The sequence below is a fragment of the Streptomyces sp. NPDC059874 genome, from assembly GCF_042731135.1.
In the GTDB taxonomy this organism is placed as follows: Bacteria; Actinomycetota; Actinomycetes; order Streptomycetales; family Streptomycetaceae; genus Streptomyces.
On sequence record NZ_JBHWJY010000013.1, the window covers coordinates 1 to 57127 of the forward strand.

General features: G+C 72.1%; 47 protein-coding genes and 1 rRNA gene (1 of these 48 cut by a window edge). 28 read left to right on the forward strand and 20 right to left on the reverse strand.

The features are described from left to right. From rrf to ACFV9H_RS10245, 9 genes are all read left to right on the forward strand, one after another. Positions 1 to 91 (forward strand): 5S ribosomal RNA (gene rrf / locus ACFV9H_RS10205); the annotation flags it as partial. A gap of 180 nt (positions 92 to 271) precedes the next feature. Next, on the forward strand, positions 272 to 937 hold the full coding sequence (locus ACFV9H_RS10210; protein WP_385395964.1) for an HAD family hydrolase: 666 nt from the start codon (positions 272 to 274) through the stop codon (positions 935 to 937). A 52-nt stretch (positions 938 to 989) separates the two neighbouring features. Continuing rightward, positions 990 to 2201, forward strand: coding sequence for an MFS transporter (locus ACFV9H_RS10215; protein WP_385396189.1), 1212 nt, complete (start codon positions 990 to 992; stop codon positions 2199 to 2201). Beyond that, positions 2152 to 3324, forward strand: coding sequence for an acetoin utilization protein AcuC (locus ACFV9H_RS10220; protein ID WP_385395966.1), 1173 nt, complete (start codon positions 2152 to 2154; stop codon positions 3322 to 3324). Before ACFV9H_RS10215 ends, ACFV9H_RS10220 begins: the two co-directional genes overlap by 50 nt. A gap of 246 nt (positions 3325 to 3570) precedes the next feature. After that, on the forward strand, positions 3571 to 4401 hold the full coding sequence (locus ACFV9H_RS10225; RefSeq protein ID WP_385395969.1) for a phosphatase: 831 nt from the start codon (positions 3571 to 3573) through the stop codon (positions 4399 to 4401). 114 nt (positions 4402 to 4515) lie between these two features. Further along, positions 4516 to 4725: a helix-turn-helix domain-containing protein gene (locus tag ACFV9H_RS10230; protein WP_008738568.1), complete on the forward strand. Its 210-nt coding sequence runs from the start codon at positions 4516 to 4518 to the stop codon at positions 4723 to 4725. A gap of 121 nt (positions 4726 to 4846) precedes the next feature. Beyond that, positions 4847 to 4945 (forward strand): 30S ribosomal protein bS22, encoded by a 99-nt coding sequence (locus tag ACFV9H_RS10235; RefSeq protein WP_003948845.1) that lies wholly within the window; start codon positions 4847 to 4849, stop codon positions 4943 to 4945. 101 nt (positions 4946 to 5046) lie between these two features. Further along, entirely contained in the window at positions 5047 to 6114 is a 1068-nt protein-coding gene (locus ACFV9H_RS10240) for an NAD-dependent epimerase/dehydratase family protein (RefSeq protein WP_385395971.1), read from the forward strand. Then, on the forward strand, positions 6114 to 7094 hold the full coding sequence (locus ACFV9H_RS10245; RefSeq protein WP_385395974.1) for a lysophospholipid acyltransferase family protein: 981 nt from the start codon (positions 6114 to 6116) through the stop codon (positions 7092 to 7094). Before ACFV9H_RS10240 ends, ACFV9H_RS10245 begins: the two co-directional genes overlap by 1 nt. A gap of 138 nt (positions 7095 to 7232) precedes the next feature. On the opposite strand, the gene ACFV9H_RS10250 is transcribed toward ACFV9H_RS10245, so the two are convergent. The 3 genes from ACFV9H_RS10250 to ACFV9H_RS10260 form a co-directional block, all read right to left on the reverse strand. After that, positions 7233 to 8429 carry a DUF5667 domain-containing protein gene (locus ACFV9H_RS10250; RefSeq protein WP_385395976.1) on the reverse strand — a complete coding sequence of 399 codons (1197 nt, stop codon included), beginning with the start codon at positions 8427 to 8429 and terminating at the stop codon, positions 7233 to 7235. Positions 8430 to 8649: 220 nt separating this feature from the next. Continuing rightward, entirely contained in the window at positions 8650 to 9468 is an 819-nt protein-coding gene (locus tag ACFV9H_RS10255; RefSeq protein ID WP_385395979.1) for an ECF subfamily RNA polymerase sigma factor, BldN family, read from the reverse strand. 416 nt (positions 9469 to 9884) lie between these two features. After that, positions 9885 to 10856, reverse strand: coding sequence for an HAD family hydrolase (locus tag ACFV9H_RS10260; RefSeq protein WP_385395981.1), 972 nt, complete (start codon positions 10854 to 10856; stop codon positions 9885 to 9887). 92 nt (positions 10857 to 10948) lie between these two features. Between ACFV9H_RS10260 and ACFV9H_RS10265 the strand changes: the two genes are divergently transcribed. From ACFV9H_RS10265 to hemB, 6 genes are all read left to right on the forward strand, one after another. Next, positions 10949 to 11227, forward strand: a complete 279-nt coding sequence (locus tag ACFV9H_RS10265) for a glutaredoxin family protein (protein ID WP_385395983.1) — start codon at positions 10949 to 10951, stop codon at positions 11225 to 11227. Positions 11228 to 11499: 272 nt separating this feature from the next. Continuing rightward, positions 11500 to 12318 (forward strand): redox-sensing transcriptional repressor Rex, encoded by an 819-nt coding sequence (locus ACFV9H_RS10270; RefSeq protein ID WP_385395985.1) that lies wholly within the window; start codon positions 11500 to 11502, stop codon positions 12316 to 12318. Next, positions 12315 to 14057 (forward strand): glutamyl-tRNA reductase, encoded by a 1743-nt coding sequence (locus ACFV9H_RS10275; RefSeq protein ID WP_385395987.1) that lies wholly within the window; start codon positions 12315 to 12317, stop codon positions 14055 to 14057. The genes ACFV9H_RS10270 and ACFV9H_RS10275 overlap by 4 nt, the downstream gene beginning before the upstream one ends. Beyond that, positions 14054 to 15019, forward strand: a complete 966-nt coding sequence (gene hemC / locus ACFV9H_RS10280; RefSeq protein ID WP_385395990.1) for a hydroxymethylbilane synthase — start codon at positions 14054 to 14056, stop codon at positions 15017 to 15019. The genes ACFV9H_RS10275 and hemC overlap by 4 nt, the downstream gene beginning before the upstream one ends. Further along, positions 15016 to 16683 carry a uroporphyrinogen-III synthase gene (locus ACFV9H_RS10285; RefSeq protein ID WP_385395993.1) on the forward strand — a complete coding sequence of 556 codons (1668 nt, stop codon included), beginning with the start codon at positions 15016 to 15018 and terminating at the stop codon, positions 16681 to 16683. Before hemC ends, ACFV9H_RS10285 begins: the two co-directional genes overlap by 4 nt. A gap of 373 nt (positions 16684 to 17056) precedes the next feature. Continuing rightward, the gene (gene hemB, locus ACFV9H_RS10290) at positions 17057 to 18058 is read left to right on the forward strand and encodes a porphobilinogen synthase (RefSeq protein WP_385395996.1); all 1002 of its coding nucleotides are present in this window, start codon (positions 17057 to 17059) and stop codon (positions 18056 to 18058) included. 4 nt (positions 18059 to 18062) lie between these two features. Here hemB and ACFV9H_RS10295 read toward each other — a convergent pair whose 3' ends face one another. Genes ACFV9H_RS10295 through ACFV9H_RS10330 form a run of 8 tightly spaced genes read right to left on the reverse strand, consistent with a single transcriptional unit; the run spans position 18063 to position 25331 of the window. After that, positions 18063 to 18377: a hypothetical protein gene (locus ACFV9H_RS10295; protein ID WP_385395999.1), complete on the reverse strand. Its 315-nt coding sequence runs from the start codon at positions 18375 to 18377 to the stop codon at positions 18063 to 18065. A gap of 32 nt (positions 18378 to 18409) precedes the next feature. Continuing rightward, positions 18410 to 19000 (reverse strand): serine O-acetyltransferase EpsC, encoded by a 591-nt coding sequence (gene epsC, locus ACFV9H_RS10300; RefSeq protein WP_385396002.1) that lies wholly within the window; start codon positions 18998 to 19000, stop codon positions 18410 to 18412. A 14-nt stretch (positions 19001 to 19014) separates the two neighbouring features. Next, positions 19015 to 19959, reverse strand: a complete 945-nt coding sequence (locus ACFV9H_RS10305) for an isopenicillin N synthase family dioxygenase (protein ID WP_385396004.1) — start codon at positions 19957 to 19959, stop codon at positions 19015 to 19017. 31 nt (positions 19960 to 19990) lie between these two features. Beyond that, entirely contained in the window at positions 19991 to 20677 is a 687-nt protein-coding gene (locus tag ACFV9H_RS10310; protein ID WP_385396006.1) for a class I SAM-dependent methyltransferase, read from the reverse strand. A 22-nt stretch (positions 20678 to 20699) separates the two neighbouring features. Beyond that, positions 20700 to 21785 (reverse strand): pyridoxal-phosphate dependent enzyme, encoded by a 1086-nt coding sequence (locus ACFV9H_RS10315; protein WP_385396008.1) that lies wholly within the window; start codon positions 21783 to 21785, stop codon positions 20700 to 20702. Beyond that, positions 21782 to 22759: a formylglycine-generating enzyme family protein gene (locus tag ACFV9H_RS10320; protein WP_385396010.1), complete on the reverse strand. Its 978-nt coding sequence runs from the start codon at positions 22757 to 22759 to the stop codon at positions 21782 to 21784. The genes ACFV9H_RS10315 and ACFV9H_RS10320 overlap by 4 nt, the downstream gene beginning before the upstream one ends. Continuing rightward, positions 22756 to 23466, reverse strand: a complete 711-nt coding sequence (gene ribA, locus ACFV9H_RS10325; protein ID WP_385396012.1) for a GTP cyclohydrolase II RibA — start codon at positions 23464 to 23466, stop codon at positions 22756 to 22758. Before ribA ends, ACFV9H_RS10320 begins: the two co-directional genes overlap by 4 nt. Further along, complete coding sequence (locus ACFV9H_RS10330; RefSeq protein ID WP_385396014.1) at positions 23463 to 25331, reverse strand: WD40 repeat domain-containing protein; 1869 nt, start codon at positions 25329 to 25331, stop codon at positions 23463 to 23465. Before ACFV9H_RS10330 ends, ribA begins: the two co-directional genes overlap by 4 nt. Before the next feature lie 387 nt (positions 25332 to 25718). Here ACFV9H_RS10330 and ACFV9H_RS10335 point away from each other — a divergent pair, with 387 nt between their 5' ends. The 4 genes from ACFV9H_RS10335 (at position 25719) to ACFV9H_RS10350 (ending at position 32334) form a co-directional block, all read left to right on the forward strand. Further along, positions 25719 to 29072 carry an ATP-grasp domain-containing protein gene (locus ACFV9H_RS10335; protein WP_385396016.1) on the forward strand — a complete coding sequence of 1118 codons (3354 nt, stop codon included), beginning with the start codon at positions 25719 to 25721 and terminating at the stop codon, positions 29070 to 29072. Beyond that, entirely contained in the window at positions 29069 to 29674 is a 606-nt protein-coding gene (locus tag ACFV9H_RS10340) for an NADPH-dependent FMN reductase (RefSeq protein ID WP_385396018.1), read from the forward strand. Before ACFV9H_RS10335 ends, ACFV9H_RS10340 begins: the two co-directional genes overlap by 4 nt. Before the next feature lie 89 nt (positions 29675 to 29763). Next, positions 29764 to 31095, forward strand: a complete 1332-nt coding sequence (locus ACFV9H_RS10345) for an acetyl-CoA carboxylase biotin carboxylase subunit family protein (RefSeq protein WP_385396020.1) — start codon at positions 29764 to 29766, stop codon at positions 31093 to 31095. Between the two features lie 48 nt (positions 31096 to 31143). Continuing rightward, entirely contained in the window at positions 31144 to 32334 is a 1191-nt protein-coding gene (locus ACFV9H_RS10350) for an MFS transporter (RefSeq protein WP_385396022.1), read from the forward strand. A gap of 78 nt (positions 32335 to 32412) precedes the next feature. On the opposite strand, the gene ACFV9H_RS10355 is transcribed toward ACFV9H_RS10350, so the two are convergent. Then, positions 32413 to 33789 (reverse strand): IS701 family transposase, encoded by a 1377-nt coding sequence (locus ACFV9H_RS10355; RefSeq protein WP_385396024.1) that lies wholly within the window; start codon positions 33787 to 33789, stop codon positions 32413 to 32415. 161 nt (positions 33790 to 33950) lie between these two features. Here ACFV9H_RS10355 and ACFV9H_RS10360 point away from each other — a divergent pair, with 161 nt between their 5' ends. Then, entirely contained in the window at positions 33951 to 37061 is a 3111-nt protein-coding gene (locus ACFV9H_RS10360) for a BTAD domain-containing putative transcriptional regulator (RefSeq protein WP_385396191.1), read from the forward strand. A gap of 58 nt (positions 37062 to 37119) precedes the next feature. On the opposite strand, the gene ACFV9H_RS10365 is transcribed toward ACFV9H_RS10360, so the two are convergent. From ACFV9H_RS10365 to ACFV9H_RS10400, 8 genes are all read right to left on the reverse strand, one after another. Further along, positions 37120 to 37293, reverse strand: a complete 174-nt coding sequence (locus ACFV9H_RS10365; RefSeq protein ID WP_385396026.1) for a hypothetical protein — start codon at positions 37291 to 37293, stop codon at positions 37120 to 37122. A gap of 188 nt (positions 37294 to 37481) precedes the next feature. Then, entirely contained in the window at positions 37482 to 39107 is a 1626-nt protein-coding gene (locus tag ACFV9H_RS10370) for an FAD-dependent monooxygenase (RefSeq protein ID WP_385396027.1), read from the reverse strand. Between the two features lie 16 nt (positions 39108 to 39123). After that, complete coding sequence (locus tag ACFV9H_RS10375) at positions 39124 to 39948, reverse strand: arylamine N-acetyltransferase (protein WP_385396029.1); 825 nt, start codon at positions 39946 to 39948, stop codon at positions 39124 to 39126. A 54-nt stretch (positions 39949 to 40002) separates the two neighbouring features. Further along, positions 40003 to 41025: a 3-oxoacyl-ACP synthase III family protein gene (locus tag ACFV9H_RS10380; protein ID WP_385396031.1), complete on the reverse strand. Its 1023-nt coding sequence runs from the start codon at positions 41023 to 41025 to the stop codon at positions 40003 to 40005. Between the two features lie 152 nt (positions 41026 to 41177). Beyond that, a complete protein-coding gene (locus tag ACFV9H_RS10385; RefSeq protein ID WP_385396033.1) occupies positions 41178 to 43079 on the reverse strand; it encodes an anthranilate synthase family protein in 1902 nt (633 codons plus the stop codon). Beyond that, positions 43076 to 43699, reverse strand: coding sequence for an isochorismatase family protein (locus ACFV9H_RS10390; RefSeq protein WP_385396035.1), 624 nt, complete (start codon positions 43697 to 43699; stop codon positions 43076 to 43078). Before ACFV9H_RS10390 ends, ACFV9H_RS10385 begins: the two co-directional genes overlap by 4 nt. 48 nt (positions 43700 to 43747) lie before the next feature. After that, a complete protein-coding gene (locus tag ACFV9H_RS10395; protein WP_385396037.1) occupies positions 43748 to 44518 on the reverse strand; it encodes a 2,3-dihydro-2,3-dihydroxybenzoate dehydrogenase in 771 nt (256 codons plus the stop codon). 19 nt (positions 44519 to 44537) lie between these two features. Continuing rightward, entirely contained in the window at positions 44538 to 45710 is a 1173-nt protein-coding gene (locus ACFV9H_RS10400; RefSeq protein ID WP_385396039.1) for a 3-deoxy-7-phosphoheptulonate synthase, read from the reverse strand. 210 nt (positions 45711 to 45920) lie between these two features. On the opposite strand from ACFV9H_RS10400, the gene ACFV9H_RS10405 reads away from it, so the two are divergent. The 8 genes from ACFV9H_RS10405 to ACFV9H_RS10440 all read left to right on the forward strand — a co-directional run. Continuing rightward, the gene (locus tag ACFV9H_RS10405) at positions 45921 to 46916 is read left to right on the forward strand and encodes an NADPH:quinone reductase (protein WP_385396041.1); all 996 of its coding nucleotides are present in this window, start codon (positions 45921 to 45923) and stop codon (positions 46914 to 46916) included. Between the two features lie 198 nt (positions 46917 to 47114). Next, positions 47115 to 47657 (forward strand): SRPBCC family protein, encoded by a 543-nt coding sequence (locus ACFV9H_RS10410; RefSeq protein WP_385396043.1) that lies wholly within the window; start codon positions 47115 to 47117, stop codon positions 47655 to 47657. 103 nt (positions 47658 to 47760) lie between these two features. Further along, complete coding sequence (locus ACFV9H_RS10415; RefSeq protein WP_385396045.1) at positions 47761 to 49332, forward strand: class I adenylate-forming enzyme family protein; 1572 nt, start codon at positions 47761 to 47763, stop codon at positions 49330 to 49332. After that, entirely contained in the window at positions 49329 to 51317 is a 1989-nt protein-coding gene (locus tag ACFV9H_RS10420; protein WP_385396047.1) for an FAD/NAD(P)-binding protein, read from the forward strand. The genes ACFV9H_RS10415 and ACFV9H_RS10420 overlap by 4 nt, the downstream gene beginning before the upstream one ends. Next, complete coding sequence (gene pcaB / locus ACFV9H_RS10425; protein WP_385396049.1) at positions 51314 to 52744, forward strand: 3-carboxy-cis,cis-muconate cycloisomerase; 1431 nt, start codon at positions 51314 to 51316, stop codon at positions 52742 to 52744. Before ACFV9H_RS10420 ends, pcaB begins: the two co-directional genes overlap by 4 nt. A gap of 26 nt (positions 52745 to 52770) precedes the next feature. Then, a complete protein-coding gene (locus tag ACFV9H_RS10430) occupies positions 52771 to 54174 on the forward strand; it encodes an MFS transporter (protein ID WP_385396051.1) in 1404 nt (467 codons plus the stop codon). Next, positions 54167 to 56434, forward strand: a complete 2268-nt coding sequence (locus ACFV9H_RS10435; protein ID WP_385396053.1) for a molybdopterin oxidoreductase family protein — start codon at positions 54167 to 54169, stop codon at positions 56432 to 56434. Before ACFV9H_RS10430 ends, ACFV9H_RS10435 begins: the two co-directional genes overlap by 8 nt. Next, positions 56431 to 57127, forward strand: the beginning of a protein-coding gene (locus ACFV9H_RS10440) for an FAD-dependent oxidoreductase (protein WP_385396055.1). Its footprint extends 737 nt past the window's final position; only the first 697 of its 1434 coding nucleotides appear in the window; its start codon is at positions 56431 to 56433; its stop codon lies beyond the right edge, outside the window. Before ACFV9H_RS10435 ends, ACFV9H_RS10440 begins: the two co-directional genes overlap by 4 nt.

Genomic DNA, 57127 nt, shown 5'->3' on the forward strand with positions numbered 1-57127 from the left:
GCCCGGTTACATTCCGAACCCGGAAGCTAAGCCTTTCAGCGCCGATGGTACTGCAGGGGGGACCCTGTGGGAGAGTAGGACGCCGCCGAACAATCATTGTGGGAAAGCCCCGCACCTTATGGTGCGGGGCTTTTCTGCGTTCAGGGGCAGGTCATGTGTCGGAGGTCGATGTCGGGAGGGCGGGCGGGCAAGCTGAGGATCTTCCGATGTTCAGCCGATCACCTGCACGCGGCTTCCGTGGACCTGTGCTGACGGCTCGTAGGGTTGGGGTATGGGCTACGACCTCGTCATCTTCGACAACGACGGCGTGCTGGTGGACAGTGAGCCGCTCGCCAACGGCATCCTCGCCGAGTACCTCACCGAGCTCGGGCATCCGACCTCGTACGAGGAGTCGCTCCGCGACTACATGGGGGCAGCCGTGCACCGCGTGCACGATCTCGTCATGGAGCGGACCGGGGGCCGGCTGCCGGACGACTTCGAGGAGCAGCTGAACGCTCGGACCTTCGCCGCGTTGGAGCGCGAGGCGAGGGCGGTGCCCGGGGTCGAGGAGGTGCTCGGGGCGCTGACCGCCAGTGGGGTCGGATACTGCCTGGCCTCCTCCGGGAGTCACGAGAAGATCCGGGTCGGGCATCGGGCGGCCGGTCTCGACGGGTGGTTCGAGGAAGAGTGGATCTTCAGTTCGGAGGACGTGGGGAGGGGGAAGCCCGCCCCCGACCTCTTCCTGCACGCGGCACGGTCGATGGGTGTGGAGCCGGGGCGGTGCGTGGTCGTCGAGGACAGCCCGCTCGGCATCGAGGCCGCCGTGGCCGCGGGGATGGACGTGTTCGCCTTCACCGCGATGCTGCCGGCCGATCGGCTGCCCGGGGCCACCGGGCACTTCGGGGACATGAAGCAGCTCACCGGGCTGTTGGGGCTGGAAGCCGGACTCGGTATGTGATCTCTCTACCCACGGGTAGCCATGGGGCCTACGCTGTGCCGCCATGACGGCAATGGCAGATGTGCGGCTGCGGCGTGGGCGCGGTGCGTTGGGGTTCAGCTTCTTCGTGCAGGGTGTCGCCTTCGCGCTGCTCGTGACGCGGATCCCGGCCATCCAGGACCGCTACGGGATATCCGACGGGCTGCTGCCCGCCTTCCTGGCCGCGGTGCCGATTCTGGCGGGCGCGGCGAGCGTCGGCACCGAGCACCTCGTGAAGCGGGTCGCGCCCAGTGTGGTGCTGCGGTGGGCGCAGCCGCTGGTGCTGCTGTCGCTGCTGGGGGTCGGGGCCGGCAGCAGCATGTGGCACGTGGCCGTGGCGCTGGGGGCGTTCGGGCTGTCGGTGGGTGCGTTGGACGCCTCCATGAACATGCTCGGGGTGAGCCTCCAGCGGGCGTACGGGCGCAGCATCATGCTCGGCTTCCATGCCGCGTACAGCCTGGGCGGGATCCTCGGGGCGTCGGCGGCCTGGGCCGGGGCGCACTGGCACCTGGGGTTGTTCGAGAGCTATCTGCCGGCCGTGGTCGTGCTGCTCCCCCTGGTGCTGGTGGGGAGCCGGTTCTACGTCGACCAGAGCGAGAAGGCCGTGGCCGAAAAGGGGCTGGGGGCCGGGGGGTTCAAGCTGCTGCTGCCGCTGTGTCTGGTGATGGCGTGCGCGTACATCGGGGACTCGACGGTCGCGAACTGGAGTGCCAAGTACCTGCAGGACGTGCTGGGGAGTTCGGAGCAGCTGGCCACCGTGCCCTACAACGTCTACATGGTGACCACGCTCATCGGGCGCGCCGTGGGGGACCTCGGGGTTCGCAGGTTCGGGGCCGTCGCCGTCGTGCGGTGCGGGACGGTGGTGGCCGCCGGTGGGTTCGCCGTCGTCGCGGCCGCGCCGGGAGCGTGGGTGGGGATGCTCGGCTTCACGCTGCTGGGGATCGGGCTGTGCGTGATCGTGCCGCAGACCTTCGCCGCGGCGGGGAGGCTGTTCCCCGGGGCGGCGTCCGATACGGCGGTGGCCCGGCTGAACATCTTCAACTACGTGGGCTTCCTGATCGGGTCGCCGCTCGTCGGCGGGATCGGGGACGCCTGGAGCTACCGGGGCGCGATGCTCGTGCCGATGGTCCTGGTCCTGATCACGCTGTTCTACGCCCGCTCGTTCGGACCGGTGGAGGCCCGATACGGTGTCGGGCATGAGCGGCCGCGGGGTGTTGATGTGGGACGAGGCGGTAACGAAGTATGACTTCGGGCCCAGCCATCCGATGGATCCGGTGCGCCTGGCGCTGACCATGGGCCTGGTGCGCGCCTTCGGGCTGGACCGGGTCATGGAGGTACGGGCGGCCCGCGCGGCCGGGGACTCGACGCTTCGGCTCGTCCACCGGGAGGACTACGTCGCCGCGGTGCGCGAGGTGTCCGCCGACCCGGGGGTCGCGGACGGGTCGTACGGGCTGGGGACGATGGACGATCCGGCCTTCCACGGCATGCACGAGGCGTCCGCGCTGATCGCCGGGCAGTCCGTGGCGGGCGCGGAGGCGATCTGGCGCGGGGAGGCGGAGCACGCCGTGAACTTCGCAGGCGGGCTGCACCACGCCATGCCGGGCGGGGCGGCGGGCTTCTGCGTCTACAACGACGCGGCGCTGGCCATCGCGCGGCTGCTGGAGCTGGGGGCCGAGCGGGTCGCGTACGTGGACGTCGACGTCCATCACGGGGACGGTGTGCAGGCGGCCTTCTGGGACGATCCGCGCGTGCTGACCGTGTCGATGCACGAGCATCCGCGGACGCTGTTCCCGCAGACCGGGTGGCCGGAGGAGACGGGCGGGCCGGCCGCGGAGGGCTCGGCGGTGAACATCGCGCTGCCGGCGGGGACCGGGGACGAGGGGTGGCTGCGGGCCTTCCACGGGGTCGTGCCGGAGGTGCTGGCGGACTTCCGGCCGCAGGTGCTGGTGACCCAGCACGGGGCCGACACTCACTTCGAGGACCCCCTCGCCCATCTGGCCGTCTCGCTGGACGCCCAGCGGGCCGTGCAGGAGGCGTGTCACGACCTGGCGCACGAGTACGCGGACGGGCGGTGGCTCGCGCTGGGCGGTGGTGGGTACGCGGTGGTGGACGTCGTACCGCGGTCGTGGACGCATCTGGTGGCGATCGCCGCGCATCGGCCGGTGGATCCGGAGACGGCCGTGCCGGCGTCTTGGCGGGAGCTCGTGTATGCGCGGACGCGGCAGTTGGCGCCGGCGCGGATGACGGACGGGCGTAGCCCGGTGTCCTGGCCGGACTGGGAGGCCGGTTACGACCCCGCGGACCGGACGGATCAGGCCGTTCTGGCCACGCGGCGGGCGGTGTTCCCGTTGCGCGGGATGCTGACCTGAGCCCTGCGGGGCTTGTCCCCTACCCGCCCTTCCTCCGTTCCCCGGGCTCTGCCCGGACCCGGTCCTCAAACGCCGGACGGGCTGAGAGGCCCCTGGGGCTCCGCCCCAGACCCCGCGCCTCAAACGCCGGCGAGGCTGGATGATGCTCGGCGAGGCTGGATCGTGCCCGGTGGCAGGCTTACGCCAAGTGTGGGGCTGTTTCTTGGAATTGATGCTCCGCCAGGTGGGTTGAGGGAGCATCGGAGGGTGTTGAGCACCGGCGCGTTGCGTGCGCATCTGCTGGCCGCCCGGTTGGCCGGGCCCGTCGCCACCTCCCGGGAGGAGAGCCTGCGCAGCTACCGGCTGTTCGCGGCGCGTGATCCGCGGGTGCTGCTGGGGCTGGATCCGGAGTGGGGCTGGGGCGAGGGTGATCTGCTGAGGCTGATGGCGGACAAGTGCGGGGTCTCCTCCGACCCGGCGCACGTCAGCGGGCCGGATGTGATCGACCCGGAGCGGACGGTGGCCGCGCTCGACGCCTTCGCGGGGCGGCTGCGGGCGGCTGCCGGGGCCGGTGCGCCCGTGTTGTTCGGGACGGGTCACCCGCATCGGCTCCTGGGCTTCTACGCCGCCTTGGCCGAGGCGATGTCGGCGGCGGGATGTGTTGTCCTCACCCCCGCGCAGGGGGTGGGTGTCGACATCTCGACCCGGTTCGGCGTACGCCCGTACAGCCTCGATTACGTACGGGGGGTCGCGCTGGTGCGGGAACCCGGCGTGCGGTCGTCGGGGAGTGCGACCGGCGCGCACACCCATTCGCCGCTGCCGGTTCGGATCGCGCTGGGGGCCCTGGCGGAGGCCGGCGGGCCGCTGCCCGAGCTGGTGGTCGGCGATCACGGGTGGGTTTGCGGCGCAGGTCAGCTCGGTGTGGAAGCGATCGGGTTGGCCGATACGGATGATCCCGCGCTGTTCGTGGGGGAGGCCGAGGGGCGGGTCTCGGTGGCCGTTCCGCTTGATGACGCGGTGCGTGCGGACTACTACCGACCGCTTACTCGCTATGTGCTCAATCGGGCGAGTCTGTCGGGTCGACAGGAGTGGACGTAGCTCCTCTTCCCCACTCGTATCACACGCCCCTACTCTGGTGAGTGAGCGTGCGACGACGAGGAGTAACCGGAGGGGAAGCCGGTGCCCGTCATGCGCGGAAGGTCAAGGTGTGTCATGGCTGCTGGCGAGAGGCCTCTCAGTGAGGTTCAGTTCCTGACCGTGGCGGAGGTTGCCTCGGTGATGCGAGTGTCGAAGATGACCGTGTACCGCCTGGTGCACAACGGTCATCTGCCCGCAATCCGGGTGGGCCGGTCCTTCCGGGTCCCCGAAAACGCGGTCCACGAGTACCTCCGAGAGTCCTATGTGGGGGTGGAGTCGGCCTGAGACTGACCCCGGCGCGCCCTCGGATTACAAGCTCAGAGCTCGGGACGGTAGGCTAGGCCGACGTAGGTCGTGTGGGCCCCGACGCCCCGCACCGAATGAAGAGAAGTGAGCGAGGGTAGTCGTGGGCTCTGTTATCAAGAAGCGGCGCAAGCGGATGGCTAAGAAGAAGCACCGCAAGCTGCTCAAGCGCACCCGCGTCCAGCGTCGTAACAAGAAGTAAACGGCAGCTGTACGTGTTCTCCGCAGCCCCTCCACCATCCTGGTGGGGGGGCTGCGGTGCAGCCGGGGACGGTTGTTCCGATCTAGGGAGGCGCTGAGCTCGTGGGGAAGGTCGTGCTCGTCACCGGGGCTGCCCGGCAGCTGGGGGGCCGCTTCGTGCGCCGCATCCAGCGTGACCCGGACGTCGAGCGGGTGATCGCCGTGGACGCGGTGGTGCCGCCGCACCGGCTGGGATCGGCCGAGTTCGTCCGTACGGACATCAGGCAGTCGGCCATTGCCCGCGTGCTGGCCGAACACGCCGTGGACACGGTGGTGCACCTGGCGGTCACCGGGGGCGGCGGGGGGAGCGGCGGTGGGCACAGCGCCGTCAAGGAAACGAACGTCATCGGGACGATGCAGCTCCTGGGGGCCTGCCAGAAGTCCCCGACGGTGCGGCGGCTCGTCGTGAAGTCCAGTACGAGCGTCTACGGGGGCACCTCCCGGGATCCGGCCGTCTTCACCGAGACCACGCAGCCGAAGTCGCTGCCGCCGGGCGGGTTCGCCAAGGACGCGTCCGAGGTCGAGGGGTACGTACGGGGCTTCGCGCGCAGGCGGCCGGACGTCGCGGTGTGCGTCCTGCGGTTCGCGAACATCCTGGGGCCCTTCGCGGACTCGGCGCTCGCCGAGTACTTCTCGATGCCGGTGATGCCGACCGTGCTGGGCTACGACCCGCGGCTGCAGTTCGTCCACGAGGACGACGTGCTCGACGTGTTGCGGCTGGCCGCGCAGGAGCCGCGGCGCGGGACGCTGAACAGCGGGACCTTCAACATCGCGGGTGATGGCGTCCTGCTGCTGTCCCAGTGCTCGCGTCGGCTGGGGCGGCCGACGCTGCCGCTGCTGCTGCCCGCGGTGACGTGGGTCGGGCAGGCGCTGCGAGCGGTCGGGGTCACCGACTTCTCGCCGGAGCAGATCAGGCTCCTCACGCACGGCCGGGTCGTGGAGACCTCGCAGATGCGGGAGGTGCTCGGCTTCGACCCGATGTACACGACGGCCGAGACCTTCGCGGACTTCGCGCGCAGCCGGGGCAACGGGCTGCTGCCGCCGGAGCGGGTGGGGCGGGTCGTGGACCGGGTCGCGGCCATGCTGGATGCAGACGTCGAAGCGGAAGCGGTTGAAGGAGCGAAGCGATAGTGGCGGACGCCAAGGTCATTCCGTTCGACGAGGACCGGCCGCGCCGGCGGGCGCCGGGACGCCGGGTGCGGGCGGTGCCCGAGCCCGAGCGTCGTCCTGAGGTGGTGGAGCCGGCAGGTCCCGCGCCGTCCCCGGCGGGCGACGGCTGGGACAAGCGGATCGCCGGCGGGCTGGCGTTCCTGCGGCGCCGGATCACCGGGGACTACGAGGTCGACGAGTTCGGCTACGACAAGGAGCTGACGGATCAGGTCCTGATGTCCCTGATCCGGCCGCTGTACGACAAGTACTTCCGGGTCGAGGTCAAGGGCATCGAGAACATCCCGAAGGAGGGTGGTGCGCTGATCGTGGCGAACCACTCGGGGACGCTGCCGCTGGACGGGCTGATGATGCAGGTCGCCGTCCACGACCACCACCCGGCGCAGCGGCACCTGCGGCTGCTGGCGGCGGACCTGGTGTTCATGCTGCCGGTGGTGAACGAGCTGGCGCGGAAGGCCGGCCACACCCTGGCGTGCGCGGAGGACGCGCAGCGGCTGCTGGAGGCCGGGGAACTGGTCGGGGTCATGCCGGAGGGCTTCAAGGGGATAGGGAAGCCGTTCGGAGACCGATACAAGCTCCAGCGCTTCGGGCGCGGCGGGTTCGTCTCGACGGCGCTGCGGGCGGGGACGCCGATCGTGCCGTGCTCGATCGTGGGGGCGGAGGAGATCTACCCGATGATCGGCAACGCGAAGACGCTGGCGCGGCTGCTGGGGATCCCGTACTTCCCGATCACGCCGACGTTTCCGTGGCTGGGGCCGCTCGGGGCGGTGCCGTTGCCGACGAAGTGGACGATCCAGTTCGGCGAACCGATCCCGACGGACGGGTATGCGGCGGAGGCGGCGGAGGATCCGATGCTGATGTTCAACCTGACGGATCAGGTGCGGGAGCAGATTCAGCACACGTTGTACAAGCTGCTGGTGCAGCGGCGGTCCGTGTTCTTCTGACCGTCGAGTGCCGGGGGCTCTGCCCCCGGACCCCCGCGCCTCAAACGCCGGCGGGGCTGGATTTGCCTCGCCGAGGCCGGACATGGGGCGGTGGGGCTGCGCACCGCGCAGCCCCACCGCCCTGCTCCTACCGCTCCGTTACCCCGCGTCCTCCCCGCTGATCCCCAGGCCCGGGAGGAGGCCCGGGAGGAGGGGTGGGAGGGTGATGTCCGGCTTCGCCCCCGACGGGGTGCCCGAGGCGGGTGGGGCGGACTGGCCCGCGGGCGGGTTGAGCAGGTCGCCCGTACCGCCCAGGAGGCCGCCGGCCGGGGGCGTGGTGCTGCCCGACGGGGACGGCGCGGGGCTGCCCGACGGCCTGCCCGGCGCGGGGGCGGACTGCTGCGCACCGCCGGGCGTGCCCGGCTTGGCGGAGGAGCCGGACGGGCCGGTCCCGCGGGTCTGCTCCGGGGGCTTGGGGAGCAGACCCTGGAACGGCGCCACGTCTTCGTCTATGGCCTGGAAGACGGACTCCACCTCTCCGCCCACGTCGCCCAGCTGCGCCGGGAGCTTCTCCCGGAGCTTGCCCCACGCGTCGCGGTGGGCGCGGGAGAAAGACGACAGCGCCTGGATCGGGGCGAGTGAACCGTCCCGATCGTGGGCGGCCTGGAGGAGCCGGTGGCCCGCCTCGGCGTCGTGCTTCATGCCCGCGAGGGCTCGGCGGATCTCGCCCAGGGACTCGTGGTCCAGTACGCCCGTCCGGCCGCGTTCCATCAGCCTGCGGGCTTCCGACAGACGGTTCGAGGCCTGGTCGAGATAGAGCTCGCCCCGGTCCGCGTCGTCTTCGGCCATCCCCAGCTTCAGGTCCTCCATGCCCCGTTTCACGGGGTAGAGGTGGTCACCGGGCAGGGCGTCGGAACTGGCAGCGGCCACGCCGCTGAAGGCCCCCGCGGCCACACCCACGGTGAGGCCCCCCGCTGCGATGCCCTTGGACCAGCGGGAGCGGGGCCGCAATTTCCGGAGCGGGGTCGCCCGGTGGGCGCCGCGGCCGGTCCGCTGTTCGGGCACCTGAGGGTCGGCGGCACCGCCTCCGGCCCTCTCCTCCAGCACCATGGCCTCCATGGCGGCAACGAGCTGGGCTCGTTGCACCACTTTGACCTCGGGGTCCAGCACCGGGCGCGGCATTCGTTCGCCGAGCACGCTCGCCAGGGCCAACAACCGGTCGTGGTCGGCAGGTTCGGCAGGTGCCTCGGACTGCTCGGCCGCCGGGTCCGGTTCCGAAAGGTCGGACGGGGTCCGCTCCTCCAGGGCCTGGGCGAAGGCGTTCGCCCGCCGGTGCGGAGTAACGTTCGCGATCACTGGCGGCACCTCCTCTCGTCATGACGATCGACTCCCCAAGGTGTCCGGAAGGTTGCCTTCCTTGAGCACATCCACCCTTTCGAGTGAGCGGCTTCGGGCAGGGCGTGTCCACAGGGAGCCTGCATTCCGCACAACGAGCGTCGCGGCACTTGGGTTACGGACGAAGGATGATCGGACCACAGCGTCATCGAGGGGTCACCGAATGTGTTGTCAGTAAGAGTCAGCGGGCGTCGTCCGGAAGGAGGCGGGCCAGGGTGCGGACCGCCCGGTACTGGAGCGTCTTGATGGCGCCCTCGTTCTTCCCCATCACCCGGGCCGTCTCGGCGACCGAGAGGCCCTGCAGGAAGCGCAGGGTCACGCACTCCTGCTGCTGCGGATTGAGTTTCCGTACGGCCTCCAGCAGGGCCGCGTTGGAGAGGGACTCCAGGACGGAGTCCTCGGGACTGCGCTCGACCTCGTTGGCGTCGAGCATCTCGCCGGTGGTGACCTCCAGCCGGAAGCGGCTGGACTTGAAGTGGTCGGCCACCAGGTTGCGCGCGATCGTCACGAGCCACGCACCGAAGTCGCGGCCCTGCCAGGTGAAGGTGGAGATGCGGCGCAGTGCCCGCAGGAAGGTCTCGCTGGTGAGATCCTCCGCGGTCGCCTTGCCGCCGACGCGGTAGTAGATGTAGCGGTACACCGTGTCGCTGTACTGGTCGTACAGGCGGCCGAAGGCCTCGGCCTCGCCCGCCTGGGCGCGCTCGACCAGGTCCATCATGCGGGCCTGGTCGCTGTCCGCCGTGGGGCGGCGGGGGGTGGGTGCGGCCTGGGTGCTCGTGCCGGCGGTGCCGTTCGACCCTCCGGCCGCGCGGCCGCGTCTGCCCACCGTCGCCCCGCCGTCGGTCAGGGCGTAGCAAGGGCCGGCCGGGCCGAAGCCGGCAGGGACTGCGGCGAAGGCGGGGACGGCGTACGCGGTGGGGACGAAGCCACGCAGGTGGTCGAGGACCGTTGCGCGCAGCGTAGCCAGGCCCGAGGCGTCAACCCCGACAGGTGGGTACACGGGACTCCCAGAGGCAGAGCTTCCATCACGTGCAGTGCGGGACCGTTCACCCGTCGTGGCGACAGATGGCCGGTGGCATGCGTTTGAGGAGAATAACGCTTCGTACAGGCAGCGCTACACCCAGTTGCTCAAATCACCGCTTCCGACACTTCTGTTGCGTGTCGAGGGCATATTCAGGCGCAGTTGGTGATCGATTCTTGATCGCTTGGATACGCGGAATGGACGGTTCCGAGGGGGCCCGCGACCGAGTCGGGCAGGTCGGAGTGGCCCGCCGGACGCGGGGGTAGGGCTGGAGGAATGCCCCGGGTCAACGGGCCCGGAACGCACGGGGAGCCGCCCCGCGGGGTGCGGGGCGACTCCGGTGCTGGTGGTGGCCGGTCGGCGCCTGCGAAACGGTAAGAGGAAGGGCGCCGGGGCTACTTGCGGCGGCGGTGCAGGGCGATCGCGGCGGCCGCGCCGCCCGCGATCGCGCCGACTCCGGCGGCTGCCGGGACGCCGACCTTCACGGCCTTGCGGCCGGTCCGATAGTCGCGCAGCCGCCAGTCGTTGGTCCGGGCATGCTTGCGCAGTTTTGTGTCGGGATTGATCGCGTACGGATGTCCGACCAGCGACAGCATCGGGATGTCGTTGTGCGAATCGCTGTACGCGGCGCAGCGGTCGAGGTCCAGGCCCTCGGCGGCGGCCAGCGCGCGGACCGCCTCCGCCTTGGCGGGGCCGTGCAGCGGCTCCCCGACCAGGCGGCCGGTGTAGATGCCGTCGACGGACTCGGCGACGGTGCCCAGGGCGCCGGTCAGGCCGAGGCGGCGGGCGATGATCGTGGCCGTCTCCACGGGGGCGGCGGTGACCAGCCACACCTTCTGGCCGGCGTCGAGGTGGGCCTGGGCGAGGGCGCGGGTGCCCGGCCAGATCCGTGTCGCCATGTACTCGTCGTAGATCTCCTCGCCGATGGACATCAGCTCGGAGACCTTGTGGCCCTTGACGATGGACAGGGCGCTGTCGCGGGCGTCCTGCATGTGCTCGGGGTCCTCGACCCCGGCGAGCCGGAACCAGGCCTGCTGCCAGGCGAAGCGGGCGAGTTCGCGACGACGGAAGAACTCGCGCTTGTAGAGGCCGCGGCCGAAGTGGAAGATCGCGGCGCCCTGCATGACGGTGTTGTCGAGGTCGAAGAAGGCGGCGGCGAGGTCGTCGCCGGCGACGGGGAACGCCGCCTCTTCCTCTTCTGCCTCGAGCACTTCGAGATCGGTGTCGAGGTCGAGATCCGTGTCGGTGAGGTGCGGGGATTCGGCCAGGGCGGTCTTGCGGGCGGCCTCGGCCGAGGCCTCGCCTGCCAGTACGCTCCGCGCGGTCGCGGAGCGTCTACGGGGTGTGAGCCATCCGAGAGCGGCCATGTGGCGAGCATAGCCACTGTGTTCGGGAGTTCCCGAACCGATGGGAAACGGAGGCGTTAACACTTCGGTACGCCGCCCCGGAGAATGGAGGCATGAGCCCTTTGTTGCGACGTAAAGAGAAGAAGCGTCCCGGCGAGCGGATGGTGACGCTCATCGGGAAGCCGGGATGTCACCTGTGCGACGACGCCGAGGAGGTCGTCGCGAAGGTGTGCGCCGAGACCGGTGCGCAGTGGGAGAAGAAGGACATCTCGCAGGACGAGGAGCTCTACCGGCTGCATTGGGAGCAGATCCCGGTGGTGTTGGTGGACGGCGAGCAGCACACCTTCTGGCGGGTGAACCCGGACCGGCTGCGGCGGGCGTTGGAGGGCTGACCCTCTTCCCGGTTACCATCATGGGCGTTTTGTGGGGTCTGGGGGCGTATATGTGAGGAGTGTGTACCGTTTTGCCCCCTTTGGGATTTGAACGGGTTCGGCGTGCCGTTGACTCCGCCCTTATGTGTCGCGGTTGCGTGACCCCGGTCACTTTGGTCGGACAAATTGGACACAATCTTTGTGCACGCGTTCACAAAGGCATAGCCTGCTGTCGACGGGGCGGTCCTGGGACAAGTGACCGCCTGCAGCCCCGCTCATCCCGCAGGAGCATCGTGGCAACTGGCCGAACTCACCGACCGGCGACCCGCAGCCGAGGTATTCCCGAGGCCACTGTCGCCCGGCTTCCGCTGTACTTGCGTGCCCTCACCGCGCTCTCCGAGCGATCGGTGCCCACGGTGTCCTCGGAAGAGCTCGCGGCGGCCGCCGGAGTCAACTCCGCCAAGCTGCGCAAGGACTTCTCGTACCTGGGTTCCTACGGCACCCGCGGCGTCGGCTACGACGTCGAGTACCTCGTCTACCAGATCTCCCGTGAACTGGGCCTGACCCAGGACTGGCCGGTCGTCATCGTCGGCATCGGCAACCTCGGCGCCGCGCTCGCCAACTACGGCGGTTTCGCGTCACGCGGGTTCCGCGTGGCCGCGCTGATCGACGCCGACCCCGCGATGGCCGGAAAGCCCGTCGCCGGGATGCCCGTGCAGCACACCGACGACCTCGAGAAGATCATCGAGGAGAACGGCGTCTCGATCGGTGTCATCGCGACGCCGGCCGGTGCGGCCCAGCAGGTCAGCGAGCGGCTGATCGCGGCCGGGGTCACCTCCATCCTGAACTTCGCGCCGACGGTGCTGTCCGTGCCGGATGGCGTCGACGTGCGCAAGGTCGATCTGTCGATCGAGCTGCAGATCCTGGCGTTCCACGAGCAGCGCAAGGCCGGCGAGGAAGCGGCGGCCGCCGCTGCCAGCGGCGGTTCCTCCGTGGGCGGCGCCGCACCCGCCGCGGCCGTGGTGCCGCCGGCCGGGCGGGCGGCCGCCGAGGCGCGCGAGGCGCGCAAGGGCAACCCCGAGGGCGACGTGCCGGCGGTGATGCCGGCATGAGTCTGCTCGTCGTAGGGCTGAGCCACCGCAGCGCGCCCGTGAGCGTGCTGGAGCGCGCCTCGCTGTCTGCCGACGCCAAGGTGAAGCTGCTGCACGACACGCTGGCCGCGGAGCCGGCGGCGGAGGCGGCGGTGCTCGCCACCTGCAACCGGATCGAGCTGTACGCGGACGTGGACAAGTTCCACGCCGGTGTCGCCGAGCTGTCCACGTTGCTGGCGCAGCACAGTGGTGTCGCGCTGGAGGAGCTCACCCCGTACCTCTACGTGCACTACGAGGACCGGGCCGTTCACCACCTTTTCTCGGTGGCGTGCGGGCTGGACTCGATGGTGGTCGGCGAGGGGCAGATCCTCGGCCAGATCAAGGACGCGCTGGCGCTGGGGCAGGAGCTGCACACCGCCGGGCGGCTGATCAACGACCTGTTCCAGCAGGCGCTGCGGGTCGGCAAGCGGGCGCACTCGGAGACCGGGATCGACCGGGCCGGGCAGTCGCTGGTCACCTTCGGGCTGGAGCAGCTCGCGGTGCGGGTTCCCGTCGGGGAGTGGGCCGCGGGCAAGCGCGCGCTGGTGATCGGGGCCGGGTCGATGTCCTCGCTGGCCGCGGCGACGCTGGCGCGGGTTGGCGTGGCCGAGGTCGTGGTGGCGAACCGGACCGCCGAGCGGGCGGAGCGGTTGGCGGAGATTCTGGTTGCCTCGGGCACCGGGGTTGCTGCGCGTGCCGTTCCCATGGGCGCGGTCGCCGATGAGCTGACACGAGTCGATGTCGTGGTGTCCTGCACCGGGGCCACTGGGCTGGTGCTGAGCGCCGATGACGTGCTCGCCGCCGTGTCCCGTGCGGGGCTGGATGTGGCCGATGCCGCCGGTGTGGTGCGGGTCACCGAACGGGGTTCCGCCCCGGACCCCGCGCCTCAAACGCCGGCGGGGCTGGATTTGGCTGCCGGGCTGGATCGGGAGGTTGTGGCACGGTTGGTTGCTGCCGCCGAGGCTGGTGGGCGGTTGGCCGATGCCGGGGCCGCGCGGACCATTTCGGCTGCCGCCGAGCCGGACGGGTGTCCTGTCGGGCTGGACGCGTCGGATTCCGCGCGGGCAGTGAACGGGCGGGCGGCGTTGACCGGGGTCGACGCCAACTCGCTTGAGTTGCACGGGACCTGGGCCGATCAGGGTGAGGCCGCCGCGCAGCGGCAGCCGCGCAAGAGCGCTCGGAGCCAGGCCGACGGGATGCCCGTACGGCTCGCGCTGCTGGACCTGGCCATGCCCCGGGACATCGATGCCGCCGTGCATCGGATCCCGGGTGTGCGGCTGGTGGACATCGAGAGCCTGGCCGAGGCGTCCGCGGACGCGCCCATGGCTGCCGATGTGGACGCCGTACGTGGGATAGTCGCCGAGGAGGTCGCGGCTTTCGGCGCGGCGCAGCGGGCGGCGCACATCACGCCCACCGTCGTCGCCCTGCGCGCCATGGCGGCCGAAGTCGTGGCCATGGAGGTGGCGCGGCTCGACGGACGGGTGCCCGATCTCGACGAGCGGCAGCGGGCCGAGGTCACCCAGACCGTGCGCCGCGTAGTCGACAAGCTCCTCCACGCGCCGACCGTGCGCGTCAAGCAGCTCGCGAGCGAGCCCGGCGGCGCCGGGTACGCCGAGGCGCTGCGCGAACTCTTCGACCTCGACCCTCAGACGGTGGCATCCGTCAGCCGGGCGGACGCGGCCGATCCGAAGAACGACGACGACCCAGGACGGGCATCATGAACACACGTCCCGACCAGCCGCTGCGGCTCGGTACGCGGCGGAGCAAGCTGGCCATGTCCCAGTCGGGCCACGTCGCCGACGCGGTACGGGCGATCACCGGCCGTCCCGTCGAGCTCGTGGAGATCACGACGTACGGTGACGTGTCGCGCGAGCACCTCGCCCAGATCGGCGGGACCGGCGTGTTCGTCACCGCCCTGCGCGACGCGCTGCTGCGCGGCGAGGTCGACTTCGCCGTGCACTCGCTGAAGGACCTGCCGACCGCCCAGCCCGACGACCTCGTGATCGCGGCCATGCCGCTGCGCGAGGACGCGCGGGACGCGCTCGTCGCACGTGACGGCCTGACCTTCGAGCAGCTGCCCGACGGGGCCCGGATCGGTACCGGGTCGCCCCGTCGGACCGCCCAGCTGAACCACTACGCCCGCGCGCTCGGCAAGCGGATCGAGACCGTGCCGATCCGCGGGAACGTAGACACCCGCATCGGGTTCGTACGGGACGGGGAGCTCGACGCCGTCGTGCTCGCCGCCGCCGGGCTGAACCGGATCGGGCGCAGTGACGAAGCCACCGACCTGCTGTCCGTCGACCACGTGCTGCCGGCTCCCGGCCAGGGCGCTCTCGCCGTGGAGTGCCTCGCGTCCGATTCGGACCTCATCGCCGCGCTCGGCGAGCTCGACGACCCGCACACCCGGGCCGCCGTGACCGCGGAGCGTTCCCTGCTCGCCGCTCTGGAGGCCGGCTGCAGCGCACCTGTGGGTGCGTTCGCCGACCTTTTGGCCGACGGCCAGGCTGTCAATGAAATGCGCCTGCGCGGCGTCGTCGGAACCCTCGACGGCTCGACGCTGGTGCAGCTGTCCACCACCGGTCCCGTGCCCCAGTCGTACGACGAGGCCATGGCTCTCGGCCGCGAACTCGCGGACGAGATGCTGGCCAAGGGCGCGGCCGGTCTGATGGGGGAGCGAGCGTGAGCCCCACAAGTCCGAACACCTCCGCCTTTCCGGCCTTCGCCGCACACGGGCACGTCACCTTCCTCGGTGCCGGCCCGGGCGACCCGGGTCTGCTGACGCTGCGCGCCGTGGAGGCGCTCGCGGCAGCGGACGTGCTGATCGCGGAGCCAGACGTGCTCGACGTCGTACGGACGCATGCGCGCACGGGTGTCGACACGCCGCAGCTGACGATCGCTGACGAGGTGTCAGCGGCCGCCGGGGTCCCGGTGATCCGCGATGCCGCCAATCTTGTCATGGAGGCCGCACGCGCCGGCAGGCGGGTCGTCCGTGCCGTCACCGGCGACCCCGGTCTCGACGGGAACGCGGCCGAGGAGATGCTCGCCTGCGCCACCGAGGGCATCCCCTTCGAGGTGGTTCCGGGTGTCGCGACCGCGGTGGGCGTGCCCGCCTACGCGGGTGTGCCGCTGAGCAACAAGCAGGGCGCGGACGTCCGGTTCGTGGACGCGCGCAGCGCCTCGGCGCGCTGCTGGAGCGAGGTGGGCGCGAGCGACGGGATCCTCGTGGTCTCCGCGACGCTGGAGACGGTCTCGGCCGCCGCCGCCGAGCTGGTGGGCGCCGGGCGCAAGCCCGACACCCCGCTGACCGTGACCGTGGCCGGTACGACGACGCGCCAGCGGACGTGGAGCGCGACCCTGGGGACCATTGCCCAGGTGTTCAAGCAGGGCAAGATCCTCCCCTCGCCCGAGGGCGCCCGGCCGGTCATAGCCGTGGTCGGTGAGCACGGTGCCGCCGCGCGGCGCGAGGAGCTGGCCTGGTTCGAGTCGAAGCCGCTGTTCGGCTGGCGGGTCCTCGTACCGCGTACCAAGGAGCAGGCCGCTTCGCTCTCCGACCAGTTGCGTTCGTACGGCGCGGTGCCGCACGAGGTGCCGACCATCGCCGTGGAGCCGCCGCGCACCCCGCAGCAGATGGAGCGGGCGGTCAAGGGCCTGGTGACGGGCCGGTACGAGTGGATCGCTTTCACCAGCGTGAACGCCGTGAAGGCCGTCCGTGAGAAGTTCGAGGAGTACGGGCTCGACGCGCGTGCCTTCGCGGGCATCAAGGTGGCCGCGGTGGGCGAGCAGACCGCTGCGGCGTTGGTGGAGTTCGGCGTGAAGCCGGACCTGGTGCCGAGCGGGGAGCAGTCCGCGGCCGGGCTGCTGGAGGACTGGCCGCCGTACGACCCGGTCTTCGACCCGATCGACCGCGTGTTCCTGCCGCGGGCCGACATCGCGACCGAGACGCTGGTCGCCGGGCTGATCGAGCTCGGGTGGGAGGTCGACGACGTCACCGCCTACCGGACGGTGCGGGCGTCGCCGCCGCCGGCGGACACGCGGGAGGCGATCAAGGGGGGTGGCTTCGATGCCGTTCTCTTCACGTCGTCGTCCACTGTGCGGAACCTGGTGGGTATCGCCGGGAAGCCGCACAACGTCACCGTGATCGCGTGTATCGGGCCGGCGACGGCCAAGACCGCGGAGGAGCACGGGCTGCGGGTGGACGTGCTGTCGCCGGAGCCGTCGGTTTCGAAGCTGGCGGAGGCGTTGGCCGAGTACGGTGCGGCGCGGCGGGAGGCGGCCAAGGAGGCCGGCGAGGCGGTGTTCCGGCCGAGTGAGCGGCGGCCGGGGGCTCGGCGTCGGCGTACCACCTAGCGGTGGGCTGAGCGGGAACGAGGGGCTGGGCCCGACGCATTGCGTCGGCCCAGCCCCTCGTTCGTTTGCCCGTTCGGGCGGAGTGGGGCCGGGTGTGGCGGGGTGGGTGGGGCAAGGCAGCGGCCCCGGCGGCCGACCCCGGGCGCGCCGCCGCGCCCCCGGGGCGCGCAGACCCGGCGGGGCCCCGGCGGCCGGGGCGCAGCGAGACCTCGGCAGCGGCCGACGCCTCAAACGCCGGCGGGGCTGGAAATGGCCTCGGAGTCGGTGGGAATGGCCTTGGGGGGCGGCGGGGCTGGGAATGGGCTCGGGGGTGGGTGGGTGGGGGCCTACGCTTGTTGGGACTGTTCTCGATGCTCGAAGAGGCGACTGACGAATGAGCGCGTACGGATCCTTCCCCGGCTCGCGGCCCCGCCGGCTGCGTACCACCCCGGCGATGCGACGGATGGTCGCGGAGTACCGGCTGCACCCCTCCGACCTGATCCTCCCGGCCTTCGTGCGGGAGGGCATCAGCGAGCCCCTGGCGATCTCGGCGATGCCGGGCGTCGTCCAGCACACGCGGGACACGCTGCGGAAGGCCGCCGTGGAGGCGGTCGAGGCGGGGGTCGCGGGGATCATGCTCTTCGGGGTTCCCGCTGATGAGAACAAGGACGCGTTGGGCACGGCGGGTACGGAGCCGGACGGGGTCCTGCAGGTTGCCATTCGTGATGTGAAGGCCGAGGTCGGGGACGACTTGGTGATCATGTCCGATCTGTGTCTCGACGAGTACACCGACCACGGGCACTGTGGGGTGCTCGACGAGCACGGTCGGGTGGACAACGACGCGACGCTGGAGCGGTACGCGGAGATGGCCCAGGTGCAGGCCGACGCGGGTGTGCACGTGGTCGGGCCCAGCGGGATGATGGACGGCCAGGTCGGCGTGATCCGCGACGCGCTCGACGAGACCGGGCACGAGGACGTGTCGATCCTCGCGTACACGGCCAAGTACTCGTCGGCGTTCTACGGGCCCTTCCGGGAGGCCGTCGCGTCCTCGCTGCAGGGCGACCGCAAGACCTACCAGCAGGACCCGGCGAACGCCCGCGAGTCCCTGCGGGAGCTGGCCCTCGACCTGGAGGAGGGCGCCGACATGGTGATGGTCAAGCCGGCCGGGCCCTACCTCGACGTCCTGTACCGGGTCGCGCAGGCGGTGGACGTGCCCGTGGCCGCTTACCAGATCAGCGGCGAGTTCGCGATGATCGAGGCCGCTGCGGAGAAGGGCTGGATCGAGCGGGAACGGGCCATCATGGAGACCCTGTTGGGCATCAAGCGGGCGGGCGCGGACACGATCCTCACCTACTGGGCGACCGAGGTGGCGGGGATGCTGCGCGCCGAGCGCTGACCCCCTAGTTCCGGCGGTTGACCGCCGAGAGCAGGGACATGGCAGAGGCCAGGCCGGCGGCGTCGCGCTCCGTCGCCGCCAGGCCGTACGTGATCTCGGCGAGCAGGACCGAGAGGCGGCCGTCGTTGACCCGGGTCAGCGGCTCGGAACCCTCCCACGCGGCGTCCCGTACGGCGTTCTCGGTGAAGCCGCCGACGGGGGTGGCGGCGGTCAACAGCCGGTTGGCGATGCTGCGTTCCAGTTCGGTGGGGACCCAGCTGCCGCTGTCGAGGTCCCGGGCGAGGTCGAGGGTGTGCCGGCGGAGGGCGGTGAGCGTCATGCGGTGCCTGCCTTCTGGTCGTGTGTGGCGGGTCAGTGGGAACTGCGGCGCACCGGCCGGGAGAGGGCCCGGAGCGGGGTGATCCGGGGTGTCCTGGCGGGGGCCGGGAGGTCTTCGAGGACGAGGGAGTGGGCGCGGATCCGGCTGCCGTCGCCGATGGTGACCGGGCCGAGGACGGAGGCGCCGACGCCGATGAGGACGTCGTCGCCGATGACGGGGTGGCGGCGCGCGCCGGGCTCGCCCGGGTGGGACCAGCCGCGCGAGCCGAGGGTCACGCCGTGATACAGCGTCACGTCGTCGCCGACGCGCGCGGTTTCGCCGATGACCACGCCGAAGCCGTGGTCGATGAAGGCCCGGCGACCGATGCGCGCGCCGGGGTGGATCTCCATGCCGGAGAGCAGCCGGCCGACGAGGGTGAGCAGACCGGCTGCCAGCCGGTGCCCGCGTGCGTGGAGGCGGTGCGCCACCCGGTGGAGGGCCAGCCCGTGCCAGGGCGCGTGCAGCAGGGCGTCGCGCCGGCGCGGGCGGGAGGGGTCGCGGGCGACGACCGCGTCCAGGTCCTCGCGGATCTGCCGGAAGAGGGGGATCCGCGGGGGCTCGGCGCGGTTCGTGGCACCGCTCATGGACAGGATGCCGCTCACGGCCGGGCCGCCGGTTCCTGTTGGGAGTCCAGCCGGTTGATCCGGTACATCGTGCGCTGGAACAGGTCCTGCGCGGTCAGTGCCGGGTAGCGCTCCGGTTCGCGGTCGCCGAGGCAGCCGCGGAGCGGGGAGAGGACCGTCCACGGGGCGGGGTGGCAGAACTGCACGATGGACAGCCGGCCGCCGTGCTGGCCTGGTGCGGCCACGACCCGGTGGACGGCGGCCCGGGCCAGGCCGCCGGTGAGCCGTTCCAGGACCATGCCGACGTTGAGCACCGCGTAGCCCTCGGGCACCTCGACCGGGGTCCAGGCGCCGTCGATGAGTACCTCGAGTCCGGCGGCGGTGGCCCGGGGCAGGGCGGTGATCAGGTCGAAGTCCTGGTGCTCCACCATCCAGATGTGGTCGGCGGACGGGGCCTGCTCCATGGGCGGGTACCAGGTGGCCCGGTTGACGACGGGGCCGTCCTCCAGCATCTCGTCGAAGTAGCCGGGGGCGGCGCCGAGCGCCCCGGCGATCCGGCGGACGACGTCGAGCTGGAACCGGGCCATCCGGGCGTGGAGCTCGCCGAGGGTGGCGCCGATCCCGGGGACCAGGTGGTCGGGGAAGCAGGGCTGCGGGTAGCGCGCCGGGTAGCGCTCGCGCAGCGGGTGGGCGGCGGGAAGCCGGGCGCCCCAGTGGAACAGCTCCTTCCAGTCGGGGGCGCGGCCCTTCTCACCCTGTTCGACGAGGGGCGGGAGGTACCCGGACTGGCCGTTGGAGCCGGGCACCCGGCAGTCGGCCTTGATCTCCGCGGGCAGCTCGAAGAACGTGCCGAGTCGGCCGTAGGCCTCGTCGAGCAGGGTCTCCGGCACCGTGTTGCGGACCAGGAAGAATCCGTCGCGCAGGGCGGCGCGGACGTGCTCGTCGCCGCTGCCGGCGCCGAGTGCGATCTCCTTGAGCATCGCCGGGCTCTCCTCTCTCCTCCTGCGCCGCTCAGACCGCGACGAAGGACAGGGTCAGGTACTTGAGCTGGTGGCCCTCGTACACGAAGTGGCGGTCGATCTCCAGGCGGCCGGTGGAACGGAAACCGCCCGCTTCGTAGAGCTCGGTGACGAGCTCCTCGGTGAGCCACCAGTTCAGGCGCCCGTCCGCGAGCGGGTGCGGGGTGATCTCCCCGTCGGGGCTGAGGAACACGCTCACCACCCACACGCCGCCCGGTCGCAGCATCTTGCGGCCGTGCTCCACCCAGGCGGCCCAGTCCTCGCGGCGCTGGTGGTGCAGGCAGCCGTTGTCGACGAGCAGGTCGAGGCCCTCGGCTTGGAAGCCGAGGAAGTCGCCCTGGTGGAAGTGGGTCGAGCCGTGCTTGACCTCGGGGGTGTCCCATACGTCGAGCAGGTCGAGGCCGGTGACCTCGGCCTCCAGCCATTCGGCGAGGGAGGCCGTCTGCAGGCCGCGGCCGCAGCCGATGTCCAGGACCCGGGCCGGGCCGGCGCCCGGCTCCGGCTTGTCGGTGGGGGCGGCCGCGATGGTGAAGTGCGTGACCCGGTCGTTGGTGATGTTGCCCGACCAGGTGTCGCGGTTGTCCTTGTACCACTGCTTGAAGGAGTCGCGGACGATCTCGCGGTAGTCGCTGTATTCGCGCTCCGCGGCTTCCGCGTCCGCAGCGCTGTGGCCGGTCACGGACCCGGGTGTGTCACGCGTTTCAGTGTTGCTGTCCTGCGGCATGCTCCCACTCCTCGATTGTTCCGCGGCCTGCGACGACCGCGATTGCGTTGCGCCCTGGTGGGCCTTGGTCTACTTCCGCGGAGGCGCTGAGCCAGGCGCCCGCGCCGCTGCCGGAGACGGAGATCCCGTGCTCCCGGCGCAGGTGGCGCATGGCCTGCAGGGCCTGCGGATAGGCGACGGTGGTGTAGTTGAAGAAGCCCTCCGGGAAGGCGGCGAGCAGGGGCTGGCGGATGCCGTGGCCCAGCCCGCCCGTGCCGTTCATCCGGGGGGCGCCGTCGGGGGCGCGCTCGTCGCCGTACACGGCTTCCGTGGGGAAGACGGCGAGGGTGCGGCAGTGAGGCCAGGCGCCGGCCACGGCCATCGCGGTGCCGGCCAGGCTGCCGCCGGTGCCGACGCCCGCGGCCAGTGCCACCGGTTCGACGCCGTAGCCGGAGAGCTGGCCGATGATCTCCGCGCCGGTGTGTTCGCGGTGCATGGCCGCGCTCTCGGCCGCGCAGTGCTGGAGCAGCAGGTGCCGGTCCTCGCGCTCGGCGACGCGGACGGCTTCGTCCATCGCGCCGAGGAAGCCGGCGCCCTCGCGGCTGACGGTGACCTGGGCGCCCTGGCGGCGCAGGGAGGTCCGCAGTCGCTCGGAGGCACCGTGGGGGACCACCAGGTGGAGGTCCAGGCCCAGTTGTCCGCACAGCTCGGCGAGGGCGACGGCGAGGCTGCCGCCCGAGTACTCGGTCAGGCGCACGTCCGGAGTGCCGGCCGCGGTGACGGCCGCGCACAACAGGGCGTACGCGGTACGGGACTTGACGGAGCCGGACGTGTTGGCGGCCTCCGTCTTGAGCCAGACCCGACCCCGTCCGGCCCGGCTGGGGACCGGGACCAGGGGGGTGTCCCCGATGGCGTGGCGCACCGCGGCGAGTCCGGGCAGCAGCCGGTGTGCGGCGGCTTCCAGCGGCGCGAAGGGCCTGTTGAGGTCGGCCAGGGCCGGGGCCCGGGCGGCCAGGACGCGGCTGATGTCCGGGAAACCCGGGGCGGCGGCGGGCGCCGCCCCGGTGAGGACGGCGGTCGTCATGCGGGGCGCTCGCCGGTGGCCAGCCGGAACCCGACGGGGTACAGCGGCCCGGGGAAGGCGCCGTGGCGGCGCCGGGTGCGGGTCAGGTCGCCGAAGCGGGAGAAGGATCCGCCGCGGGCGATCCGGTAGGTGCCCATCGTCTCCACCAGGTGGTCGGCGACGTAGGGGCCGTCCGGGTAGGGGACGTAGTCGTCGGCGGTGAACTCCTCTACGTTGCCGCCCATGTCGTGGGCGCCGTACGGGGAGCGGCCGGCCGGGAAGGCGCCGACGGGGGTGGTCGTGTGCACGCCGGACTCGCGGGTGTTGGCCGCCTCCGGGTCGAAGCCGCCCGCCCAGGGGTAGGGCAGGCCGTCGGGGCCCTTGGCGGCGTGCTCCCACTCCGCTTCGGTCGGCAGGCGCCACGGGTGTCCGGTGCGCTCGGTGAGCCAGGCGGCGTACGCGTCGGCGTGCTCGGGGCGGATGCCGGCGACGGGGTGGTTGGCGCGGTCCCAGGGGTAGGCGCCCAGGTACCAGGTGGTGGGGCGCTCCTCCAGGCCGGTGTCGGCCAGGAACGCGCGGTACTCGGCGTTGGTCACCGGGTAGGTGGCGATCCAGAAGTCGGCCAGTTCCACGGTGTGCTCGGGGCACTCCTTCAGGATCCAGGACTCCTCCACGCCCACGTGTGCCCAGGCGTCGGTGACGTATCCGGCCTCGTTCTCGGGCAGGCCGATACGGACGGTGCCGCCGGGCACGTGGGACGTGGCCGGGCCCGCTCCGGAGGTGGGGCAGGGGATGCGGGGGTCGCCGACGAGGCCGAGGACGGCGCCGGCGGCGAGGCGCTCGGACAGCGGCAGTTCCGGGTCCTCGACGGCGAGGGCGAGCCGCTCGGCGTCGGTGCCGGGCAGCCGCGCGGGGCGGAGCCGGCCGGGGTCGGCGAGGTCGCCGTGTTCCTTGAAGTGCGGGGAGTCGGCCAGGTCTTCGAGTGTCAGCGTCATGCCGCGGCCTCCTGAAGCAGTGCGAGAGTGTGCCCGCCGAGTTCGGCCTTGGCGGACAGGTAGCGGGCGTTCTCCGCGGTGACGTACACACCGGTGGGGACGACCGCGGTGATGTCGATGCCGTGTGCCCGCAACTCCCGGACCTTGTCGGGGTTGTTGGTGAGCAGCCGGATCCGGGTCAGGCCGAGCGCGTGGAGCATCGCGGCGGCGGCCGCGTAGTCGCGTTCGTCGTCGCCGCGACCGATCATGCGGTTCGCGGTGAAGGTGTCGTGGTTCTGCGACTGCAGGACGTAGGTGTCGAGCTTGTTGTAGAGGCCGATGCCGCGGCCCTCCTGGCGCAGGTACAGGACGGCGCCGCCGTGCAGGGCGATGTGGTGCAGGGCCTCGTCGAGCTGGGGGCCGCAGTCGCAGCGGGCCGAGCCGAGGACGTCGCCGGTCAGGCATTCGCTGTGCAGCCGCACCAGCGGCGCCTCGGTGTCCTGGGAGGCGGTCGGAACGACGATCGCGAAGTGCTCGCCGGGGTCGGGCAGGTCGTGGAAGGTGATGAGGTCGGCGCTGCGGTCGCGTACGCGCGAGAGCGTGACGGGCACGCGGGCCCGGACCGATGCCGGGACGGCGGCTTGCGGGGCGCCGACTTGGGTGATGCCGGCTTGCGGGACGCCGACTTGGGCGATGCCGGCTTGGGTGATGTCGACCGAGGGCGTCATGCGGCCACCTGCTTCCGGTCCGCGCTCAGCGCGATGTCGTCGATGTGGAGGGAGTGCTCGATGCGGGCGGCGCCTTCGGGGTCCGTGCCGACGATGACGATCCGACCGTCCCAGCCGGCGACGGCGACGCGGCCGTCGGCGAGGTGGAGCATGCAGGACAGGCCCTGCGTGAAATCGGCGAGGACGCGGCCGGAGGCGAGGGTGCCCGCCGAGTCCGCCCAGTCGACCTGCCAGGAGTAGAGGTTGAAGTCGTACGAACCGGCGAGGACGGTCGGCCGTCGGGTGTCGCCCAGCAGCGCAACGCACTTGACGGACTCGTCGGAGCCCAGCAGCGTCTGCAGCGCCCCGGTGCTCCAGCCGCCGTCCCCGGTACGGGTGACCAGGCCGACCTTGACGGTGTGGTCGCGGGAGGCGCTGGCGACGGCGGAGCCGTGCGGGCCGTGGAGGCCGGCGACCGCGTTGACCAGGTTGCCGTGCTCCCACAGCTTGGAGCGCTCCCGCAGGGATCCCGCCTCGATGGTGCGGTCGGTGGCGGCCGAGAGGAAACCGCCGTCCGGGAGCTGGGCCAGGGACTTCACCGATCCGCCGTGGGCCTCGATGCGCTCTTCGAGGCGGAGCGTGGCCGGGTCCAGGACGAGGAACTCGCCGTTGTAGGTACCGGCGACGAGGCGGCCCCCGTCGACGGTGAGGGAGGGGATCGGCGCGCCGAGGCGCTCGCTGTGGGCGAGGGTGCCGTCGTAGCGGATGACCTGGCCGGAGTAGGTGCCGGCGTAGATCGTGTCGCCGTCGGTGGTGAGGGACAGGATCGGGCCGTCGGTGAGCTCGATGGGGATGGCCCGCGACTGGAGTCCGTCCTCGATGCGCACGGCGAAGACGGTTCCGCTGTCGCCGCCGATGAGCAGCTCGTCGCCGCGGGCGGCCAGGGCGTTGGGGCCGTGGGTGGCGCGGTCTGGGCCGGACAGCTCGCCGGCGCTCGCCATGTCGTACAGGTGCGGGGCGTTGCGGAAGGACCCGGCGGCGACGAGGCCCTGCGCGGCGGAGACGGAGCGCGGCCACACGCGGAGGTCCGCGACGGTGTGCAGTCGCTCGCCGGACCGGTCGAACCAGTGCAGGGAGCCGTCGTACGCGCCGACGACGAAGGCGGAGTCGTCCTCGGCCCAGTCGACGGCGCGGGCGGCGGAAGTGGAGACCTCGACGGTCAGTACGAGGTCCAGTTCGCGGCTCAGCAGGTCGACGGAGCCGTCGTCCCGGGCCACGGCGAGGAGGTCGCCGGCACGGGACCAGGCGCAGCCCTCGATCGAGGAGTCGTAGTGGCGCTTGCGCGGTACGAAGGAGCCGGACGCGGGGTCGCTGACGGCGACCAGGCCGTCCTCGCCGACGGTGGCGGCCAGGCCTTCGGCGCTGATGGAGACCATCATGCAGTGCGCCTCGTGCGAGCCGACCTCGGTGAGGAAGGTGCCGTCGAGGACGGACCACATGGTGGCGCGGCCGTCCTCGGAGACGCAGATCAGGCGCTCGCCGTCGGGCAGCCAGGCGACCGAGTTGATGTCGTCGGTGTGCCGGGCCAGGACGTTCACCAGGGTGGCCGGGCCTTCCGTCGGAACGCGCCAGATGCCGACCGTCTTGTCGGCCGAGGCCGTCGCGAGCAGGGTCGGGGCGGCGGGGTTCCAGGCCGAGGCGTTGACGAGCCGGCGGTGCCGGAGGGTCGCCGTCTCGACGGGCCGCGCGGGGTCGTCCGTATTCCAGACGATCACCGTGCCGTCGTAGGAGCAGGTGGCGAGGCGGGAACCGTCCGGACTGAAGGCCACGTGGGTGATCGGGGCCGAATGTCCGGTACCGGATTTCGGAATGGAGATGGTGCGCACGCTGTCTCTGTCCTTTTCTTCAGGTACCCGGGAAGGCCGTGGCCGTGGTGCGTGTCCAGATTTGTCGTTCGCACGTTAAGGGGGAGCCGGAGGGTCGGCAATGAGCCACGGAGCAATATGGGAAGTCGCTGAACCTGATGTATTCGGATTCTTTCTCTTGACGCATCGCCCCAGGTCAGGGTGGCACTGATAAGGGATCGAGGTGGGAACGGAACGGGAACGAGTCGGGAAGACGTGATGGAGTGAGTGGCGTTATTCCGTTGCTGCTTGCCCCGTACTCCGTTCCCCTCGATGCTGCAAGAGAAGAAGAGGACTCAAGGGGCTGAGCACATGCATGTTGTTCTGCTGGGGACGTCATACGTCAGAGGCTTTGACCTCGTTTCCGAGATGGCCGACGACGGAATCGAAGTCAGCTTTGTCACGGCGAGCCTGGACGTTTATCGCGCCAATCCCGGCTTCGAGCTCATCGAACGGGCCGCGCGGGTGGTGGAGGTGCCGGACCTGGCCGACTGCCAGGACCTGACCTCCCGGCTGCGCGGCCTGCTCGGCCCCACCCCCGTCGACGGGGTGATCTGCCGCGACGACAACCTCCACCACCGCGCGGCGCTGTTCGCCCGCGACCTGGGCGTGCCCCACGAGTCGCCGGAGACGGCGCGGCTGCTCGGAGACAAGTCGGCCGTACGGGAACGGCTCGGGAAGGCCGGTATCGGCAGCCTGCGCTGGCGCCGGGCGGTCACCGAGGAGGAGGGCCTGGCCGCGGTCGACGAGATCGGGCTGCCGTGCGTGATCAAGCCGACGGTCGGCCGGCACTCGGTCGGGGTCACCGTGGCCTGGACCCGCGAGCAGGCGGCCGACGCGCTGGCCGAGCTGCTCGGCGTCCCGGGCGGGCGTGCGGGCGAAGGGCCGGCCGCGCTCGTCGAGGAGTACGCCGTCGGTCTCCACGTCAGTGCCGAACTCCTGGTCCAGGACGGGCGTACGGTCCTGCTCGGCTTCTCCGAGCGCGTCGCGGCGGCGCCGGGGACGACGGCCGAGCTCGGCGGACACTTCCCGGCCCGTTTCGAGGGCATGGGCGCGGCCCGACGGTTCGTCCTGGACGCGGTCGAGGCCCTGGGGGTCCGTGCGAGCGCGCTCCACGTGGAGCTGCTGATCACGCCGACCGGCCCGGAGCTGATCGAGGTGAACGGCCGGATCGCCGGGTACGTGGTGCCGCGGCAGATGTCGCTGGCACTGGGTCGGTCCATCACCCGGGACCTGGTGGCGATCGCCACCGGCCAGCCGATCGACGGCGCGGCGCCGCCCGTGGCCACCGTGGCCCTGCGGGCCCTGTGGAGCCCGGACGAGGGGATCGTGCGCGGTACGGTCCCGGCCCTCGCGGAGCTGCCCGTCGGGGTGATCGACTGCGAGGTGAGCGTCGGCCCCGGTGACCGGGTGCCGGCGTTGTCCACCAACCACGACCGGTACGGGTACGTGATGGTCCGCGGCGCCGATCGCGCGACGGCCGTGCGGGCTGCCGCGGAGGCGGCCGACCGCGTACGGGAGTCGCTGCGCGTCGAGCCGGTCGCCGCCGAGGGCGGTGCGGCGGAGCCGCAGCCCGCGGGCGGCGAGCACCTGGTCCTACTGCTGACCGGGGAGGACCCGGTCGAGCGGATCGTGACCGCGGCGGGCGCGGTGACCGCGCGGCTGACCGTGCTGCGGCGCGACGAGCTCACCTTCGGCGAGGCGCGCGCGGCGTTCCTGGCTGCGCACGAGCGCCACCCGGTGGCCGGAGTGCTCTCCTGGGCGGCCGCGTACGAGCGCGAGGCGCGCGAGCTGCGTGCCCTGCTCGCCGCCGGAGCCGACGGGGCGTCCCCCGCCGGCGCGCACGGGACCGATGAGGGCGAGTACGGCTGGGAACCGCTGGAGGAGCCCCACTTCGTCAGCGACCCCGTGCACACGGTGCTGGCCGTCGCCGGCGGCGGGCGGGTCGATGTCCTCGCCGCGATCGATGAGACCGGCGACCAGGCCGTCGACGACGCCGGGACCGAGCGGCGCCTGGTCGCCGGCCCGGTGCCCGCACGGCTCCTCGCCGGCGCCGAAGCGGCCGTACGCGCCGCCGGGATCGAGGGGCCCGCCCGGGTGGTGTTCGGGGGGCGGCACGCGGAGCCCCTCGTGCTGCCCGGCTTCGACCGGCAGGTCCTCGCCCTCTACGACGCGGCCCACCGGCGGAGCCTGGTGACGGCGGTCGCGGAGAGCGCACTGGGCCGGTCCGTGCGCACCGCCCTGCCCGACGCGGGACGGGTCGCCATCCAGCGGCACGTCTTCTCCGAGCCCGGCCGCTTCCGCATCGTGGCCGCGACCGATGCCGAAGCGCTCTACGACTACCCCGAGTTGACGCACGCCCGGACTCCGCTCGACACCGACGCCATCCACAGCGGGCCGGTCCTGCGGCTGGGCTACACCGTGGCCGGGCCGAGCGTCGTCCACGCCGAGCAGGCGGCCGCCAGGATCGAACGCTCGCTGGTGTGGCGGACCGAACCGGCCGACCGGACGCACGTTCTGGTGCTGGACCGGATCGGCCCCAGGGTGTGGACCCGGGAGGACGGCACGCCGCTGCTGGACCCGGACCGCTTCCGGGTCAGCGTCCTCAGCTCGGGCATCGGCAAGACCACCACCGGGGCCGCGGGCGACTTCGTCGCGCGGACCGACGTGTTCGACCAGGGTTCCGTACGGGTCCTCGCCGGCGCGGTGCACGCGCTGCACCCGGTGGACCGGGTCGCGACCGTCTCCGAGCGGCTGCTGGAACCGGCTGCCGAACTGCGCAGCCTGTTCGGGACCGCGGGCAGCGACCCGGCCACGGCACGCAAGTTCGTGGACAAGGCGGTGATGAAGCGCATCGCCCGCCGGGCGGGCATCCGTACCGCCGAGGGCCATCTCGTGCACACCCCCGAGGACGTCACCGACCTCTTCGACCGGCACGGCAAGGTCGTGGTCAAGCCGCGCGACGGATCCGGCTCCTTCGGGGTGTCGGTGCTCACCGACACCGCGCAGGTCGAGCGGTGGGTGCGCGAGGAGTTCAGCCCCGGAACGCACCTGTGCGAGGGGTTCGTGGTCGGCGACATGTGTCACATCGACGCCGTCCTCCACGAGGGCGACGTGGTGTGGGACGTGTCCCGCTACGTGACCGACACCCTGGCCGTCTCGCGCAAGGAACCGCTGTCCTCCATCACGGTCGCCGACCCCGCCGTGCGCGCGGCCGCCCGTGAACTGCTCGGCCAGGTCATCGACGCCTGGCACGTCCGCACCGGGGTACTGCACCTGGAGGCGTTCGTGGACGACTCCGGAACGTTCACGTTCTGCGAGGTGGCCGGACGTCCGGGCGGCGCGGGCATCGGCGAGGCGTTCCGGGCCACCACCGGCATCGACCTCGCCCACGCCAAGATCCTCACCGACGTGGGCCTGGACCCGAGGACCGGCCGTCGCGAGCCGGCGGGCGCGTACGCGGGCTGGACGGTGCACTTCACGACCGGCGGCGTACTGCTGGACTTCGACGACTCGGCTGTGGCGCAGGACGCCTACTTCCGCTCCGTTCCCTACCGGATCGGAGACGTGGTCCCCACCCAGAACTTCTCGGGAACCGGTGCCAGCACGCACGTCTTCACGGACGACTCGCACGCCGAGGTGAAGCGGCTGGTCGCCCGCGCCGAGCGCGAGGTGCGCCTGGTGCTCGGGCCGCCGCCGGGACCCGCGGGGAGCGTCCGATGATCCTCGGCATCCTCGGCAGCGCCGCCCGCGACTCGGTCTCGCGCCGGGTCCTGGAGCTGGCCGCCACCCGGATCAGGGCGGCCGGGACGGCGTACGAACTCCTCGACCTGAGCGTGGAGTTCCCCGAACGCCACCGGATCGAGGACTACGAGAACCCGCCGCCCGGCAGCCAGACGGACCGGCTCCGGGCTCGGATCGCCGCGTCGAGCGGCGCCGTCATCGCCACGCCGGTCTACCACGGTTCGTACAGCGGACTGCTCAAGAACGCCCTGGACCACCTCACCGGCAAGGCGCTGGCCGACCGACCCGTGGGACTGATCGCCGCGGGCGGCGGGCCGCGCGGCGCGGGGACCGCCTGCGACCAGATGCGGTCGGTGGTCCGGGCGCTCGGCGGCTGGGCCGTTCCCACCCATGTCGCCTCCACCGGCGGGGACTTCACGCCGGGGGCGCCGCTGGAGGGGCTGCACGAGCGGATGGACGACCTGGTGGCCGAACTGCTCTCGTTCCGCCCCGCCGACCGCGTTCCGGTGTCCCCCGCACACGAGCCCGGGCGGGGGCCGCGTCCGCACGCCCACCGCCCGCCGGCCCTCATCCTCTGCTGACGCCACCTCGGCCCATCAGCACGAGCCCGTCAACACGAACCCGTCAGCACCAGCCCTCACCAGAAGCCCGTCATCAGAAAGGACGAGCCATGACCTCCCGCTCCGCCCGCCCGTCCGCCGAGGCCACGGACCAGCCGCACCTGCTGCTGATCTCCGGCATCGGCGGCCACGCGCCCGCCAAGGCGCTCGACTCCCTCTCCCGCATCAGCACGACGGTCTCCGTCGTCCACATCTCGGCCTGGGGCGACCCGGAGCCGGTGCGCGCCGACTGGGCCGCGCGTGGGCTGGGCGGGGAGTTCCTGACCGCGGCCGACCTCGACGAGGCCGTCACCGTCGGCCTCGCCCTGCACGAGCGGCTCGCGCTGTCGGGCATCGTCACGTACTCGGAGCTGCTGCTGCGCCCGCAGGCAGAACTCGCCGAGCGCCTGGGGCTGCCGGGGAACTCCCCGGAGGCGGTGGCCGTCGCCCAGTCCAAGTCCCGGCAGCGGCAGGTCTTCGCCGAACACGGCGTGCCCTCACCGCGGTTCGCGGAACTGCGCGGGGAGCAGGACCTGGCCGCGGCGGCCCGAAGCATCGGCCTCCCGGCCGTCTTCAAGCCCTCACTGGGCGCGGGCAGCCAGAGCGTGCGGCTGGTGCGCACGTACGAGGAACTGCTGGAGGCCTACCGTGCGGGCCGGGCCACGGTTTCGGCGTTCCTGCAGAGCGAGGACGTCTTCCTGCTGGAGGAGCGGCTGGAGCTGGAGGCCGACGGGGACACCGGCTGGGCGGCGTACTGCAGCGTGGAATCGCTGCTCGCCGCCGGGGAGCGCCACCACCTGACCGTTTCCGACCGGATGGCGCTGCGCCACGGCTACGCCGAGGAGGGCGCGTCGATGCCGTCGAGGCTCGACGCCGCCACCCAGGCGGCCGCCATCGACTGCGCCGACCAGGCGATCACCGCGATCGGGTTGACCACCGGGGCCGTGCACACGGAAATCGCGCTGACCCCGCAGGGGCCGCGCGTGATCGAGGTCAACGCCCGGGCGGGCGGACCGATGCCGATCCTGTTCGAGGTCGCCGCGGACTACGACTACGCCGCGCAGATCGGCCGCAGCGCGCTGGGTCTCGCACCCGACGCGGAGCCCGAGTTCGAGAGGGCCGCGCTGCTGCGGATGATGCCGATACCGGAGGGGGAATGGCGGGTGACCGCGCAGACCCCGACGGAGGAGCTGCTGGCGGCCTTCCCCGAACTGGTCTATGTGGCACCGCGGTTCGCACCCGGCCTGCCGGCGAGCCGGAACCGGACGCTGCACCTGGCGACCTTCATGCTCAGCGCGCCGACCCCGGACGGGGCCCGTGAACAGTCCCACCGGATCGAACGGGCCCTCGGCATCGAACTCGTGGCGGCCGACGACGCGTCGGCCGCCCTGCCGGCCGCCTGAGCCCGGCCGTTCGCAATCCCTCACACCCATGACGTTGGGATCGCTCTGATGAAGAAACGCTTCTACGCCACCGGGCTCGCCGACGCTGTCGGGCTCGGCATGTACCTCTCCCTGTCCGTCCTCTTCTTCGACAAGGCCGTCCACCTGCCCAATGCCCAGATCGGGCTGGTCCTCGGTGTCGCCGGCGTCACCTCGCTGCTGGGCGCCATGCCCATCGCGCGGGCCGCCGAGCGCTTCGGCACCCGTACGATGCTGACCGTCCTGTACCTGGTGCGGGCCGCGGCCTTCCTGGCGCTGGCCGCGTCCACCACGTTCGTCGCCGCGCTGCTCGCCTCCGCCGTGGCCGGGCTGCTGAGTCGGGGCATCAGTCCGCTCATCGAGTCGGGACTGATCGCCCGGGCCGGCAACGAGGAGGCGGTCGGGGCCCTCGCCCGGCTCCGGTCGCTGCGCAACGCGGGCATGGCCGCCGGCGCGCTGCCGTCCGGCGCGGCCATCGCGATCGGCGAGGCCTGGGCCTACCAGGCGGTGATGGTGCTCTCCGCCACCCTGTTCGTCGGGTGCGCCGTCGTCTGCCGCACCTTCGGCGACAGCGGGCACACCGCCCCGGGCGGGACCTCGCGCACCAGCGTCCTACGGGACAGGGCCTTCCTCCGGATCACCGCTCTGTACGGGGCCCTGACCCTGTCGGCGCTCGTCCTCGGACTCGGCATCCCGCTGTGGGTGGTCCAGGAGACCCAGGCACCCGCCTGGACGGTCACCCTCGTCCAGGTCCTCAACACCGCCGTCGTCATCGTCCTCCAGGTCCGCGTCAGCAAGGGCTCCGAGAACTTCGGGACGGCCCGCAGGATGATGCGGCGCGGCGCGATGCTGTCCGCGCTGGCCGCGGTCGTCGTACCGCTCACCGCCTTCGGCGGCGCGACCACGGACCTGGCCCTGGTGGTCGCGGCGGCGCTGCTGTTCTCCCTCGGGGAGCTGTACGTCATCGCCGGGACCACCGGCGTCGCCCTGCTGCACATCCCCGAGGGCCGCAAGCCCGCCTACCTCGCCGCCTTCAACCTCGGATTCGCCGTCGCCACCGTCGTCGGGCCCCCGCTCATCACCGCCTCCGTCGGCTGGGCCGGCTGGGGATGGCTGGGCTGGGGCGTCTACTTCGTCGCCGCGGGGCTGGTCGCGATGCGGGTACCGGCTCCTTCCCAGGCCGCCGGGAAGGCGCCGCAGGCCGTCGGCGCCGCCGCGTGAGGCGGGGCGCGGCAGCACTGGAGCGGGCCCCGAACAGTCCCCTCTGCGCGGGGTACCGGCACCCTCGCACGACACGGCTCAGCCCGTCCGCCGCTGCTGCGGGGCCCCGGAGTGACTGCCGGACGAAGCCGCCGCCCGAGTGCGGGATGCGACGCGGTCGGCGCCGATCGCGACGGTGTGGGCGGCCGAGGCGAGAGTGAGGTGACGGTGCCAGCCCTGGAAGGAGCGGCCGGCGAAGTCGCGCAGGCCGGCCCGCTCGCCCGTGGAGGCGCTGTCGAGGGCCGCGCGGTGGGCGAGCTTGGCCAACCGGGTCAGCCCGTCGAGCGAGGTACTGGTGAGGTCCGTGAGCCAGAACTCGCTCGGCGGGCTGCCGGGGTTGGTCCACTCGCCCATCAGCAGCCACTGCTGGGGCCCGGAGGCCGACCGGCGGGGCTGCGGCACCTCGACGCGGATGCCCGCGACCAGGCTGCTGCGGACGGTCGGCGTGCCGGTGGCCTCGTCGAGCCATTCGACGGGCCGGCGCAGCCCGCGTATGTGCTGGAGCATGTCGGAGACCGGGATGGGGCCGGCTCCGTACCCGGGCATGGCGGTGTCGGCCACCCGCAGCTGGTCCATGGCCCGCAGCCGGGCGATGACGGGAATGCCGGCGGCGTGGAAGCGGCCGAGCACGGCGCTGCTGACGAAGTCACGGGAGGGCATGATCACGGGGCGGCGCTCGACGTTCCATTCGAGCGCGTCCAGGGCCACCGCCGCGGCGCATTCGCCGGGTGACCTCTCCTCCACCCAGTCCGGAATGTTGGCCTGGCGGCGCTTCTCCTCGTCCTGGAGCCAGGAAGGGGAGAGGGACAGGTTCCAGTTCACGGGGGCGCTCATGGCCTCCGAGGCCATCCACAGGCCGAACGAGTGCTGACCGTGGACGGAGTACCCCAGCTCGGGGACGAACCGGCGGTCGATGCCCACCGACCGCTCGCCGGCCTTCTGGATCGGCATGGACTGGATGACCCAGGCCTTGGGCCGGAGCATGCGCTCCACGTGGCGGGCCAGGGCCGCGCGCATCGGGGCCCAGTCCCAGGTGGACTCGGTGATGAAGTGGTGCAGCGACTGCTCGGTGCCCGCGCCGCCGACGACTCCCGCCAGGTTGCGGATGGACTTGCGGCCCTCCGCGTACAGCAGGCCGCGCAGGTACTGCTCGCCGCGGGCGCGCTGGTCGCTGCGGCGCAGTGACGAGAACAGCGTCGGGACCAGCTCCGCGATCATGGCTTCCGTCATCCGCGCCCGCTGCTCCGCCATGGCGGTGGGGTCCGCCGCGGGCAGCGTGGACGGTGGGGCCGGCTGCGCCGTGGGTGTGGTGAGCGGCGTCTGGTAGGCGCTGTGTGCGGCGGCCGGCCGAGTGCCGGCGTGGTCCGTCGCACGGCGCACGGTCCGGTGTCCGCCGCCGAGTCCGAAAGTCTTCATCTCTGCTCCCCGAGTCCGAGTCAGGGAGTCACTCTCGGAGCCGGTGTTCCCGCCTCGTTCCCGATTCGCTACCGGTGGCTGGTAGCTGCATAGGATCTGGGAATAATGGTCTCTACCAGGGGGAATCCGAGGGACCGGGGAAGAGGGGTATGTCGAATCTGATGCAGAGCCATGTTCGGTTCAACATCCTGGGACCGTTGGAAGGCTGGTCGGGAGAGGCGAAAATCCGACTTGGTGGACAAATCCATGAGCGAGTTCTTGCCACCCTCTTGCTCGAACCCGGGAATGTTGTCCCTGTTGCCCGTCTTGTCGAGGCGGTTTGGGATGAAGAACCGCCGGTAACCGCTTCGCATCAGGTGCGAAAGGCCGTTGCGGACCTTCGTCGCCGGATACCCGATGGCGGAAAACTGATCATCACGGACGGTCCGGGATACCGGGCGGAGGTGACCGGCAGTCAGCTCGACCTGCACGAGTTCCTGGCGCACGTGCGGGAGGCCCGGCAGGCCGCCGCCGAGGGCGCGACGCCGGAAGCGGCCGACAGTCTGCGCGCCGCCCTGGCCGTCTGGCGCGGCCCGGTGCTGTCGGGCGCCGGAGGCCCGGTGGTGCAGGCCGCGGCCGCCGTGCTGGAGGAGCGCCGGCTGGGCGCCGCCGAGCAGCTCTGCGAGCTGCGCCTGTCGTTGGGGGAGGCCGGGGAGGTCGTCGGCGACCTGCGGACCCTCATCGCGCAGCACCCGCTGCGCGAGACGTTGCGCGGCCTGCTGATGCTGGCGCTGTACCGCTCGGGTCGGCAGGCCGACGCCCTGGCGGAGTACGCGCAGGTCCGCGAGCTGCTCGTCGAGGAACTCGGCATCGACCCGAGCCAGCAGCTGACCAAGATGTACGAGAACATCCTGCGGGCCTCCCCGGAACTGACCGGGCCGGAGGCCGCTCCGGCGAGACCCGCCGCGGGCCCCGCGGGCCCCGCGGACCAGGCGGGGTCCGAGGCCGCGGACGACGACGGGCCGCCGCCCTGGGCGGCCAGGGTGCGCGGCGCGCCGTGCACCCTTCCGCCCAGCCTCCCCGACTTCACCGGGCGCGAGCGCGAACTCGCCGAGGTGCTGGAGGCCTGCCGTCACGACGTGGGGGACGGACCCCGGGTCGTCGCGATCGACGGCATGGGCGGCGCGGGCAAGACCTCGCTGGCGGTGCGCGCCGCGCACCAACTGGCGGAGCAGTACCCGGACGGCCGGCTCTACATCGACCTGCGCGGATTCACGCCGGGCGAGGAGCCCGTCGGTCCGGGCGCCACCATCGGCGGCCTGCTGCGCGTCCTCGGGGTGCCCGCCGACAGCATCCCGGACGACGAGCAGGGCCGGATCGGGTTGTGGCGGGCCACCCTGATGGACCGGCGCATGCTGCTCCTGCTCGACAACGCCTTCGACGCCGGACAGGTGCTGCCCCTGCTGCCGCCCTCGCCGGAGTCGCTGGTCCTGGTCACCGGTCGTGGCCGGCTGCTCGACCTCGACGGCGCCCAGTGGATCTCGCTGGGGGTGATGCCTCCCGAGGAGAGCGGCGCGATGCTCACCGAGGTGCTGGGCGACGACCGCGCCTCCCGGGAGCCGGAGGCGGCGGCCGAACTCGCCCAGCTCTGTGGTCATCTGCCGCTGGCGCTGCGCCTGGCGGTGGCCCGGCTGCGCAACCGTCCCCGGTGGACCGTCCGTTATCTGGTCGAGCGGCTGGAGGACGAGACGCGCCGGCTGGACGAGCTCAGCGCGGGCGAGCGCAGTGTGGCGGCGACCCTGAGCCTGTCCTACCGGGCGATGGGGGAGGAACTGCGGACGGCCTTCGTCCTCTTGGGACTGCACCCGGGCGCGGTGATCGACGTCTACTCCGCCGCCGCGCTGCTGGAGGTGGGAGTCCGCGACGCGGAGGACATGCTGGAGGACCTCCTCGACATGCACCTGCTCGTGCAGAACGAGCCGGGGCTGTACGCCTTCCACGACCTGGTGCGGACGTACGCCATTTCGCTGGGTGAGGGAACGCGGGGGGAAGCGGGCCACGCGGCCGTGGGGCGGCTGCTCGATTACTACGTGGGCGCCACCGAGGCCGCCTGCGAGCTGCTGTTCCCCACCCGGCGCAGAATGGATCTCGCCTTGCCGAAGTCCGCGTGCGCGCTGCCGCCGATGCGGCATGAGGACCGGACCCTGGAGTGGTTCGACAGGGAGTCCGCGGGCATCCAGACCCTGCTGGCCCAGGTCGCGCACGAGGGATCTCCCCAGCAGGTGTTCGTCCTGGCCCGGAATGCCTCTTTCCACTTCAACGTCCGCAGCCGGCACGCCGAGTTCGAAGCGGTGTGCCGGGCCGCCCTGGTGGCGACGCGCAGCATGGGCGATTCCCAGCTCATCTCCCGGACCCTCAACAACCTCGGGGTCGCCCGCTGGAAGCTCGGTCGGTTCACCGAGGCCGTGGAGGCGGGGGAGGAGGCGCTCGACTGGTCCAGGAAGTCCGGCGACGTGGAGGACGAGCAGAACAACCTGGGGCTGCTCGGGCTCGTCCACTACGGGCTGGGGAATCTGGAGCGCTCGTACGACTACACGATGCAGGCCTTGAACGTGGTCGAGGGGCGGGACGGTATGCGGCTGCAGCAGCAGCTGGAGGACTTGAACACCGTCGTCTCGGCCTGTACCTCGCTCGGCCGCCACGAAGAGGCGGCCGATGCCGCTCGGCAGGCGATCGAGCGCTGCCGGGAAGTCCACGCCCGGGACGAGGAAATCGTCTCGTGGACGGGTCTGGCCCTGGCGCAGTGCGGCATGGGTGAGTTCGAGGAGGCGGCGGTCAGCCTGGCGCGGGCACTGGTCCTGGCCAGCACTCAACGTCAGCCGGAGAACCTCGTGCTGGCCCTCGCCGTCTCGGCGGACGTGTACGACCGGCTGGGCGATGCGCGGAGGTCGCAGCAGTGCGAGGCCAAGGCGCTGGAACTGATCACCCCGGCGACCCCGCCGCAGCGCCGCTCCAGGGCGGTGAACTTCCTGGCGCTCAAGCACAGTCGGCACGGCCGGCACGAAGAGGCCCTTGAGCTGCACGAGCGGTCCCTCGCCTGTGCCGAGGACGCCGGGTACCGGATCGAGGTGGCCCACGCGCTGCACGGGATGGCGGGGGCCGCCGAGATGCTCGGCCTGGCGGCCGCGGCCGAATACCGGGAGCGGGCCGACGCGCACTTCGAGGCGATGGGAGTGCCGCTGCGCGGCCGTGGGCCGTCTGCCCCCGGGGCCTGGGGGGGGTGGGGGGGCTAAACCGGGGGCCCCCGTTCGGTTCCGGGGGGGGCCACCGCTGTGATGTGTGGCAGACGGACTACCTGGCGGGGGAGGGGGCGGGGGACGGACCGGCCGGGCCACGGTCCTCGGCCAGGACGAGGTGTCCCGTGCCGGTCCCGTCGGCCTGGTTGCCCTGCTCGGCCGAGACGCCCAGACCGAAGGCGAGAGCAACCGCGAAGATACCGACCAGACCAGCGAGCTTGCCGCGCATTTCGTTCCCCTTGTGTTCGTTCAAGTTCCGTGTCGCTTTCGACAGACAGAGATTCGCAAGGGGCGTTCCCGTACGGTTCCCGCGCAGTTACCTAAGGCGAACGTAATGGAGGGAACGGGGGTGCGGAAGGGTATGCGCGCCGATTTCACGCATCCGACATTGGCCGGAATGGTGTGGCCAAATTTCGGTTAACTGCCGGTTCGGGAAAACGAAATGCGCAATTCCGATTCCAGTCGGCCCAGGTCGCGCGCATGGCCGTGCGCGGCGATGTGTCCGTCCGGCCGGATCAGGTAGTAGCCCGCCGCACGGCACCCCGCCTGCGCGGCGGCGTCCCTGCGGCGCAGCGTCACCTGGCGCAGCAGCGGCCACTTCGCCACGACGTGCCCCAACTCCTGTTCCCAGTCCCGGCTTCCGTCGCTCACGACCGCCAGGTGCCAGCCGTGCGGGTCCGCCGCGGTCCCCGAGATGCCGTACGCGAGCGCCAGGCGCCGCGGGAAGACCGCGCCGACTTCCAGAGCGCCGGGCAGGGCCCGTCGTACGCGGCAGCCGGTCCAGCCCGAGGGCTGCTGGCTGTCGCGGGTCGCCGGGTAGGACAGCCGGCGGCCGGCCATCACCGGGGCGTAGAACTCCGAGACGATCCCGGTCCGGTCCAGCAGCCGGAACGCCGCGTCGCGCGCCGCCACCGTCGCCTTGGCCTTGGCGACCCACGCCTTGGTCTGCAGGTCGGTGTCGCGCACGATCTGCCGGGTGACCTCCGAGCGCTCCGTGCCGTAGGAGGCGAGGAGCGAGGAGGGGGACTCGCCCCGGATCACCGCGGCGAGCTTCCAGGCGAGGTTGTGCGCGTCCTGGAGGCCGTTGTTCATGCCCTGGCCACCGGCCGGGCTGTGGACGTGGGCGGCGTCGCCGGCCAGGAAGACCCGGCCGCGCTGGAACTCGGTCGCGCGCCGGGCATGGACCCGGAACACGGCCTTCCAGACCGCTTCCTTGATCCGTACACCGCGCGGTCCGCGCTCGTCGATGAGCGCCTGCATCATCGTGGCGTCGACCTCGCCGTTGCCCTGGGGCATGACCGACAGGAACCGGAAGATCCCGCCCGGGATGGGCACGATCACCAGTGCGCCGTTCGCCGACTGGTAGAAGTGGCACTCGTCCGGCGGCAGGTACCCCTCGATGCGGGCATCGACCAGGGCGAAGGCCATCTCGTAGGTGGATCCCTCGAAGCCGATGCCGAGCTGGCCGCGGACCGCGCTGCCCGCCCCGTCGGCGCCGACGACGAACGGCGCCCGCACCCGCTCCAGGCCCTCGGGCGTCTCCAGCACGGCCGTCACGCCGTCGGTGGCCTCGATCCGGCCGGAGTAGTCCACCCCGTCCAGGGCCAGCAGTCGGACACCGCGCTCGATCTTGCCGCCGAGCTCGTGCAGCCGCTCGGTCAGCAGCCGCTCGGTGACGTGCTGCGGAAGGGTGCGGCACGCCAGGTCGTCCGAGAACCCGAAGGAGGCCAGCGGGCGTCGCTCGGAGAAGTAGCTCAGCGTGTTGATCCGTACGGACTCCTCGTTGACCACCTCGCCCAGCCCGGTGTCCTCGAGGATGTCGAGGGCACGGGGCCAGACGGACAGCGCCTTGGGGGTCAGCATGGGTTCGGCGGCGCGGTCGATCACCCGGACCCGGATGCCGCGCCGCAGCAGCTCTACGGCGGTCAGCAGGCCGGTGGGGCCCGCCCCGACGACCAGCACGTCCAGGTCGGACGGCCGGGCGGCGGACGCCGCTTCGCTCTCTCTCGTGGTCCGGATCTCGCCGGTGATCAGGTCAGCCATGGCCTCTGGGACTCTCTCAGTCGGTACGGACGCCGGTGGTGGTGGAGTTCTCCGGCTCGGAGGGCAGCCGGTCGAGGCTGATGCCGAAGTGGGTCTTGTAGGCGGCGATGACGTCTGCGTCATCGGCCAGGACGGTCTTGGAGCGCTGCTCGCCGTCCACGACGTTCAGGTGGCGGCCCTTGAGGGTCACCAGGCCGTTCTCGGTGCGGATCGAGCAGAACAGGGCCTGCAGGAAGGAGGAGTCGGGGGCGGTGCGGTACCACCACAGCGACGGGCCGTAGTCCTCGATGCGGACCGGGGTCTCGACCACCTGGTACAGCGGGCGGCCGCCGAGCCAGAGGTCCACGGTGCCGGCCTGGCCCTCGACGTCCTTGAGCTGGTACTCGCCGTGCGGGTCGGTCTGGACCTCGCGGCTGGTGAAGTCCAGCGGGAAGCGGCTGTTGCGGCCGAAGCCGGTGTCGACGAGGTAGACCTCCTCGCCGATGGTCACCTTCAGCGCGAGGTGGCCGAGGAACGGCCCGAGGCCCTCCGGCCGGTGCACACGGCCCGGCAGGATCTCCACGTCGTAGCCCAGGGCCTCCAGGACGAAGCCGAGCGCGGGGTTGACCTCGTAGCAGCCGCCGCCGCGGTGCTCGCGGGCGATCTTGTCGACGGAGCGCTTGTCCATGTGGATCTCGCGGCCGTCGAGGTGGTAGTCGAGGTTCTCGAACGGCACGGACAGCACGGCGCGCTCGGTCAGGTGCTTGAGCCCGGCGGCGTCCGGCCGCGCGGGACGGCTCGCGCCGATCCGGGTCAGGTAGGCGTCGACCGTGGCGTCGTCGATCACGGTTGAGTCCAGCATGGGATCTCCTTGAGGGTGTCGTTCCCGGGGTAGCGGGGGCGGGGGGAGAGGGGTCTACCAGCGGATGAGTGACAGGCCGAGGGCCATGCCGCCGCCGAAGCCGGCGAGCAGGACCAGGTCGCCGGCGGTCAGCCGGCCGGAACGCGCCGCGCGGTCGAGGGTGATCGGCACGGATGCGGAGCCGGTGTTGCCGTATTCCTCGTACGTCGTCCACGTGCGGCCCGCGCCCACTCCCAATTCCGCGGAGAGGTTTTCCAGCATTCGGCCGTTGGCCTGGTGCGGAACGAAATGCGCGAGGTCCGCCGGGGTGAGGTCGCGTTCCGCCAGGAATTCGCGGATGGCGGGCGGGACGTTCTCGGCCACGAAATCCCGCACGCCGCGGCCGTTCATGGTGAAGTACTGAAGTCCCTCGGCGAGGGTTTCGGCGGTGGTCGGAATGCGGCTCCCGCCACCGGGTACCTCGATGAGGTGCCGGTCGGCGGCGTAACTGGCGAGCCGGTTGGCGAGGACACCGCGGTCCCCGCCGGCCGCCGGGCCGAGTACGACCGCCCCCGCGCCGTCCCCGAACAGGATCGTGGTGCGCCGGTCCTCGGGGTTGAGGATGCGGGAGTAGACGTCGGCACCGATGACCAGGGCGTAGCCCTCGCCGGCGGTGGCCGCCAGCATGCTCTGCGCCGTGGTCAGCGCGAACAGGAAGCCCGTGCAGACGCCGTTGACGTCGAAGGCGGCGGTGCCGTGGTCCGCGCGGAGCTCGGCGGCGACCACGGCCGCGGTCGGCGGCTGCGGCTGGTCGGGCGTCGAGGTCGCCACGACGATCAGGGACAACTGCGCGGCGCGGATGCCGGCGTTCTCCAGCGCCGCGCGCCCCGCGATCACCGCGAGATCAGATGTCGCCTCATCGGGCTTCGCCCAACGACGGTTGCGTATCCCCGTCTTGCCGAAGATCCAATCGTGATCGACTCCGGCAGGCGCTCCGACTTCGTCGTTGGAGACGACGTGAGACGGTACGTAAGAGCCCGTGCCCAGCACGCCCACAGAAACAGCATTCTGAGCACCGTGAATTCCCGTCGTGATCATTTCGTGCGGCTCCTCAACAGCGTGAAACTTATGGTTCCGTCCCGGGGAAAGGCCGACAACGGCGTCCGAGGGACCTTGTCAGGTAGTGCGGGGCGCGGGGCGGTCCCGGCCGTCCGGGGACGGGGTGGGGACCGCCCCCGCCGTCACCGGTGTCAGGCGGCGAGCATCCGCGCCGTCAGCGAGGCGAGCAGGTCCCCGGTGATGCGCGGGCCGGCGAGCGTCAGCACCGACTCCGCGTGGAACTGCATCGAGGCGAAGTGCGGGCCGCGCAGCGCGTGCACCTCGCCGCTCTCCGGGTCGCGGCTGATGTCCACGAGACCGATGCCGGGGATGATGGCCGAGTCCACCGAGGAGCGGGCGGCGAAGGTGTTGTAGAAGCCGACCCGTTCGGGCCGCCCGAAGAAGTCGATCTCCTTCTGCACGCCCTGGTTCGGTTCGTCGCGGCGCACCAGCTCGAAACCGAGGGTGGTGGAGAGCACCTGGTGGCTCAGGCAGACCGCCAGGAACGGCCTGCGCTCGTCCAGCAGCGTCCGTACGGCCGTGCGCAGGTGGTCGATCTTCGGGTGGGCGCTGTCGCGCGGATCGCCGGGCCCGGGGCCCATCACGATCAGGTCGTACCCGTCGAAGGAGTACGCCTGGTCGAACCGGCGGACCGTCACGTCCAGGCCGAGCGAGACCAGTTGGCGGGCGATCATCGCCGTGAAGGTGTCCTCCGCGTCCACCACCAGCACGCGCCGTCCGGCCAGTTCCGGATCCACCGCCAGCCGGTCCTGCTCCTCCTTGAGCCAGTAGTCGGCGATCGTCCGGTTGCGCCCCTCCAGGGCCGCCCGGACATCGGGGTGGGACGCGAACCGGGCCTGGCCGCCCCGCGATTCCAGCGCCGAGAGCAGCCCGGACGCCTTCGCCTTGGTCTCGGCCACCTCCGACCACGGGTCGGAGTGCCGCACGAGGGTGGCCCCGACGCCGATCCGGACCTCGCCGGCGGCGCCGATGTCGGCCGTACGGATCAGGATGGACGAGTCCATCGCGTGGCCGCCCCGCTCGTCGCGCCCGATCAGCGCCAGCACGCCGCTGTAGTAGCCGCGGCCCTGCGGTTCGTACTCGGCGATGACCGCGGCCGCGCTCTCCAGCGGGCTGCCGGTGACCGTCGGCGCGAACAGCGTCTCGCGCAGGATCTCCTCCGGGGCGTGCCCGCTGCGGCCCTCGATGAAGTACTCGGTGTGGGCGAGACGGGCCATCTCCTTGAGGTACGGCCCGTCCACGCGGGCGCCGCCCTCGCAGATCCGGGCCATCATCTTCAGTTCCTCGTCCACCACCATGTACAGCTCGTCGACCTCCTTGGTGTCGGCGAGGAAGTCCATGACCTCGGGCAGCGAGGGACCGGCCGCCGGATAGCGGTAGGTGCCGCTGATCGGGTTCATGACCGCGGTGCCGTCGCGCAGGCTGACGTGCCGCTCGGGGCTGGCGCCGACGAGCGTGCGCTCGCCGGTGTGCACGACGAAGGTCCAGTACGCGCCCGACTCCCGCTCCAGCAGCCGCCGGAAGAGGGTCAGCGCGTGGCCGGTGGAGTACGCGCGGATGGTGGTGTTCCAGGAGCGCTTGATGACGAAGTTGGCGCCCTTGCCCTCGCCGATCTCCTTTGAGATCACCCGGCGCACGGTGTCGGCGTACTCCTCGTCGGAGATGTCGAACGCTCCGCCGTCCAGTGCGATGGGCAGGTCGGGGATCCGCGCCAGTGCCTCGACCAGCGAGACGCGCTCCTGACCCGTGACCGTCATCGCGACCAGGGGGGTGTCCTCGTCGGGGGCGGCGAACCCCCGCTCGGCGATCTGCCGGTACGGGACCAGCGCGAGCACCTCGTGCCGGGCGCCGGTCCCGGGCGCGGGCGCCGCGGCGGTGGCGCCGGGGGCGCGCAGCTCCGCCAGGGTCGCCGGGGTGGCGGTCTCGCCGACGATGACGTCGAGGATGCCGGGACCGGAGGCCTCCGGACGGTAGAGGAGCGCGAACGGGGGCGGGTTGGGGCCGAGGACGCGGGCCAGCAGGGGCGAGGTCATCCGGCGATCTCCTTCGCGGTGGTGACGACCGCGCAGCGCTTGGCCGCGTAGTCGATGGCCAGCCGGTGTTCCCGCTCGGTGAAGTCGCCGATCGCGTCGGCGACCAGGAACGTCCGGATGTCGTGGCTGAACGACTCGATGGCCGTGGTCAGCACGCCGACGTGGGCGTACACGCCGCAGATGACCAGCTGGTCGCGGCCCGCGGCGCGCATCCGCTCCAGCAGGTCGGTGTTGAAGAAGGCGCTGTAGCGCCACTTGGTGAAGACCCAGTCCTCGTCGGAGGGGGCGAGCGCGGGGACGACCTCCCGGTCCTCGGGCGTCGTACGCATCCCGGGACCCCAGATGTCGGCCAGCAGGCCGCGCTGCTCCGGCGTCATGCCGCCCGGCTGGGCGGTGTAGGCGACGGGAGCGCCGGCGGCCTTGAAGTAGTCGCGCAGCAGCACGGCGTTGCCGGTCAGCTCCTCGCGCAGCCCTTCGGGGAACGGTGCCAGGAAGTAGCGCTGCATGTCGTGGACGAGCAGGACGGCCCGGTCCGCGTCGAACGACCACTGCGGTACGGACGGGGGGAGTTCTCCCGCGGTGGGGAGGGGATAGGGCTCGATGGTCGGTATGCCGGCCATGATGTTCCTCTCGGATTCGTTCCTCGAAGTGGCTGCGTGGTGCCGGCGTCACACGCCGAGCGTGGCGCCGCCGTCCACCGTGAGAACGTGCAGGGTGATGTGGGCCGCGCGGTCGGACAGCAGGAAGAGCACGGCCTCGGCGATGTCGGCGGTGCGGGCGAGCTTGCCCAGCGGGATGCCGACCTTGAAGGTTTCGGGGCTGCCCGCGATGGTCTTGGCGGGACCCTGCTCGTCCTCCCACATGGAGGCGAGCATCGCCGTGTCGGTGGAGCCGGGCGCGACGACGTTGCAGCGGATGTTGTGCTTGGCGACTTCCAGGCCGAGCGACTTGGTGAGCATCGTCGCGGCGGCCTTCGACGCCCCGTAGGCGGCCATCGAGGCACGCGGGGTGCCGGCGGCGTTCGACGCGACGGTGACGATGGCGCCGCGGTTGCGCGGGATCATCCGGTTGACGGCGGTGCGGGACAGCCGGAAGACGCCACTGACGTTGACCTCGAAGGTCTGGAGCCAGTCCTCGTCGCTGAAGTCCTTCACCTCGCCCGTGCGCAGGATGCCCGCCGTGTTGACGAGCATGTCCAGCGGGCCGAGCTCGCGCTCGACCCGGTCGACGACGTCCTCCACCTGCGCCGTGACGGTGACGTCACCCGGGTAGGCGTGGACACCCAGCCCGTCGGCGGTCAGCTTCTCCACCGCCTCCCGCAGTCGGACGGCGTCGCGGTCGACGGCGGCCACTGTCGCGCCCTCCTCGGCGAGCCTGCGGGCCACGGCCAGGCCGATACCTCCCGCGGCTCCCGTGACGAGGGCGACTTTGTTGTCCATGTCCCAACTCCCTGCTGGTTCAGGTCCGCCACGACGACACCACGGCGTAGGCCTGGTGAGGATTGAGGCGGGGATCGCAGAAACTCGTGTAGTTCTCGCCGACCGCGTGGATCCGGGCCGCGTCGGTGGTGCACTCGGTGACCTCGTCCGGGGTCGTCTCCAGGTGCAGGCCGCCCGCGACGCCGCCGCGGCGGACCACGACCTCCTGGAAGCCCCGCACCTCTTCGACGACGGTGTCGACGAGGCGGGTCTTGAGACCGCCGGGAGAGGAAACGGTGTTGCCGTGCATCGGGTCGGTCAGCCAGATCACCGGGTGACCGGCCTGGACGACGGCGTCCACGAGCGCGGGCAGGCGCTCGGTGACCAGGTCGGCGCCCATGCGGGCGATGAGGGTGAGGCGGCCGGGTTCGCGCCACGGGTCGAGGCGCCGGCACAGCTCGACGAGCTCCTCCGGGTCCATCGACGGGCCGACCTTGCAGGCCACCGGGTTGACGACGCCCGCCAGCATGTCCACGTGGGCGCCGTCGATCTGGCGGGTGCGCTCGCCGATCCACGGGAAGTGGGTCGAGGTCAGCAGCGGGCTGCCCTCCTCGTCCCAGCGCAGCATGGGCAGTTCGTAGTCGAGGAGCAGGGCTTCGTGGCTGGTCCACACCGGCGGGCAGATGCCGGAACGGCGGGCCGGGTCGGTCCAGCCGAGGTGCGCCATGGCCTGCGCGGCGGCCTTGTAGCCGGACAGCAGCCGGTGCGGGTTGGGGATGCGCTCGGCCAGGCTCGCCTCGGGTCCGTTGACCATGTGCCCGCGGAAGACGGGGAGTTCGATCCCGTCCATGACCTCCGTCGGTCGCGAGCGGGGCTTGCCGAACTGCCCGGCGAGGCGGCCGATCCGGACGACCGGCTTGTGCGTGATCATCTTCAGCGTGCCGGCGAGCAGGTCGAGCAGCGCCGACTTGCGGGCGATGTAGCCGGCGTCGCACTCCGCCGGGTCCTCGGCGCAGTCGCCCGCCTGGACCACGAAGGCGTCGCCCGCCGCGACACGTGCGAGGTGGGAACGCAGCCGACGGACGTCCCCGGCGTTGACCAGGGCCGGACGGCGGGAAAGCTCGTCCTTCACCTGGATCAGCTCCGGGAAATCAGCCCAGTCGGGCTGCTGGAGGGCGGACTCTGTTCTGACGGTAAGCGGGGCTGTAACCACGGAAACTCCCGGTCATGGGCAGCGGCGGGCGCAATGGACAGAATGGAGGGATGGCGGAATACGGATACTCGGCTGGAATTCCGCGAGCGACCACGGGCCGCCGTGCACTCCGTCAGGTGACCGCGGGCGGACGACTATCCGGTCGGCGACACCTGACAGACGAGTGGGAAGAGGTTTCCCGCGGCGGCCGCCCCGATCAGAATCCGATTCATGCATGCCGCCTATATCGAACAGTTGGGTCCCGCGGAGGTCATCCGCTTCGGTGAGCTCCCCGCTCCGCAGCCGGGCCCGTCCGAGGTCCTCGTCGCGGTCGACGTCGTCTCCGTCAACCACGTCGACACCTTCGTCCGCTCGGGTGCCTGGAGCACCCCGCTCGAGTTCCCCTTCGTGATCGGCAGGGACCTCGTCGGTACGGTGCTGGCCGCGGGCCCCGCCGCCCGGCACCGGTTCGCGCCCGGTGACCGGGTCTGGTGCAACAGCCTCGGCCACGACGGCCGGCAGGGCGCCGCCGCCGAACGGGTCGTGGTCCCCGCCGACCGGCTGTACCCGCTGCCCGACGGGGTGGACCCCGTGGACGCGGTCGCCCTCGCGCACCCGGCCGTCACCGCGTTCCTCGCGCTCTTCGACCAGGGCGAGATCACCGCCGGGGACACCGTGCTGGTGGCCGGCGCCGCGGGCAACGTGGGCAGCGCGCTGGTGACGATGGCCGCGCACGCCGGAGCCCGGGTCATCGCGACGTCCTCGCCGCGCGACTTCGCGTACGTACGGGAGCTGGGCGCGGCCGAGGTCATCGACTACGGCGACCCCGACGTGCCGGGCCGGATCCGCGAGCTCAGCCCGGACGGGGTCGACATCCACATCGACACCTCGGGCCGCAACGACCTGGAGACGGCGGTGGACCTGCTCGCGAGCCGCGGCCGGATCGTGCTGCTCGCGGGGCTGCGCACCCGCCCGGTGCTGCCGGTGGGGCCGCTCTACCTGAAGGACTGCTCGGTGCGCGGCTTCGCCATCTCGCACGCCACCGCGGGCCGGCTGGCGGCCGCCGCCGCCCACGTCAACAAGCTGACGGCGGCCGGACTGCTCCGTCCGCGCGGTACGGAGGTGCTGCCGTTGTCCGCGGCCGCCGAGGCGCACCGCCTGCTGGACGAGGGCAAGGTGACGGGAAAGCTCGTCCTGCGGACCGGCCCCGGAGTCGGCCGGATCTGAATCGGGCATTCCGTATTCGTGTCGGTCCGTTCATCGGGCGAATTTCCGGACCGGTGAAATTCCGGCGGCGCCGCGGAACAATTTTCGCGGCGCCGCTTCGGTGTGTCCGAATTCGGCCTGATTTTCTTCCCCGCAGGACTTGACGGACCCTGGAGAAGGCCGTTGGTCGTCGAATTTCCGACCGATAGCGTTTTGGTCATGACGAACTCCATCATTGATTCGACCCCGCTTTTCGAGGTCCGCGCGGACATTCCCGTCGCGGCCACCGCGCAGGAGATCTACGACGTCGTCAGCGACCTGACCCGCAGTGGCGAGTGGAGCCCGGAGTGCCAGGGCGGCGAGTGGATCGCCGGCGAGCCCTCCAGCGTCGGCGCGATCTTCCGCGGCGAGAACCTGCGCGCCGAGGACGTGGTCGGCTGGGCCCCGTTGGTCCGCGGCACCTGGTACACCGAGGCCCGCATCACGGCGGCCGAGCCGGGCCGCACCTTCCGCTGGATGATGCTGACGCACGCCCAGGAGGACCAGGAGTCCATCTGGGGCTTCGACATCGAGCCGGCCGAGCAGGGCTCCGTCCTCGTGCACCACTTCCGGATGGGCAAGGCGACCGCCGGCATCCACAAGATCGTCGCCGATCTCGACGAGGTCCAGCGCAAGCAGTTCATCACCGACTGGACCGAGAAGCTCGAGCAGGACCTCGACGCCACCCTCGCCCGGATCCGCGACGTCGTCGAAGGCCGCTGAGCCCGTTCGCCGCGCCGCCCAAGCGGGCCGGCGCCGGCCGTCCTCCGGCCGCCGGCCCACCACTCCCCGTACGCCACGTAGACACTCCTGAGAGAACGAGGCCATGCTTCTCCAGCGCATAGGAAACAAGGGCATCCGGCTGGGTACGCTCTTCGACCGAGCGGCCGCCCGCACCCCCGCCGGCCTCGTGGTCCTGGACCACGACCTGGACATCGCCCCGCAGCTCGGGCGCCGCGCCACCTTCACCGAACTCGCCGACCTGATCGACGACTTCGCCTCCCGTCTGTGGGCGGCCGGGGTGCGCCCGAACCACCACGTCGTCGTGCACAAGTCCGACGGCTTCGACATCTCCCTGCTGGCCTGCGCGACCGCCCGGATCGGCGCGATCCCGGCCCTGCTCTCCCCGAAGCTGGACGGCGAGACGGTGGCCGTGCTGGTCCGCCGCATCGACCGGCCCTTCCTGATCACCGACCAGGACAAGCTCGATCACCACCTGCCGGCCGAGATCTTCGACATCACGGCCAAGGTGCTGCTGACCACGGGCTCCTACGAGGGTGCCGTCGAACTGGGCGCCCTCGAGGGCGTCACCCGCGTCCCGGCCATCCCGATGCCGCCGGACCACCCGACCCTGATCACCCACACCTCGGGCACCACCGGCGTTCCGAAGCTCGCCGTGCACACCGGCCACACCTTCGAGGCCCGCTACCGCCCGCAGGCCACCGTGTTCTCGGCCGTCGGCAAGCGCGAACCCGTCGCCGTGCACGTGTCGTTCGTGCACTCCCGGATGTTCACGGCCATGCCGATCTCCATCCTCCAGGGCCACACCCTGATCGTCCTCAAGGAAGACGACCCGGACGTCGTCGGCGACATCTTCGCCCAGGTCCCGCCCGGCTTCATCGAGGCCCACCCCAACACCTTCCTGCGCTGGGAGGCGCTGGCCGACGACCCGCGCGGCCCCCTCGCCAACGTCAAGTACTTCAGCTCGACCTTCGACGCGATCCACCCGCGCACGGTCAGCATCCTGCTCAACGCCACGAAGCGCCGTAACCCGCTCTTCGCCCAGGCGTACGGCCAGAGCGAGGTCGGCCCCATCGCGGCCCGCACCTACACCCGCAAGGGCGGAGCGGACTTCGACGGCCGCTGCGTGGGATCGCCGTTCCCCGGCATGACCGGTGTCCGCGTCGTCAGCCGCGACGGCAACCCCGTCTCCAAGACGAACCCCGGCTTCATCGAGATCAAGTCCGACGGCCGCATCATCACCTACCTCGACGAGCACGAGCGGTGGGAGAAGCAGGTCAACGACGGCTGGTGGCGCATGGGTGACCTGGGCTACCGCACCAAGCTGGGCTGCCTGCACCTGCTCGACCGCGAGGTCGACGAGATCCCGGGCGTCGGCTCCACGCTGGAGATCGAGGACAAGCTCTTCACCCGGCTGCACGAGCTGATCGAGGTCATCATCATCCCCGGCGCCGACGGCGTCCCGGTCCCCGTGGTCTGCACCCGCGACGACAAGCCGCTCGACCTGATCGCGTGGAAGTCCGCGGTCATCGGCCTGCCGAAGCTCGCCGACCCGGTCCAGTGGCGTCTCGAGGACGTCCCGCAGACCTCCACAACCAAGATCAAGCGTCTGGAACTCGCGCGCCTGGTGGCCGCCGGAACAGGAGAAACGGCATGAGCGCCTCGTCCATCGAAATCTGCGTCGTCGGGGCCGGCCCCCGCGGCCTGTCCGTCGTCGAGCGCCTCGCCGCCAACGAGCGCGAACGGCCCTCGCACGACTCGATCGCCATCCACGTCGTGGACCCGTCCGCGCCCGGCGCCGGCAAGGTCTGGCGCCCCGGCCAGTCCCGCCACCTGCTGATGAACACCGTCGCCTGCCAGATCACCGTCTACACGGACGAGAGCTGCCGCATCGACGGCCCCATCGAGCCGGGCCCGAGCCTCTACGAGTGGGCCAAGTCCCTCTCCGTCCTCGGCCAGTTCGGCGGCTACGACGACGGTACCCTCGCCGAGGCCGCCGCCATGGGACCGGACACCTACCCGACCCGCGCCTTCTACGGCAGCTACCTCGGCGAGTGCTTCCAGCGCGTCATCGTCGGCGCCCCCAAGCACGTCACCGTCCACGTCCACGGCTCCCGCGCCGTCGCCCTCGCCGACACCCAGGGCATCCCCGGCGGTCCGCAGGGCGTCCGCCTGGAGGACGGCACCCGCCTGAACAACCTCGACGCCATCATCCTGGCGCAGGGCCACGTCCCGGCCCGGCTGACCCCGCGCGAGGCGCGCACCGCCTCGCTGGCGCGCATCCACTACCTGACGTACCTGACGCCGGGCAACCCGGCCGACGCCGACCTCGCGCAGATCAAGCCCGGTCAGTCGGTGCTGCTGCGCGGGCTGGGCCTGAACTTCTTCGACTACATGTCGCTGTTCAGCCACGGCCGCGGCGGCGTCTTCGTCCGCGACGAGAACGGCAAGCTCGCCTACCAGCCGTCCGGGCAGGAGCCCCGGCTGTACGCCTTCTCCCGGCGCGGCATCCCGTACCACGCCCGCGGCGACAACGAGAAGGGCGCGTACGGCCGTTACTACCCCAAGCTGCTGACCCCGGACTACGTCCAGGGCCTGCGCCGGCGCGCCGAGGACGGCGGGACGGTCACCTTCAACGCCGACCTGTGGCCCTTCATCTCGCGCGAGGTGGAGAGCGTCTACTACGGCGCCCTGCTCGCGGCGGACGGCCAGTCGCAGGAACGCGAGGCCTTCGTCGAGCGCTACCTCGACCTGGAGGACGCCGAAGCCCGCGTCGAGCTGCTCGCCGAGTACGGCATCCCCGAGGAGCAGTACTGGAGCTGGGAGAAGCTCTCCGTCCCGTACGGCGACACGCAGTTCGCCGACCGTGACGCCTTCCAGAAGTGGCTGGTGGAGTACCTCACCGCCGATGTCGCCGCCGCCCGCCAGGGCAACGTCAGCGGCCCGATCAAGTCGGCCCTCGACGTCCTGCGCGACCTGCGCAACGAGGTCCGCCTCGCCGTCGACCACGGCGGCCTCGACGGGGACTCGCACCGCGACGACCTCGAAGGCTGGTACACCCCGCTCAACGGCTTCCTGTCCATCGGCCCGCCGGCCACCCGCATCGAGGAGATGATCGCCCTCATCGAGGCGGGCATCCTCACCCTCACCGGACCCGGCACCCAGGTCCGCATCGACACCAACTCCCAGACGTACCTGGCCGAGTCGGCGACCGTGCCGGGCGCCACCATCAAGGCACAGGTCCTCATCGAGGCCCGGCTCCCCGAGCCCGACCTGCGGCGCACCGCCGACCCGCTGCTCCAGCACCTGCTGGACACCGACCAGGCCAAGCCGTACGTCATCACCGGCGGGCAGGGCGGCTACCAGACCGGCGGCCTCGCGGTCACCGAGCGCCCCTACCGGCTCATCGACGCCCGCGGCACCGCCCACCCGCGCCGCTTCGCGTACGGCGTGCCCACCGAGTCCGTGCACTGGGTGACGGCCGCGGGCATCCGGCCCGGCGTGGACTCGGTGACGCTCGGGGACTCCGACGCCATCGCCCGCGCCGTCCTGGCCCTGCCGCCCGTCGCGCACGCCCCGGCCGGTATCCGCGCGGTGGTCGACGACACGGCCGAGGGCGTCCTGCCCGGCGTGATCGTATGACCGAGGAGGACCTCCTCACCGACGCCGGCCTGCTCTCCCCCGTGCGGGCCGGCACCCCGGCCGAGGCGGCCGTCGGCGACCGGGCATGGCTCCAGGCCATGCTCGACGCCGAGGCCGCCCTGGCCAGGGCCCAGGCGGGCCTCGGCACGCTGCCGAAGACCGCGGCGGACACCATCACCGCCGCGGCCCGGGCCGAGAACTTCGACCTGCGCCGGCTCGCGCTCGCCGCGCGGGAGACCGCCAACCCGGTCGTCGGCCTGGTCCAGGCGCTCACGGCGGTGGTCCGCGAACACGACCCGGCAGCCGCCGACCACGTCCACCGGGGCTCCACCAGCCAGGACATCTTCGACACCGGCGCCATGCTGGTGGCCGCCCGGGCACTGCGCCTGGTCCGGGCCGATCTGGCCCGGACCGCGCAGGCCCTGGCGGGCCTCGCGGCCACCCACCGCGACACCCTGATGGCCGGCCGCACCCTGGCCCTGCACGCCGTGCCCACCACCTTCGGGCTCAAGGCGGCGGGCTGGCACCGGCTCGTCCTCGACGCCGACGCCCGCCTCGCCCGGGTACTGGAGGAAGGCCTGCCGGTCTCGCTCGGCGGGGCCGCGGGAACCCTCGCCGGCTACCTGGAGTACGCCGACATCGACCGCCCGGACGTGGCGGCCGACGCCGCTGACCCCTACCTCGACCGGCTCGTCGACGCCTTCGCCGCCGAGACCGGGCTCGCCCGCCCCGTACTGCCCTGGCACTCCCTGCGCACACCGATCGCCGACCTCGCCGCCGCGCTGGCCTTCACCGCCGGCGCCCTCGGCAAGATCGCGGTCGACGTGCAGTCGCTGACCCGGACCGAGGTGGGCGAAGTCGCCGAGCCCGCCGTCGCCGGCCGCGGCAGCTCCTCCGCCATGCCGCACAAGCGCAACCCGGTGCTCGCCACCCTGATCCGCGCGGCGGCCCTGCAAGTCCCCGTGATCGCGGCAGGCCTGACGCAGTGCCTGGTCACCGAGGACGAGCGGTCCGCCGGCGTCTGGCACGCCGAGTGGCAGCTGCTGCGCGAGTGCCTGCGCCTGACCGGCGGCGCCGCCCACACGGCGGTGGAACTCGCCGAGGGGCTGGAGGTCCGGGCCGCCCGGATGCGCGAGAACCTCGACCTCACCGGAGGCCAGGTGGTCTCCGAGCGGATCGCCGCCCGCCTGGCCCCGCGCCTGGGCAAGGCCGCCGCGAAGCAGCTGCTGACCAAGGCCTCGGCGGTCGCCGCCGAAAGCGGGCAGCCCCTGAGCACCGTGCTCACCGGGATGACCGGCTCCGGGCACGGACTCTGCGCCGCCTCCATCGCGCGGCTCTGCGACCCGGCCCTGTACAGCGGGGGCGCCGGCGCACTCGTCGACCGCGCGCTGGCCGACGCCGACGTAGAGACCACTTCCAATTCCTGACCGGGATCCCACACAAGGAGGAACCGATGAATGCCGCGAGATCCGCCAAGGGCCGCTGGATCGAGGACTGGGACGCGGAGGACGAGCAGTACTGGGAGCGCGGCGGCAAGCGCGTCGCGCGCCGGAACCTCTACCTGTCCGTGGCCTCCGAACACATCGGCTTCTCCATCTGGAGCATGTGGTCGGTCCTGGTGCTGTTCATGACGCCCAAGATCGGCCTGGGATTCGCACCGGACGAGAAGTTCCTCCTCGTCGTCACCCCCACCCTGGTCGGCGCCCTCCTGCGCCCCTCGTACAGCTACGCCGTCACCCGCTTCGGCGGTCGCAACTGGACCGTCTTCGCCTCCGCCATCCTGCTGGTGCCGGCGCTGCTGACCGTGTGGTTCATCCAGCGCCCCGGCACCCCGCTGTGGGTGTTCCTGGTGATCAGCGCACTCGGCGGGGTCGGCGGAGGCAATTTCGCCTCCTCGATGACCAACATCACCAGCTTCTTCCCCCGGCGCCACCAGGGCTGGGCGCTGGGCCTGAACGCCGGCGGCGGCAACCTCGGCGTCGCGGCCGTCCAGCTGCTGGGCCTGACCGTCATCTCCACCGCCGGTGACACCCACCCGGCGTACATCGCGGCCTTCTACCTCCCGCTCATCGCGCTCATCTCCGTGCTGTGCGCCGTGAAGATGGACAACATCGCCGCCGTACGGACCGACCCGGGAGCCCAGCGCGAGGCGCTCGCCCACCGCGACACCTGGCTGATCTCGCTCCTCTACATCGGCACCTTCGGCTCGTTCATCGGCTACGGGTTCGCCTTCGGCCTGGTCCTGCAGACCCAGTTCGGCGCCACCCCGCTGCAGGCGGCCTCGTACACCTTCCTCGGCCCGCTGCTCGGCTCCTTCGCCCGGCCGCTGGGCGGGTGGCTCGCCGACCGGTTCGGCGGCGCCCTGATCACCCTCCTCACCTTCGCCGGCATGGCCGCCGGGACGGGGGTGCTGCTCCTCGCCGCGGCCCGGCACTCGCTGCCGGTGTTCATCGGCGGCTTCACCGTCCTGTTCGTGCTCAGCGGCATCGGCAACGGCTCCACCTACAAGCTGATCCCCGCGGCCTTCACCCACCAGGCCGAGGCCCGCATCGTGGCCGGCCACGACGCCACCCGGGCCTTCGCCGCCGCCCGTCGCCTGTCCGGCGCGGCCATCGGCATCTCGGGTGCGGTCGGCGCCCTCGGCGGAGTCGCCATCAACCTCGCCTTCCGCAGCGCCTACGGCGGTGGCACGGGCAGCGGCACCCCCGCCTTCCTGTCCTTCATCGGCTACTACGCCCTGTGCGCGGCGCTGACCTGGACCGTGTACCTGCGCCGTGAGCGCGCCGCCGCGCCGACCGCCGCGGGCGAGAAGGCAGTCGCCGCCGACCGCCCCTCCAGGGAGAGCGTCAATGCCTGACCGGACGCCCGCCGGCGCCCCGCAGCAGCCGGCGGGCGCCCCGCAGCCGCCCGCCGGCGCCGGGCACGTACGGACCCACTGCCCGTACTGCGCGCTGCAATGCGGCACGCTGCTCAGCCCCGGCGACCGCGACGGCAGGGCCGGCGGGGCCACCGTCCAGCCCGACCCGGACTTCCCCGTGAACAACGGCGGCCTGTGCCAGAAGGGCTGGACCGCCCCCGCCCTGCTGACCACCCCCGACCGGATCCGTACCCCGATGGTGCGCGACGCCTCCGGCACGCTGCGCCCCACCGACTGGGACACCGCACTGGACACCGTGGCCTCCTCCCTGGCCCGGCTGCGCGCCGAGCACGGCCCCGACGCCGTGGGCGTCTTCGGCGGAGGCGGACTGACCAACGAAAAGGCCTACCTGCTCGGCAAGTTCGCCCGCCTCGCCCTCGGCACCAGCCAGATCGACTACAACGGCCGCTTCTGCATGTCCTCCGCCGCGGCCGCCGGCAACGCCGCCTTCGGCCTGGACCGGGGACTGCCCTTCCCCGTCACCGACCTCGGGTCCGCCGACACCATCCTGCTCGCCGGGGCCAACCCCGCCGAGACGATGCCCCCGCTGATGCGGCACCTCACCGCCGCCCGACTGATCGTCATCGACCCGCGCCGCACGCCCACCGCCGAACGCGCGGCCCTCCACCTCCAGCCGCGCCCCGGCACCGATCTGGCCCTCGCCCTCGGCCTGTTCCACATCCTCGTCGTGGACGGCCACGCCGACCGGGCCTACGTCGACCGGCGCACCACGGGCTTCGACGCCGCGTGGAAGCGCGCCGCTTCCTGGTGGCCCGAGCGCGTCGAGAAGGTCACCGGCGTCCCCGTCAGCGACCAGCGCGAGGCCGTCCGGATGCTCGCCGCCGCCGACCGCGCGTACGTCCTCACCGGCCGCGGCGCCGAGCAGCACAGCAAGGGCACCGACACCGTCGCCGCCTTCATCAACCTGGCCCTCGCCCTCGGCCTGCCCGGCCGCGAAGGCAGCGGCTACGGCTGCCTCACCGGCCAGGGAAACGGCCAGGGCGGCCGCGAGCACGGCCAGAAGGCCGACCAACTGCCCGGCTACCGGATGATCACCGACCCGGCGGCCCGCGAGCACGTCGCGGGAGTCTGGGGCGTCGATCCCGCCACCCTGCCCGGCCCGGGCCGCAGCGCCTACGAACTCCTCGACGCCCTCGGCACCGAGGGCGGCCCGCGCGCCCTGCTCGTCTTCGGCGCCAACCCCGTGGTCTCCGCCCCGCGCGCCGCCCACATCGGCGAGCGCCTGGCGAGCCTGGACCTGCTCGTCGTCGCCGACTTCGTGCCCTCCGAGACCGCCCGCATGGCCGACGTGGTGCTCCCCGTCACCCAGTGGGCGGAGGAGGAAGGCACCCTCACCAACCTGGAAGGCCGCGTCCTGCGCCGCCGCCGGCTGCTCACCCCGCCGCCCGGCGCCCGCTCCGACCTCGCCGTCCTGCGGGACCTGGCCACCCGACTGGGCGACCTCCCCGAGCGCTACCCGGCCGAACCAAGGGCCGTGTTCGAGGAGTTGCGCCGCGCCTCGCAGGGCGGTCCCGCCGACTACTCCGGGATCAGCTACGAACGCCTCGACGCGGGAGAGGCCCTGCACTGGCCCTGCCCGCAGGACCCCGACGGAGCGGGGGACCACCCCGGCACCCCGCGGCTCTTCCTCGACCGGTTCGCGCACCCCGACGGCCGCGCCCGCTTCGCCGACGTGGAACACCGTCCGCCCGCCGAGGAGACGCACCCCGGGCACCCGCTGTACGCCACCACCGGCCGGGTCCTCGCCCAGTACCAGTCCGGGGCCCAGACCCGCCGGGTGCCCCAGCTGATCGCCGCCGCCCCCGAGGCGCACGTCGAGGTCCACCCCGACACGGCCGCCCGGGCCGGCCTCACCGACGGCGGGCACGCCCGGGTCAGCTCGGCGCGCGGCACCACCCTCGCCCGGGTGCGTCTCGACCCGACGCTGCGCACCGACACCGTCTTCCTGCCGTTCCACTTCGCCGGCGCCGGGCGGGCCAACCTGCTCACCAACGACGCCCTCGACCCGCGCAGCCGGATGCCGGAGTTCAAGGTGTGCGCGGTCCGCATCGAACCCGCCGAGCTGGAGTTCCCCGAGGCAGACCCGGACGACGCCGACGAGGACATCGAGATCGAGGCGGTCGTGGCCGTGCCCGCCGAAGCCCTGCCCGCCGCACTCCTCCAGGACGCCCGCACATGACCGCGACCACGCCCGCCGCCCCCCTCCTCGTCATCGGCAACGGACCGGCCGCCCACCAACTCCTGGACCGGTTGCGCCACTTCGGCTGCGATGGCCCGGTCACCGTGCTCGGCGCCGAAGACGTCCCCGCCTACCACCGGGCGCTGCTCACCTCCGCCCTCGACGGCAGCCTGCCGGCGGAGGCGATGGAGCTGCCCCCGCCGCCCGGCGACACCACGATCCACACCGGCGCGTGCGCCGTCGACATCGACCGCGCCCGCCGCCTGGTGCACACCGCCGACGGGCGCGTCTTCCCGTACTCCCGGCTGGTCCTGGCCACCGGCGCCACCCCGCTGCTGCCCGGCCTGCCCGGCCTGCGCGCCCCCGACGGCGCCCCCGCCGCCGGCGTCGCGGTCCTGCGCACCCTCGGCGACTGCGCCCGGCTCACCGACCCGGCCGCGGCGGCCGCCCGTACCCCCGTGACCATCCTGGGTGCCGGGTCCCTGGGCGTCGAAGCGGCCTTCGCGCTGGCTCTGGTGGGCCGGCCCGTCACCCTCGTCCACCCCGGCCCCTGGCCCATGGACCACCTCCTGGACAAGGTCGCCGGCACGCTCGTCGCCGACCGGCTCGCCGCCGCCGGCGTCGAGGTCGTCACCGGCACGCCCGCGGCCTCGTACGCCCCCGGCACCCTGACCCTGGCCGACGGCCGCGCCC

Excerpts from the sequence above, each read along its gene's own strand:
- ACFV9H_RS10415 (WP_385396045.1), top strand. The coding sequence starts at position 47,761 with ATGCTTCTCCAGCGCATAGGAAACAAGGGCATCCGGCTGGGTACGCTC.
- ACFV9H_RS10370 (WP_385396027.1), bottom strand. The coding sequence starts at position 39,107 with ATGGCTGACCTGATCACCGGCGAGATCCGGACCACGAGAGAGAGCGAA.
- ACFV9H_RS10295 (WP_385395999.1), bottom strand. The coding sequence starts at position 18,377 with ATGACGCTCACCGCCCTCCGCCGGCACACCCTCGACCTCGCCCGGGAC.
- ACFV9H_RS10210 (WP_385395964.1), top strand. The coding sequence starts at position 272 with ATGGGCTACGACCTCGTCATCTTCGACAACGACGGCGTGCTGGTGGAC.
- ACFV9H_RS10410 (WP_385396043.1), top strand. The coding sequence starts at position 47,115 with ATGACGAACTCCATCATTGATTCGACCCCGCTTTTCGAGGTCCGCGCG.
- ACFV9H_RS10435 (WP_385396053.1), top strand. The coding sequence starts at position 54,167 with ATGCCTGACCGGACGCCCGCCGGCGCCCCGCAGCAGCCGGCGGGCGCC.
- ACFV9H_RS10320 (WP_385396010.1), bottom strand. The coding sequence starts at position 22,759 with ATGACGCTGACACTCGAAGACCTGGCCGACTCCCCGCACTTCAAGGAA.
- ACFV9H_RS10335 (WP_385396016.1), top strand. The coding sequence starts at position 25,719 with ATGGCCGACGACGGAATCGAAGTCAGCTTTGTCACGGCGAGCCTGGAC.
- hemC (WP_385395990.1), top strand. The coding sequence starts at position 14,054 with ATGAACACACGTCCCGACCAGCCGCTGCGGCTCGGTACGCGGCGGAGC.
- ACFV9H_RS10405 (WP_385396041.1), top strand. The coding sequence starts at position 45,921 with ATGCATGCCGCCTATATCGAACAGTTGGGTCCCGCGGAGGTCATCCGC.
- ACFV9H_RS10215 (WP_385396189.1), top strand. The coding sequence starts at position 990 with ATGGCAGATGTGCGGCTGCGGCGTGGGCGCGGTGCGTTGGGGTTCAGC.
- epsC (WP_385396002.1), bottom strand. The coding sequence starts at position 19,000 with ATGAGCGGTGCCACGAACCGCGCCGAGCCCCCGCGGATCCCCCTCTTC.
- ACFV9H_RS10395 (WP_385396037.1), bottom strand. The coding sequence starts at position 44,518 with ATGGACAACAAAGTCGCCCTCGTCACGGGAGCCGCGGGAGGTATCGGC.
- ACFV9H_RS10380 (WP_385396031.1), bottom strand. The coding sequence starts at position 41,025 with ATGATCACGACGGGAATTCACGGTGCTCAGAATGCTGTTTCTGTGGGC.
- ACFV9H_RS10275 (WP_385395987.1), top strand. The coding sequence starts at position 12,315 with ATGAGTCTGCTCGTCGTAGGGCTGAGCCACCGCAGCGCGCCCGTGAGC.
- ACFV9H_RS10345 (WP_385396020.1), top strand. The coding sequence starts at position 29,764 with ATGACCTCCCGCTCCGCCCGCCCGTCCGCCGAGGCCACGGACCAGCCG.
- ACFV9H_RS10375 (WP_385396029.1), bottom strand. The coding sequence starts at position 39,948 with ATGCTGGACTCAACCGTGATCGACGACGCCACGGTCGACGCCTACCTG.
- ACFV9H_RS10385 (WP_385396033.1), bottom strand. The coding sequence starts at position 43,079 with ATGACCTCGCCCCTGCTGGCCCGCGTCCTCGGCCCCAACCCGCCCCCG.
- ACFV9H_RS10420 (WP_385396047.1), top strand. The coding sequence starts at position 49,329 with ATGAGCGCCTCGTCCATCGAAATCTGCGTCGTCGGGGCCGGCCCCCGC.
- ACFV9H_RS10430 (WP_385396051.1), top strand. The coding sequence starts at position 52,771 with ATGAATGCCGCGAGATCCGCCAAGGGCCGCTGGATCGAGGACTGGGAC.
- ACFV9H_RS10315 (WP_385396008.1), bottom strand. The coding sequence starts at position 21,785 with ATGACGACCGCCGTCCTCACCGGGGCGGCGCCCGCCGCCGCCCCGGGT.
- ACFV9H_RS10260 (WP_385395981.1), bottom strand. The coding sequence starts at position 10,856 with ATGGCCGCTCTCGGATGGCTCACACCCCGTAGACGCTCCGCGACCGCG.
- ribA (WP_385396012.1), bottom strand. The coding sequence starts at position 23,466 with ATGACGCCCTCGGTCGACATCACCCAAGCCGGCATCGCCCAAGTCGGC.
- pcaB (WP_385396049.1), top strand. The coding sequence starts at position 51,314 with ATGACCGAGGAGGACCTCCTCACCGACGCCGGCCTGCTCTCCCCCGTG.
- ACFV9H_RS10305 (WP_385396004.1), bottom strand. The coding sequence starts at position 19,959 with ATGCTCAAGGAGATCGCACTCGGCGCCGGCAGCGGCGACGAGCACGTC.
- ACFV9H_RS10355 (WP_385396024.1), bottom strand. The coding sequence starts at position 33,789 with ATGAAGACTTTCGGACTCGGCGGCGGACACCGGACCGTGCGCCGTGCG.
- ACFV9H_RS10230 (WP_008738568.1), top strand. The coding sequence starts at position 4,516 with ATGGCTGCTGGCGAGAGGCCTCTCAGTGAGGTTCAGTTCCTGACCGTG.
- ACFV9H_RS10220 (WP_385395966.1), top strand. The coding sequence starts at position 2,152 with ATGAGCGGCCGCGGGGTGTTGATGTGGGACGAGGCGGTAACGAAGTAT.
- ACFV9H_RS10350 (WP_385396022.1), top strand. The coding sequence starts at position 31,144 with ATGAAGAAACGCTTCTACGCCACCGGGCTCGCCGACGCTGTCGGGCTC.
- ACFV9H_RS10340 (WP_385396018.1), top strand. The coding sequence starts at position 29,069 with ATGATCCTCGGCATCCTCGGCAGCGCCGCCCGCGACTCGGTCTCGCGC.
- ACFV9H_RS10390 (WP_385396035.1), bottom strand. The coding sequence starts at position 43,699 with ATGGCCGGCATACCGACCATCGAGCCCTATCCCCTCCCCACCGCGGGA.
- ACFV9H_RS10265 (WP_385395983.1), top strand. The coding sequence starts at position 10,949 with ATGAGCCCTTTGTTGCGACGTAAAGAGAAGAAGCGTCCCGGCGAGCGG.
- hemB (WP_385395996.1), top strand. The coding sequence starts at position 17,057 with ATGAGCGCGTACGGATCCTTCCCCGGCTCGCGGCCCCGCCGGCTGCGT.
- ACFV9H_RS10360 (WP_385396191.1), top strand. The coding sequence starts at position 33,951 with ATGCAGAGCCATGTTCGGTTCAACATCCTGGGACCGTTGGAAGGCTGG.
- ACFV9H_RS10365 (WP_385396026.1), bottom strand. The coding sequence starts at position 37,293 with ATGCGCGGCAAGCTCGCTGGTCTGGTCGGTATCTTCGCGGTTGCTCTC.